Source organism: Brevibacillus porteri (assembly GCF_003013475.1).
Taxonomy (GTDB): Bacteria; Bacillota; Bacilli; order Brevibacillales; family Brevibacillaceae; genus Brevibacillus; species Brevibacillus porteri.
Genome location: NZ_PXZO01000060.1, coordinates 1 through 53,974, shown reverse-complemented (window position 1 = coordinate 53,974; position 53,974 = coordinate 1). Strand labels below are relative to the sequence as shown.

Here is a 53,974-nt window from a genome sequence, read left to right as displayed (position 1 = left end):
CCAAACTCTTATGCGTACTCCGGGAGTTACCTCAGAACGCGTTGGTGATCTGGCTGTTTCCTACTCAAATGATGGTGAAGGTTTGCCGGCAGCAGTCAAAAGCTTGGTCAATCCTTATAAACGTTGGGGATGATTGAATGGCAAGAAGAAGACAAAGATCAACAAGAGCTAACGTAACCATAGATGAAAACTCAAACATACCAGAGATAACAAGGGCATTGGAAAGATTGGCTGCAAAAGAGGCGCATATCGGCATGCAAGGTGACGCGGAGCTTGCAATGATCGCAGGTGTCCATGAGTATGGTAGCGCTAAAATGAAAATTCCAGCGCGGAGCTTTATTTGGGTTGGTAAGAAACGATCTACTGCCCCGATAAAAAAGCTTGTAAAGACCAAGATACAAGGTATTGCTGATGGTAGCGTGTCACCAGATGATCTGTTACGTGAGATCGGTGAGATCGGATTGGAACGAACACTCAAACGGTTCGATTCAATTCGTCAACCTCCCCTTTCTCCATCATATAAAGCCGTAAAAACTGGCAGGAAAATTCTTCTGAGAGACAAGGATTTACGTGATTCACTTACATTTAAGATCGTCCAAAAGGGCGGTGCAACATGATGCTCTTTAGATTTGCACCTATGGTAAAGAAGTACAACAGACCATATCTTCTGATACGTCCAGGAACTGGAGAACATGATCCAGACGGGGTGTGGCAGCCAGCAAAGCCAATACAAATTCCTCTGAAGGGACACTTTCAGCCAGTAAATGCAAAGCTGCAGCAAGCAGAGGGTGGTAAATACACCGAAGACGACCGTGCACTTTACACCACAAACATTCATACTCCTGGTGATTTAATTGAGTACAAAGGAGTTCAGTACACTGTGGATGGACCGGATGACCGAGATTACTGTGATGTTAATAAATATCTGGTAAAGAAGGTGGTTGCCAATGATCCCGTTTAGGGCCATACGTTCGACCATTGTCCAAGGGTTGTCCAAACATCTGAGTTTGCCAGTGATTGAATTAAACGGCGGGGGAGACATCCCAAAAACTGCTTTTCTCACCTACGATTTTGATGAAGCAAATGGCGAGTCGACGGGATTCCCTATTGAATTCGAAGCGGGCGATAAAATCAGGCAAGTGGAGACAGTTCCGTTTACTGTCTCTTTTTTGTCGTATGCCGATGACAAGGCAACAAGCGTTGAGAATGCCATGAAAGCTCGTGACTGGTTCAAAACATCAGGCTATGAGGTGCTGAAAGACACAGTCAACGTCATTGTGACGAGCTACGGATCAATTGAAAACCGGGATATAAAAATCGGTTTAGAGTGGGAGCGTCGTCACGGATTTGAAATAGAATTTCGAACGATTGATGAGACAAAACGCGATCTCATTACAATCGACAAAGCAAATGTGAGAGGAGTGGATGGATTTGGCGGTTAAAAGTGATGTAACCGTAACGATTGATATTCAAAGACCAACCCCGAAGTTGGGTTTTGGGAAGCCATTAATTATTGGTTCCAGCGCAACGGGGATGGATTACAAAACCTATTACGATCTAGAAGCAGTACGTGAAGATTTCGCACCAACTTCGGAGGTTTATAAAGCGGCATTTTCTTTGCTGAATCAAGGAGATAATTCGCCGGCAGAGATCGCCGTCATGCTTCACAAAACGGAAGGCGAGACGTTGGCAGATTTCCTACCCAAGATTTTTGAAAAAGATTGGTATTTTCTCGTTTCTACAAGCAGTCAGAAAGCGAACATCCTGACAATTGCTGACGCTATTGAACAAAATAACTCTCGCCAATTTTTCGCAAGCTCTTCAAACCTCGAAGACTTGACTGCCATCAAGGCAAAGAAATACACACGAACAACCATGTTTTATCATACGACCACAGATAACTACCCGGAAGCAGCTTGGCTAGGGGCTTGCGCCTCTGCCGAAGTGGGGAGTATCACATGGAAGTTCAAAACGCTCAAGGCGATTGAAGTCCTCGATATTAGCACAACAGAGTTAATGGCCATTCACGAAGCTGGAGCAAATACCTATGTTACGAAAGCTGGTGATGATGTTACTAGCGAGGGGAAAACAGTATCCGGCGAATACATCGATATCATCCATTCGCGTGATTACTTGGTTTTCAGTATTCAGTACGCCATTCAGAAGCTACTGAATCGCTCCCCTAAAATTCGTTATGACAACACAGGTATTGCACAACTGGAAGGCGAGGTTCGCACCATCTTAAAACGAGCTGATTTGAATGGGATGATTGCCCATGATGATGACGGACAGGCTATTTTTAGTACCCGTTTTAAGTCTCGGTCAGAAGTAGACCCAGCAGATCGGGAGAAACGCGAGTATAACGATGGCACCTTCCAATTTGAACTAGCGGGCGCCATCCATGCCGTTAAAGTCAAAGGAACCATCGTTCTGTAAAGGGGATGAGATTGAATGAGTAAAGCAGCAACCTATGATCCAAAGGACGTTACCATGACGGTAGACAGTGTTTATTTAACAGGCTTTTCAGAAGACATGATTGAGATTGAAAAGGCTGAGAATAACTACGAAACGAAGGTAGGCGCACAAGGGGATGTTGTCCGTACCAAAGTCAACAACCCGTTGGCAACGATTAAAGTTACGTTACTCCCGAGCAGCCCACAAGTAGCTTACTTGGATAAACTCGCTAATTCCGGCAAGTTAGTTCCTGTGAGTGTCATTCATGCTGGAACACCGAAAGAAACAACAACTGCAACAGAGGCCTATGTGGTCAAACCAGCGACTCGTACCTATGGGAATGAAGCTGCCGACCGTGAGTACGAAGTTCAGTGCCTTGATATCGATATGCAGTAATTACCTATTCAAAAAAAGAGGAGACGATCATAAATGAGTGCATTCAAACAAAAAAACTTCACTTCGGAAGCAGGAAATACCTACGTTTTTCAGCACCCAGGCGTTCGCATGGTATCCAAAATCAATGATGCCAGCAAGAACAAGCATGGGGTCATGATGGAAGAACGACTGTCAGAAGAAATTCTCAAGCACGTCATTGTCCAGCCAAAAATGAAAATCGACGATTTTGGCGACTATCAGGAGTATCAAGAGACGATCAACGCCGCCTATGCTTTTATTTCAGGGCAGGACAAGGACGACGACAAGCAAGCAGGTGACCATGATGATCGACAAGAAGGAAGCGGAGCGGAGAGCTAAGGAACGTTGGCCATACTGGAGACTGCTTTTGTCCGATATGAACATCACCTATAGCGATTTGGACAAGATGGATGAGGACGATATTGCCGAAGCAAACGCAGCGCTGGACATACACCTCAAGCAACAGAAAAAAGAGATAGATAAGAAAGGAGCGTCCTAGCGGGCGCTCTTTTTGTTGCCGAAGGGCAGGTGGAATAAGTGGGTGTAATCAGCAATCTAATGTTTGCAGTAGGCTTCCAGGTATCGGATAGAGGACTGCAGGACGCCCAAAACCAGGTAGAGGAAACGAAAGCAGCAGTCATTGGTCTTGGCATTGCAGCCGGAGTTGCACTGGCCGGATTTGGACTTGCTGCCGTCAATGCAGCATCCCAGTTTGAACAAGCCATGTCACAAGTGCAAATGGCTACGGGTGCTACCAATGATCAGATGATTGCTACAAAGGAATTTGCAAAAGAGTTATATGCTCAAAACTTTGGTGAGGATTGGAATGATCTAGGTAACGCTATTTCAGCGGTTCAAACAGTCACGGGGCAAGCTGGAAACGAGTTAAAAGAAACAACAAAAAATGCACTGCTTATGCGGGATGCGTTTCAATATGATGTGAATGAATCAGTAAAGACGGCCGACACGATGATGAAACAGTTCGGTATCACATCAGAGCAAGCCTATAACTTGCTTGCCCAAGGGGCTCAAAAAGGTCTAGATAAATCCGGTGATTTGTTAGATACAGCAAATGAATATAGTGGATATTTTAGCAAGCTTGGTTTTTCTGCAAATGAGATGTTTGACATCTTTAGTTCTGGAATGGAAGCAGGGGCTTTCAATCTGGACAAAGTTGGGGATGGTATCAAAGAATTCGGTATTCGCACAAAAGATGGGTCCAAAACCTCAATGGATGCCTATAAATCAATTGGTCTGAACGGCGAAGAGATGACAAAGAAATTTGCTACTGGAGGAAAAGTTGCTCAGGAAGCATTTCTCAAGACGGTAAAAGCTATCAATGAAGTGAAAGACCCTGTCCAACGTAACGCTGCATCTGTTGCTTTATTTGGTACGCAAGCAGAAGACTTAGAAGAACGGGTCATCAAAGCTTATGGAAATGTGAAAAAAACATTTGATATGACCAAGAACACCATGGAACAAATCAATCAAGTGAAGATTGATTCTCCTGGACAAGCCCTCGCTTTGATCGGACGGCAAATTGAAACAGGCCTGCTTATTCCAATTGGGCAGTTTCTTCTTCCTATCTTTATGGAAGCGTCGAAAGGGATTGGTTTTTTCATTCAGCACATCGATGTCTTTGGTCCAGCAATTGGTGGCGTTGCTGCCGTCATATTGGGTGCATTGGTTCCTTCTATGTGGGCATCAGCCGTCGCTGGGTGGGCAATGATGGCACCGTTCTTACCCCTTATTGCCATTGCTCTACTTGTAGGAGCTGCTATTGCTGGTGTAATCCTGATTTTCAAGAATTGGGGAACAATCGGCCCGTGGTTGGCGCAGAAATGGCAAGCTTTCAAGACGTGGACGGTCAACATTTTTAATAGTATCGTTCAGTTCTTCAAGACATGGGGATCGACCATCTTGGTTATTCTGGGTGGTCCGGTTGTGTGGGTGGCAGCTCTGATCTATAAATATTGGGATCAGATTAAGGCTTTCACTGTTGCTATATTCGTCGGGATTTGGAATTACCTCACCAGCACATGGAACAACATCATTGCAACAGTGACCAACGCAGGAACTACCATTTGGATGAAAATCCAGTCCACATGGAACCAAGTCACCGGGTTTCTTTCCGGAATCAACTTGTTCGAAATAGGCCGAAACATCATCCAAGGCATGATCGATGGAATTGGCTCGATGGCAACAGCCCTCATGGACAAGATGAAAGCCATTGGCGACGGTATCACCGATAAAATCAAGGCGATTCTGGGCATTCACTCGCCGTCTCGCGTCATGATGGAAGTCGGATACTTCACTGGAGAAGGCTTGGCTCAAGGGATTGAGAACACACAAGCGCGTGTGGCAGCCGCCTCCACGGGTCTTGCCGATGATGTAACCACACCCCATTCCTACGATACGCCAGCAGCAAAACTACCGCCAGCAACCGTGGCAGGAGCCTCACCTGGAGCTACTGGCGGAACAATGAAAATGGAAATCGTGATCAAGCTCGACGTAACAGGTGGTGCTGACGCGAAACAAACAGGTACAGCGATTGCAACCGAGCTAAAACCTACCCTGCAAGAAATCATTCAGAGCGCCGCGCGTAGATTGGGTGTCTCTTTGGTGGTGGAACAAGCATAATGGCGACAATTAACGGTATGTATGTCCTGGCAGAAAGTGAAGATCCTGTTTATGAGGTAGACATCACTGACCAGCCAGTTGAGGACGGAATTGACACCAGTGACCACGTGCAACGCAAACCTCGTGCAATGGGCGTAAGTGGCTTTATTGTGGGGGATGATGCCGCGGAGATTCGTGAGAGGCTGATTGCTTTAGCGGATAAGGGCGAGACGGTCGTATTTATTGGGCGAAACTTATTTACAGGTGTCATTCAGTCTTTGAACACAAAGCATGACTACAAAGTCGCAAATGGCTTTGCCTTCTCTCTATCCTTGAAAGAAATTCGGGTTGTCAAATCCTCCTATGTGGAGACCTTACCCACGCCGATCAAAGCGGCAGTTGCCCCAGTAATCAGCTCTGGCAGAAAGCAAACCAAGCAGAAAAAAGGCGACAAGGAGAAAGAGAAGGTCGAAAAGGTGAAATTTAAAGCAGGAACGCCATGGGCGGATGAGTAGGTGATGGAATGGCGGAATATATCGATATCGAAAAAGACCTGATACCGTATCGCTTTGAGGTTTCTCTCAGCGATGCGGTTTTTACGTTCGAAATCCATTACAACAGCGAATTTGACTTTTTTACTGTAGATCTCGAACGTGACGGAGAGATTTTGGCAACAGGAGTCAAATTGGTTTACGGTATTTCTCTTTTTGCGGATTGTATGGATCATCGTTTTCCCCAAGAGGAACTTATCCCTTTCGATGTATCTGGCATCAACCAGGAAGTAACATGGTCAACGCTGGGCGAAACCATATTTTTGTATGTAATTGAAGGTGATTCAGATGGCTAAAAACTTCGGCAGGGTGATCGAGGTGATGGTCAGCAATATGTTGTTTTCCATGGACAAGTACAATTTGGAGGGCACCATACCTTTTGACAATGACCTGTTACCCAACGAAAGCGAAATCAAGTTATGGAACCTGTCAAAAGACACAATCAGCCGAATCAAACGCAATGATACCCTCATGATCAATGCTGGTTATCGCGGAGACGTTGGTGTGATTCTGCATGGATTTGTTTCCAAGGTTGTAACCAAGCGAGAGGGCGTAGACGCAGTGACAAGCATTCACGTTCTAGATTCTCATGACCTTTCCTCTCGGAAGGTGGAGGACATCGCTTACGCGGAGGGGACCTTGGGAAGCTACATCCTAAAACAAATGGCTGCTATATTAGGTCTTCCCATTGCTCAATTTGACCTCAATCAGGACTACCGCTATGAAGAAGGGTACACCGCGAGCGGGGAAGTTACAGACATTATTGGCAAGGTAGCAAAAGATTGCGGGACCTCTGCCTATATCAACAAAGGGAAGCTCTATGTCCGGAATCTACGCAGGGGAGCAGATGATATTTTTGCTCTCTCCATAGAAACTGGGCTTATTGCTTCCCCAGAGCCTTTTGATGAAGAGAAGTTCAAAGGGTATCGCATCAAGTCACAATTACAGTACCGGATCACAACAGCATCCGTTGTGGATCTGACCAGCAAGGACTTTCAAGGCCGTGTACACGTGCGCAGCGGCACCCATACTTTTAGCCGAACGGGAGACTTTACGACAGAAGTGGAGGCGATATTACCATGAAAGTAGATCCGGCAGGAGATCTAGCCAAATTGATCGACGGACTGGTCCAAAAGCGCCTTGCCGAAATGAGTGTAGCCTTCCCATGCAGCGTAATCTCGTACAACAAGGAGAGAGGCATCGCTGTCGTTCAGCCATTACTACAGCTTACCGAAAAACCTCCTGCACCCATCCAAAATGTTCAGGCTTTGGGAATGAAGAAACATGTAGATGATATCACGCCTCCAGAGATCCATTTCCCTGAGTTGGAGAACGGCGATGTCGTCTATGTCGTTTGTGCTGATCGACAGATTCGGGATACGTTAACGGGGTCCGTAACCAAACCGAGCAGCCAACGGATTCATCATCGAAACGATGCGGTAATTGTGGGGGTGTTCCCTTGCTCTCTTTGAAACTAGTGAACGGTGATCTAGCCTTTAATGAAAGTGGCGAGCTGCTGACGGTTGAAGGACCCGAAGAAATCGCACAATGCGCCGCCATTACGCTCGGAACCAACAAAAAAGAGTGGTTTCTGAACCCGGAAATGGGCATTACATTCCGAAAATTTCTTGGCAAAAAGCTCTCAGAAGAGGAGATGCGCGAAGAAATTCGCCAAGGGTTATTTCAAGAACCACGGATAAAAACAGTAGAATCCATCGAATTTTCCATGGATTTAAAGAAGCGGGAAATGGAAGTGCGATTTACTGCCACAACTATCAACGGGAACGTGATCAACGAGGTGGTGACAGTCAATGCTTGATGAAAAAGGCTTTAAGCGAAAACGTTTTGCTGATCTCTTCGAAGAGATGGAAGCCAAGTCGAAAGAAGCTTATGGAGAGAAGATCAACACATCAGAGCGTTCACCACTAGGGATCATTTTGCGGCTCTTTGCTTGGTTTCTCTCCAAGCTTTGGCAAGTGACAGAAGATGTGTACAACAGCGCCTACCCCCATACAGCGCAAGGAGCTAGTTTGTTTCGCCTCGGTCCTTATTCGGGGATCAAACGATTGCTAGCAGAGTATGCGATTGGCCTAATTGCCATTACAGGAACACCTGGATACACCGTTGAGAAGGGGTTTCGAGTTTCCGATAAAAAAGTGGTTTTTGAAACAACGGAACCCATCACGCTTGGGGTGAATGGGACTGGTACCGTGGCTATAAGGGCGGTTGAAACTGGCGCATCGGGAAATAAGCCTGCTGGTGTGATTACAACTATCGTCAATCCGAACGGCAATATCACAAGCGTAACCAATCCCATACCGACGACCAAAGGACGAAACTTAGAGACTCCTCTCGAATTTCGAGAACGTTTCTCCATTTCTTCTGAGGGCCGTGGAAAAGCAACGGTTCCGGCCATTAGAAAGGCAATGCTGGAAGTTACGGGCGTACGAGCTGCAGCAGTAGTCGAGAACTACAAAAATGTTACTGACAGCGAAGGCCGTCCCCCGAAATCGATTGAAGTATACGTGCTTGGTGGAGATCCCAAGGAGATTGCCCAGGCGATCTTTGAAAACAAAGCCGGAGGGATCGAACCGTATGGCAATCAGACCGAAACCGTAAAAGATGATGCAGGATTTGAACACACCGTAAGGTTCAGTTATGCCATTGAAGTGCCTATTCACTTGCGAATGACGGTAGTTCGATCTACCAGCTTCCCCTCCAACGGAGTTTCATTGCTTAAAACAGCCGCAATCAAATACATCGGTGGCGAAGACGAGGATGGAATTATCTACACAGGATTAAATCTCGGTATGACAGTCATCCATTCTGCCCTCGTCGCTGTTCGAACAGAAGTAGAAGGAATCGCTGATTTAATCGTTGAGCTGAGCAAAGACGGCACTACGTGGACGAAAGGAAACATCGCAATCGCTCCGCATGAAGTGGCCCAAACATCTTTCGATAAAATCAGCGTGGTGATTCAATCATGATCGCCACAAATGATTTTCTTCAAAAGCTGATGGATGTGTTCGCGAAGAACCCAAACAGCAACCTGGGGAAACTCTTTACCATTTTGTCTGAACAGATCCGGCAGGTGGAAGAGACACACGATCGGATACAAGCGTGGAGAGACATTGACGAGGCACAAGGCACCACTTTAGACAATATTGGGACCATCGTCAATCAACCCCGTGGAGCAGCTACCGACGAGGTGTACCGAATCCTTTTGAAGTCAAAAATCGCTCGCAACCTCTCTACAGGGGACATTAATACAATCATTCGCATCCTAGCGCTGGCGCTTTCCACTGACCCGAGTACCATTGAGATCAAAGAGACCTGGAACGATCCCGTCGATCCCGAGCCGGCAGGAATCAGCATTATCCGGTTACCTATTGAAGCCATTAATCAGGCAGGAATGCCGCCTGGGCAATTTGTCCGGCTGGTTCAAAAAACGGTGGTAGCCGGGGTACGAGTCAGAGAAATTGAGCTCACAGGAACATTTGAATTTGCAAGCGGAAGCGAAACCGAAGTGGACGAAAATCGAGGATTCTCCAATTTAGAAGGAACTATCGGCGGAACACTCGGCTATGCCTATACTCCTTCCGATGATTCCGACCTGCCGATTTAAAGGAGTGATGAGAAATGTCGTTCAAAGAAAAACTACCGGAGTGGTTGGCTCCAGGAACGGAGCCGCCAGAAAGTAAAAAGGTAAATGGATGGTTGCCAGGTGACAAACCGCCATCTGATTATTTTAACTGGCTGTTTCATCATGCCTACCTTGCTTTGAAAGAGTTACAGGAAAAGGCTGCTGCTAAATTCAATTTTGACAGTCATGTCAACGACAACAAGAAACACCCATTGTACGGAACAACAGCAGGTACAGCAAACGCTTATGTGATTTCTTTCGATCCGCCCCCTAGCGGGTATACAGATGGAATGGAAATTGTGCTCAAGCTCCACTCAGATTCGAAGGTGGGAGCTTCGACAATCAATATCAATAATCTTGGGGCAAAGTCATTAAAAAAGGCTAACGGATATGATGCAACTAACCTGAAATTAAACGGAATCTATACCTTTAGATACAACGCCACAACGGGAAATTTTATTCTACAGGGTGAAGGGGGGACAGGTAACGCAATCCCAAGTGACGTTTTAGTAGGGAAAACTTTTTCTAATGATGCTGGCGAACAGACCGGAACAATGCAAAACCATGGGGCAAAGGGTGTAATCATGCCCACAACTGCAAGACAGAACTTTGGAGGTGGATACTATCAAGCGTTCTCTGTTGAAGGTGATCCTGATTTGGTTGCTGGAAATATAAAGAACGGAAGTAATATTTTCGGTGTTGCGGGTTCCTACGAGGCAAAAAGATACGCGATAGTGACAGGTATATCAAGCGAAAAGGCATCTGCCTCAAATGGAGGGACATACGATCCTCAAATGGGTTTTTATCGCTTCTGGGGAAATCACGACCAAACAGGAGATTACAGTAACAACGGTTGGGTAATTCCGAATTTAGGTTTTGAACCACGTTATGCGTTGGTCACACAAAAAAACGGCTACAACTTCGGGTATTCCAATAAACTTCCATTTAATAGACATGAGAACATTATGTATTCTAGTTTAACAAGAACCATTATAGGAATTGAGGGACTTAATCTTATAGCGGATATCATTTTATTTGAATAAGCGGAGGATAAAACATGAATCGTTTTGGTAGGAAAATTTACTTTGACAAAGAAACGGGCGTTGTTCTCGTTCGGACACCTGCCATTTTAGGAGCTGAAAGTAATTCAACGATTGATCAAGATTTCGAGATTTATGCAGCGTTGAATCAACGAGTACGGGAAACAGTTGGTGTTATCCAATTGGAGTACGGACAATATGATGAGGACTTTAATACGTGCGAAACTTACAGGGTTAACCCTACAACGTTGGAATTGGAGTTTAGCTATCCTGATCCAAACAGACCGACACCAGAGCCAGTTTATCGAAAATCACTGTCCGAAGAAGTAGAGTCTATTAAGAAGTCCAATCTGGATACGCAGGAAGCTGTGTTACAACTATACGAACTGGTCGCAGTACCAGCAACCAAGTAAGCCCACATAGGAGGAGCAGAGATGCTGAAACGACTATGGATATGGCTTCTTTTTTTATGCCTGAAAGGAGGTGAAGCAACGATGGTAACAGTATGCGTGAGCTTGATCATTAACGGTCGCCGTACCTTCGATAAGATTCCAGCGAATCTACAAGCAGATGTAAAATCTGACCTGGAGGCATTGGGTTTGGGTACAGACGGTAAGCCTTTGGCATAACGCTTTTCTTAATAGGAGGGCGTTTTTTCATAGGGAGCTGCGTGTGCGGCTCCTTTTATTTTGCCCCCAGGGGGTGAGGAGGATAAGCTCATGTCAAACAATGAGATGCAGGTACTATCTGATATCCGCGAGCGGATTGTCCGAGTAGAGACAAAACTGGACTCTATGACAGATGTTCGTGCTACTGCGGAAGAGGCGAAAGAGAAAGCGAATGAAGCACTTCAATACGGCAAGTCTGCACACCACCGTTTGAATGAGGTGGCTGACAACCAAAGATGGCTCTGGCGTACGGTTATTGGTGCGCTAATTCTTGGAGCAATATCATTGCTGTGGAAGGGGATGGCGGTATGAAGACGTTTCTTAATGACAGAGATGGCGTCAGTGAGAAGGACTATCTGCTTCTGATCGCAAGCACTGTCTTTTTTCTTTTCGTAGCGATTGGGCTTATTCTCTCGTTGCTAGGTAAGCCTGTAAGTTCGGGCTACCTTGCACTATTGGATATGATGGCTCCAGTCCTAATGACGGTTGCAGGCGGCGTGTTCGGTGTACGAGCAGTGCAAGAATTACGCAAACCACGATCCAGTGAGCAGGACATGGAAGGAGAGGACTACGATGCACGTGTCTAAAGTGGACGAACTGCTCAAAGGATACCGTGTGACCAGTCCATATGGCCCCCGTGATGATCCATTCACCCAAAAGCCTGTTATGCACACTGGAATTGATCTTGTTAAACGTCACCGGGCACCGATCTACGCTTTTGTATCCGGTGTCGTCACTCATGCAAAAGAAGGTGTAAAAGGCTCTGGCTACGGTGGCTTTGGGGTTGTTGTAGCTGTACGGGACGATAAAGGCTGCACACACCTATATGCTCACTTACACAGCGTGTCGGTTAAGGTAGGTGAGCGGGTCAAGTGTGGTGACGTTGTCGGCTATCAGGGGAGTACTGGCAGAAGCACAGGCTCACACTTGCACTATGAGGTTAGACGTAAAGGAATCGGGACACATACCGATCCTGTAGCGTATTTGCGAGAATATTACCAATCTGTTGATAAACCTGTGGATAGAGGAGATGAAGACACAGTGAAAGCACTGGAACCGTGGAAGCTCCAACTCGCAGACAAGGCGTTAGACAGCCTTGCCAGCAAGAAGGATACAGAAGGCAAAGCCTTGATAAACAACGCAGAAGAGTGGAAAAAACGATTGCGAACAGAGCCACAGGCAGTCTTAGAAGACATGTCTTGGCTCATTTTTGTACTTGTGGATAGATCTACCAATACACTAGATTTTCTTGTCCAACAAGAGGAGGATGTAGATCATGAACGAAGAGTTTAAACGCAAGCTTTCATCACGCAAACTGTGGATGGCAGTGGCTGCCTTTATCACGAGCGTGCTGGTACTGTTTGGAATGGACGGTGACACGATTACAAAGGTAACCGCCATGATTACGGCTCTCGGCTCTGTTGTCGCGTACATGGTGGCCGAAGGGTATGTTGACGCAGCTCATAATAAGAATGATACAAGCGATCAGCCAGGCCCAACTGAAAAGAGGCAATAACCAAAAAGCCCTCCTCGAATTTTTATGATATGCTCCCCTTCAGGTAGACAGTTGAAATAATAAAACTGTCTACCTGTAAGGAGGAGCATTTTTTATGTCCCATAAAGCAAAAATAGCTGGGCCAGAAAAGGTTGTGAACGCTCGCCAAAATGTTGACCACTTTGCTCAACATAAAGTTACCCACCTGGAAGACTGAACACACATCATCATTTTCACACCTATTAGCAAATGTTTTTGCTGAACCGAGGATCGTCAAGGACTTGTGTAGCAAGGGGTTTACCCTTTATCCTTGACGATCATTGGAGCAGGAAATAAAGTGCTACTTGGTGTGAAATGAAGCATCGTAGGTGGTCAACTCGAAGATGAGCGTTTGCCCCAAAAATGGTCAACTTTTTGATTAGCGTTTACAAAAGGTTGCAGTTATCGAAAAATATCTTCGCGGGGAAGATTCTCTAAATCATCTAGCACGTGCTCTAAATGTTACCTTTCCCTCCATGAAACAATGGCTTCAAACCTATCAATCATTAGGTCCAAATGGGCTACTCAGTACTTCTAAGAATAGAACATATTCCGCAGAACTGAAGAAATCTGCTGTGGAGGATTATCTAGCTGGCGGTTCTTCTCATATGGAGCTATGTAAGCGATATGGGATTAAATCAACCCGCCAACTGCGTAATTGGATTCTAAAGTATAATGGTCATGAACAGTTGAAATCTTCCGAAACAGGAGGAACACCAATCATGACAAAAGGACGAGCGACTACTTTCGAAGAAAGAATCGAAATTGTGAAATTCTGCGTAGAACATCAGCATAATTATGCCCAAGCAGCAAAGGAATTTCAGGTGTCCTATCAGCAGGTTTACTCATGGACAAATAAATACATTAAATTTGGCGTAGATGCGCTTCAGGACAAACGTGGGAAACGAAAATCTGAAAACGAGATGTCTGAGCTAGAGAACCTACGAGCCCAAAATACACTGCTTCAAGCCGAGAATAGCAGAAAGCAAATGGAGATCGATTTTCTAAAAAAGCTAGACGAAATTCAAAGGGGGCGACAATAAACCAAGTCCGCAATGAACCCATTTATCTTGCCATTCGTGATCTGTACGACAGTAAATCATATTCCATCAGCCAGCTTTGTGAAATCGCAGGAATTCCGCGTTCCTCGTATTATAAGTGGCGAAATCGAAAAGAAAGTGATAATGAGAAATTCAACAAAGTGTTGCTGCCTATGATTAAACGTGCCTACGAAGAAAAAAACGGTATTCTTGGTTATCGCCAGATGACCATGAAACTGAATCGAGAGTTCCATCTTTCTATCAACCATAAACGTGTATACAGACTCATGGGTATTTTAGAATTGAAATCCGTATGCCGCAAAAAGAAAAAGAATTACGTTCCGACAACGCCTGAAATCACGGCAGAAAATGTCTTGAACAGGGATTTCAAATCCGTGGAATTCGGTACAAAGTGGCTCACAGACGTAACGGAAATGAAGTACGGCCTTCAAAGCAAGGCTTATTTGAGCGCAATTCTGGACTTGTCGGATAAAAGTATTGTTTCTTTTGTGATCGGGCGCTCCAACAACAACGAGCTTGTGTTTAGAACGTTTGATATTGCCCATCGGGCATATCCTAATGCGAAACCCATCTTTCACAGTGATCGAGGATTTCAATACACGAACAAAACGTTTAAGAAGAAACTGGATGATACAGGAATGACTCAGAGCATGTCGAGGGTAGCTAGGTGCATCGACAATGGTCCAATGGAATCATTCTGGGGAATGTTAAAATCGGAGATGTACTATCTGCATAAATTCAATACATACGAAGAGCTAGAAGGAGCCATAACGGAATACATAAATTACTATAATAATCATCGGTACCAGAAACGGCTAAACCGTATGACACCACTAGAATATAGGCAATATCTACAAAGTTCTGTGGCATAAAGAAGACACCAACCTAAGTTCAGATTGGTGTCTAAGCTTTTTGTTTTTTTCACGTTCTACTTGACAGGGGGCACTTCACAATTCATAGTCCGGGGAGGGCTTTTTCTATTTCAACAGCTTTTTAACCAAGAGAACACGTTGAACGTGGTTTTCCGGTATACCTTGTCGCCCAAATAAGTACGGCGAGGTGGAAAACTGTAAACATCATTAAGGGGATGGATAACGCTCCATCACCTTACTTCTTTCTCTCAATTTTATTTACATTGAGCCAAGTTCCTGTCCATTTATTATTTCCATCATCTAATAGTTCATCGTATGTTATTTCATACTGACCACCAGTGTTAGATGGGTTGGTAATTATTAAGTTATCATCGAAATAACCATTGATGATAAGCATGTGTCCGACTTTTCCTGTCCTTTGTTGATATACGACAACTGGATAACCTTTATCAATTGATGATGTAACTTGTTTCCAAGTAGCAGGCTTATTCATAGAATCCCCATAAATGCCCATTTCATTTAGCTCGGATTCGAATCGAAACTCAGGAATAGCTTTGTTAGTTTTTTCTTCTAATACTTTTTCAACATATTCTTCCAATCCCATTGGTTTATTATAATAATTCAAGAGCATTACTGAGGTGGCAGCCCAGCACCATTTTGATTTGTCTTGGGGTACATATTGAATTTTTATTTGAGGGTTTAGCTTAGCGGCAAAGGCAGGGCTGTTTGGCAAAAGCAAAAGAACTGCGGCCATTAATAGAGTAATGAAACTTTTGAATTTCAATGAAACGGTCATGAAAATCCTCCTATTATGTAAAAATTTAACTACAAATCAAATACTAGTATATGTTTTCAAATATAACAATATTTTTTTTTGTGAAATAAAAAATGCTTTGAAGATTTCGTGGTTGAATAGCCACAAGATGTTCGTATATAATACGAACAAACGTTCTTATCAAGGGTGAGTACTATGGAAAGAATCAACGCTGTAATTAATGGCCAACTCCAAGCTGTTCCGGTTTTAACTCCAAAGCATCTTAAAGCAATAAGCAAAATCCCTACTGGGACAAGTCATGGATGCGCCCCTGACATTCTCCGGGATTTGGTAGAGGCTGGATTGGTGGAGGACACTTCGAATGGCCTTACTGTATGAACATCACTATGAGGAAGTTATGACTCATTTAACACCGGTTGATTCAGAAGCCTTGGCTGAAATGAATGTCATTATTTACGACTCCGTACGAAAAGACTATGCGGTCAACGTCAGTTGGCACGAGGACTGTATTCGTAGGGAATGGGGAGTAATCAAAGACATCAACCGTGATGAGAACAAGATTAAGCTTGTCCGCGTTGATGGTGTGTGGTGGGTGCCCATTGAAAAAATGCTGCAGGTTGAGCGGGTGTATTAGACAATGATTCAACCTGACAAATGGCGAGAAATCCTGCATGAAACGATCTTGTATGGCATGCTGTTTAAGGCGATCGCGTTTGATGCAGAAAGTCTTAATCAGGATCAGCTCAAAATGTCATACCGCCCAATGTTCGACACGGTATCGATGTGGGCAGAGCGGAAACACCATGAATACCGGAGTCAGTTTGGGAGGATGGGGGGCAAAATCCACGTTCAGAAAACGACAGATAGCTTTTTGTACTTGGTTCTTGTTACGGTTAAAGGTCGTCAAGAAGAGTGCATTTACAATGTGTCACACCTGAAAGCTGAATGCCAGGTGCGGCTTAACAATTATCTGTACGACGCCAAGCAGCAGGCGAAGTAATTACCAGCGCATGTCTCTTATTGTATTGATACAATTATAGCGGTGATGCTATATGGATTTTATATACCCGATGCTGCTCGAACAGATGGATCAACCGTTTTCAGACGGTCGCTATATCTATGAGCCTAAGATCGACGGACATAGACTGATACTGATACGGAGCAATGGGGAAACTCGGCTTTATACAAGACACAACAACGATGTAACTGTGAAGTACCCCGAACTCATATCGGACGGACCTGACATCGTACTGGACGGTGAGTTGGTGGTATTAGACCCGGACACAGGAATCCCTGACTTTGAGCTGACTATGCAGCGTTTCCAGTCGAAGCGATCGCGTCTGCCGATATCTTACGTCGTGTTCGATATCCTACATTATAATGGAGCTGACCTTAAAGGACTTCCTCTCATGGAGCGCAAAGCCGTCCTGGAACATGCGATAACGGACACGCCGACCATGAGTAAAATAGCGTACATTGATGGACGAGGCGAAGACTTATGGGACGCAATTGTTGCTCGAAATATGGAGGGTATCGTTGCCAAGCGCAAGGACGGGAGATACCACATAGATAAGCGTACGGATGATTTCATAAAAATAATCAACTACACGTATTTGGATGTTCAGATCGCTGGTTACCGCAAAGGTGATTTTGGCTGGCTTGCACATTTTAATGGCAAACCAGCAGGCGTGATTGAACTTGGAGTTCCACCTACTCATAAGCAGGCGTTTTATGGCGTCGCAAAATCAATTATCACTAGTGAGGATAGGGACCATGTTTACATTCAGCCGCAGATAAAAGCAAAGGTAAAATTTCGGAACTGGACAAAGAGCGGCATGCTTCGATCGCCAGTTTTCGTAGACTTTATCCTGACCGCATAAGAACAACCCGCCCTGTTGAATGAGGCGGGTTGTTCTATTAATTCTTTACATTTTTTTCATGCTCATAAGCTGCTCTGATAACGCCCATGATCTTGTCAACCGTACTTTGTTCGGAACCAGCCAACCAAGCGATCGTACTAAGCTCATCTTTTGTTAAATCACGGCCGATACATTCCCGAATACCATGTACAAACGGTCTGTATTGCTCAACTTGCCATTCTTCCATTACCAAACCTTCTGGACGGAATGAAGATGCGAGATCACGTTCAATCCATTCCATACGCCCCCGTTTATTATCCCTTTATATTGCAAATCCATGTCCATACACGCTCCCTAGTGATTGCGGTCTGAAACCTATTCATCTGTCTTTTTCTTACGCCCTCGTGGTCTCGGTGTATCCATCCATGTTTGAATCTGGCCCCGAAGCCAGAGCGGACCACTTGCAAGGCTCTTCACTGGCTCCGGGAATTGTCCACGTTTCTGGTATTCCTTGATGTAGCTTTTGGTCTTGCTGGTCATTTCACACACTTCTGAAAGACCCATGATGTCGTCTAGGTTGACCTGCATGTTAATCCCTTCTTCCAAACAAGGCCGTGATCAGGATGTACGAGACGGAGACGATCAAGATAGCTTGCTGCCACCAGGAGCCGTCCGGTGAATAGGTCAGAGCCAAAGCAATTCCCAGAATCCCACGCGGCGACAACAAGTTTGTGACGTCTAACTTCCTTGTTTTCATGGTATAATTGGAGTAAGGTTGGTTATAAGAAGGAGGAGTTTCTCCTCCTTCTGCCTAGCTATTTGCGACGTTTACTCTTGGTGGAGGGGCGTCGCTTTTGCTTTTTCTTCCACCACTTTTTCAGCAGTGGCTCTACTCGATCTTTGAAGATCACGTAGAGGAAAGCAATCAAGGCTAACCATTCTTTAAACTCCAATTTGTTCACCTCCTTATAACTAAATTATACCATTTAGTTTAACTTAGTTCAACAATTATTTTTATATTTTCTACGTCTGTTTTAGTACCGATCCATATAATCTGCGAGATAGACGAAGTGCTTTCCACCACCGATCATGTACCGTTTCAGCTTCTCGCGAAACACCCCATCAGCGAGAGCCAGCTCAACAACAAACGCTTGGGCACTTCCTAGCGACCTATTCCGTTTCGCTCGTCCATTGAAAATCGAATTCCGAAAGTCAAGGTTGTCAGCAATCTGAATCAAATTTCCATACATCACTCGTGAATGAGTCGATGACACTCGCGGCAGCTCCACATGCGTTTCCCCAATATCCACGCATTTCCCTCCTGTTCTCAATTCGAAATCACCAGAAAATTAAACTTCATTCCGCACACTGCACACTGATAGTGCCCCATGCAACCGGCAGAGGATATGTAGCGTTGCATAGCACCACTATCGATGGATGACGTCACCGCGCTTTATCGTACCATCAAGAGCTGCTCTGATAAGCTTTTGATCGTCTAAGCTTACCACCCGCCCTGTGCCTATCTCTTCGGCCTGTAGACGTCCACGGCTGACTGAAACTACTCGGTAGGTGTCACCCGAGGGAACTGGTCCAGAGGGAACGTAGAGGGCTTGAGCGATGGAGAGGAGCACACCAAAACTTAAAACAGCCAGCAGCCCCCAAGACGTTTTCTTTACTGATCGCTCGATATCACCGAGATCATCCTCGTCATCTTCCTCGTCATCTTCCCAGTCATCCTCCTCCAGGTATTCAGGCCGTCTCCGATCCTCGCGGTAGTATCTACGCTTTCGTCCCATCGACATTCGCCACCTTTCGAACAGGCACTGGAGTACCGACGCCTTTTTTAACCCGGACAGCGATCCTATCAAGAGCAAGAGGTTTCAGGTTCTCTTTCACCCAGCCACTAAAGTTCATACTCTTTGCCAGCTCAAACATTTCTCGCTCGACAGGATCGTTGACGTTAAAGCATACTGGCTTTCTTTCGGTTGCCATGCGCCTATCCCTCCCGTTGTGTTGTGCAGCGTTGTGAGCTGCTGTGCTACTAAGTGATGCACAACGGTTTGTCCAATATTCCGATAATGTCGGAAATTTGTGTATGAAATTATGAATACTTGTCCAGAATGATGGATGAGGTGATTGCATGTTCGGTTTAGGAAAAAAGCGATCAAGGCTTGGTAAGTGGATAGATCAACGCGGGGTTACTCAGCAGTGGCTTTGCAAAGAGGCAGGAATAAACAAAGACACAGCTACAAGGGCTGCGTCCAGCGATGAATATTCACCAAACCTAAAGACGGCAAATGGGATTGTAAAGGCCTTACGCAAAATTGATCCAAATGTAAACCTAGATGATTTTTGGTCTATGTAAAGGAAGAGGGATCGGTGAGGTGAGATCAATCGTGCCCGACAACAATAAAAGAGGAATATTTAGAATTGAGATCGATGAGGATGAAGTTGTAAAACTTATACGTGAAAGAATCTCAGAACTTGTTAATGAAGTAGAGGCTGAACAAGTATTCTGGGATAGAAAAGATTTAATTCGCAATACAAAGATGTCTTGGCCCACTATATTAAATCAGTTTTTTTATGATCAAAGGTTCCCAAAATATAAAGTTGGGAGTAAGTGGTACTTTCCAGCAAGGGACGCTAGAGCCTTTTTGGAGAAATGGGTTTATGAGCAAAAATAGAATTTCCTCGCCTCTAAAAATGAGGCGAGGTTCTATATGATACGATTTTTAGCAGGCACAAACGCACCCACAAACGCACCCACAATTCACCCACAAAATAATGAAATGTTTTGATGTCATTTGAAATGACAGTAGCTAAAACTGTTGAATTTATGCGATTTCTAGACGGTATTAAAACCGATTGAAAGCCAAGAACATGTTCCGCACACGCGTTCACGATTGGGAGCGCGAGCAATACATGACTGCTTATTAATAAGCGAAACCCCTTGTGCCTGTAGGTACGAGGGGTTTTTCTATTGTGGAAGCTCTGGTCCGCGCAAATCTACTAGAACATTGTGTCGGGGCTGGGAACGCTGCGGTATTCGAGAAGTATAAAGAACAGCCGGCTGGACAGTTGGCGCTATCGATTGAACAAAATGCTCATTTTGATAAGGCTCCATATGGTTGACTCGAAATGGACTGGAGGCTCTTACATATTGGAACAAGCCCAATAAAGCTTTGCGAAGCGTATAATGATTCACACAGTTTGCACTTGGCCCATCTCTCTTCGCATACACCTGTAACGAATCCAAGATTGCCCGCAGACACATTCAGCAAAGGTCTGGAGACCATTTTACATCACAAACAGTTGGACTCGGCATCTCTTTATTTTCTCACGTTCTTCTTCCGGATATACCAGCCGCGTTTATGAAAGGAGATGGACCTGTAATTCTGGGCCAGTCTGATGATTCGTTTACGAGTAAGTGATGCTGGGTTTGAAGATAAGCTTTTGTTAAGGGAACTTCTTACAACCAGATGACCGGGGTAGTGAGCTTTCACGAAGTTACCGTAAGTTTCGAACTCAGAGAAGCCGGCATAACTATGCTTATTGGTTTTCTTGATAATCGCCCAGTACCATCTAGTCTTATGCCTAGCCTCAATTTTAGACTTCAGCCGGGAGAGCTTCGATTTGTCGAACAGCATATAGTGGGCAACGAAAGAGCGCGAAGCGGTTGGCTTGGTTCCTATTAATTTCCTATAGGTGCGAAAATACTCGGGACGACTCCAGTTCCGGCAGTAAAAAACGGTTTTCCCGTTGACGAGAAAAACATGAGGGCGGATGAGAATGGTGTCGGCGTCAATCACAAGATAATACCTTTTTTTGGTCAAGTTTCCTCCTGCCAACTTCAACAATTGTTGGAGCAGCCAGCCTGAGCGATTGGTGCGTTTGGTTTGGTAGTGAATGTCTTTTTTTGTAATCGGTAGGACGCGTCTTTCATTGATGAAGGTGCAGTTTTTACGCCGGCAAAGCGCTTGGATTCGTTTGCTTGGTGGCGATACAACCATGATCTTACCGACCGGATGCTTCACTTGCTTACGAATACTGTCAATGACATAAGGAAGAGTACCGAGGTCTTTCTCAATTGCTGGGATCAGGACATCAATTTTAATAGAGCTGTTGAAGGTGCTTTTTGCTGAACGTGTCAACTTCTCAACTCCTTTTCGCTAACCAGTTTCAAGCATATGTGTCTGAACAGGTTGGCCAGAGTGTCCGACTTTCCAGATAGGATATGATTTTCTTCCTTAAGGTGAATATGACAGATATGGAAATCCTGAGAAATGGATGTTTGTCTAAAACTCTCCTCACTTTGTCTCGTCGAAATCGTTGACCTACAACAATGGCAGCTCGATCCGACATCGATGGTACTGGCTGGATAAATACGTTTCTTTGAAGGTAGACCGGAACAGATGAAGTTGGCAGACAACCAGGAGTGCGGTGATGGCCGCGACGAAATCCGAAGAAACCGGAAAAAGGCGTTTGTAGGAGGATAGATTGAAAGTCGCTTTCACATTTTAACATTCGGTATAAAAGGAATAACCCTGCAGCAGTTTCTCCACAGGTTTCCATCGCAGTAGCTGAAAGAATCCAGCCGAGACATTTAAAAAGTTCTTCTAATCACTGGGATTCTACGTGCTCCATAACGAATAAGCCTTTGTGCTCGTTCACGGCTGATTCTAACAAGTACTGAAGTATCGGTTGAATTTTCAACGTCGAAAACTGAGAAAACCGACCATTAGCGAACAGTACACCTTTAAACTCCACTTCAAATCCAGACCTAGGCCGTGGACGTGTATTCTGAATAACCGTTCTCATGACACCTGCATTTCGGAGCCTTCGTGCTTGTTCGCGAGTTATGCGGACCGCAAATACTGGGTCATTTCGACACCAGGTACTTTTGCCTCAACCTCAACAATTAGGAAAAATCGGTTTCCGATAGTTGCAATACTATTTGCTCCAATAAAAATTGGCGGGTTCATTGCCATTTTCTTACCACCTCCTTGTACCAAACTATGTTGGAGGTACAGAGGTGGACAAGGGCATCACCACAATTTTCGATTTTTGGTATTTTGACCAGAAGTATAGAGAGTCCGCAGATGATTTTTTTCGAACAGTACACCCTGTGCGATGAGGAGGGATCCGGATGACAGATCAGCAGATCATTGAAACACTTGCAACAAAGGTCATGGGGGATATGCACAGCAGCGGTGGAATTAGTCGCTTAACAAAACGGCAAAAATGAAAAGAAGCCCAAAAACAAGGGCGTCTATCGTGCAACTTTTGTTTTAGCCTGTTGCTTCTTCTTAGCAGTTCGTTTGGCATCCCAATTAAATAACAGGATAGTAATAAGTAAATAAATCGCATTTGCAGTCCAGAAAAATCGGCTAGATATGCCAGGTAGCGAGATTGGAGAAATTTACCACGAAAATGTGGATATGAGACGTTTTTGAAAGAAATTATTAATGAGATAAGAGTGCAGCTATGTGAAGGATGTGACACAACACACGATTTGTAAAGGAGGGTAAGTATGGGATTAAAAAAGCGAGTTGAATCGTATGCGAAAACCCTTAAATGCTCAATGAAGATTCGTTTCTTCGACCGCATAAGAAAAATTATGCATGTAGCAAGTGGATGAAATGGCAATCGAAGCTGAAGAGAAAAACGGATTGATTACCTAATCGGGAGCGGGCAAAACGGTTTATCTGGACTAAAGAGACAAACACCCCACTACTCAATGGAGCAAGAAATCGATCTGTAGTGTCCACAACCTCCATATAACTTCGCGCACTGTGAATTTGCTACTATAATGAAAACAATTGATAATTTACCTTAATTTGGTATAATTCATTTTGTTAACATCCAAATATTAGGAGGTCTTGCAATGAAAAAGAAGTTCATGTCTATTAGTCTTGCTACCTTATTAGTATCATCGTTTACATCTAATACGGTATTTGCTGCAAATCAGCAAGCAGAAGTTGTAGTTGAATACAGTAATGATACCAAGTGGACGAGTGCGGTAAGTGGGCAACATCAATATGGCCGAGTTACATTGATTTCGGAAGGTACTGGACTGGCTGGGGCTTTTGTATGGAAGAAATGTGCAGGAGACATTGACTATGTGGATACACAGATTCAACTTGGTACAGACTCTAGCTACAAACAAGATAGCACTAACGTATACATGCAAGGCGGATGCACGTACAAACTCGAAGTAAAAAACTATAGCACTAATAAGGCAAAAGGGTATATTCGAAACTGGGACTAATCCGTATCTCGTCAAAAAGGACCATGAGGTTGACACATCCAAATTGAGTCGATCTCATGGTCTTTATTATTGATTTACCACGTTTCAGATTAGTAATTCACATCAAGCGGAAGAGAGCCAGCAAGTTGAACGGTGAAGTTCAGCTTGAGTTCGTATTCGTGGACTCACCTTTGTATATCGGCGCCATGGTTTGATTGTACACAAGACAAAATGTTATTTGCCGGATTGTAAAACGTGCTTGGCAAGTATCGTCCAGGTCGTGCCATTTATTAAGTGGTCAGATATCTCCGGCTCGTCGTCCTTTTCGTGGTCACCATTAAAATCGCCGTAACCGCGTGGCTCTCTACGTTCCTCTCGATAGTATCTATTGTGCAAAGATTATTAAGTTCTAGACTGGTGGCTAAGTTTAACTAACGGGCAGTTTCATGGAGCTCGCCTGGAACCATAGTAAAAATAATGGACTGATCGTTCCCGAAATGTTATACTGCTTCTACAGTTAAGGAGGAATCATTATCGGACGTTCAAAAGAGTTTGACAAGGAACACGTACTTCATAAGGCAATGTTAGTTTTTTGGGAAAAAGGTTACGAAGCCACAAGCATACCGGATTTATTAAAAGCAATGGAATTAAGCAGATCAAGTTTGTACGAAACCTTTGTAGACAAAGAGACGCTTTATGTTGAAGCGATACAACATTACAAAAAAATAAGTCAGAAAAAAAGAGATCTGTTGGTATATGCGTCGTCTGCGAAAGCTGGAATCCGGCAGTATTTTGATCAGCATATCACTTCCGCATTTGATGAGGATTTGCCTAAAGGATGCATGATTACTAACGCAACGCTTGGCTTGGATTCACCAGATGAACAACTACGTAAATTGATACGAGACGGTTTCGAAGAATTGGAACATGCCTTTTATGAACTTCTAAATCAAGGACAGCAGACGGAAGAAATCGACTCCAAGAAAGATATAAAGGCTCTATCACACCTATTGCTTAACCTAAATCATAGTATCAATGTAGTATCAAAGGTGAAAACTGACAAAAAAATTATTTATGACATGATGAACACCGTTATTGAGATGCTATAAACAAAATTTTTTTAATTTTATTGGAACGATCGTTCCAGTAATGATGACTACTTCCACAAAAAGGAGCGTTAACGATGAGTTCAATCGAAGGTGAAAAAATGGAAAAGACTTTTTCGGCGTGGATGATATTCATTCTTGCTGCCGCATGCGGACTAATCGCTGCTAATCTCTATTATGCGCAGCCTTTAGTGGCTCCGATTAGTTCGGCAATTGGGTTATCTTCTGAGGCAGCTGGCTTAATCGTCACACTTACCCAAATTGGTTACGGAATTGGATTATTATTTATCGTACCCTTGGGAGATATACTTGAAAACCGAAAACTTGTTGTAGTGTCATTGTTCCTCACTGCAATAGCTTTGGCGCTTGCAGCAGTAGTCAAAAGCGCTGGCCTTTTTCTCACTGTTTCACTGTTTATCGGGTTGGGATCAGTTGCGGCTCAGGTACTTGTTCCGTACGCTGCTCACCTTTCGCCAGATGCTACACGCGGTCGCAATGTGGGGAATGTCATGAGTGGTTTGTTACTCGGTATCATGCTCGCTCGTCCCATTTCAAGTATGGTGGCGGAGTTTTTGGGCTGGCGAGCAGTCTACTATTTATCCGCCATAGCGATTCTTGTGTTGGCTCTTTTAATGGCGATGGTGCTTCCTGCAAGACAGCCGTTGAACACCACACGGTACCCGGCACTTCTGGGTTCTATGTTGCATTTACTCAAAACGACACCAATCCTGCAACGTAGAGCCATCTACCACGCATGTGTGTTCGCAACTTTCAGTTTGTTCTGGACTACGGTTCCGCTGTTATTGACCAGTCCGATTTTCCATTTTTCACAAAAGGAAGTTTCCCTGTTTGCATTGCTTGGAGTATCTGGGGCGGTAGCTGCACCAGTGGCAGGCCGTCTTGCCGATAGAGGCTGGGCTCGATCAGCCACAGGATTAGCGTTAGCTTTCGTTATTATTTCTGGAATTCTACCTCTTGTAATCCACGGCAGTTCAACTTCCTCATTAGTAACCTTGGTAATTTCGGCCATTCTATTGGACATGGGAGTTTCAGCAAATCTGGTTCTTGGCCAGCGTGCCATTTTCTCATTGGGAGCAGAATTTCGAAGCCGGCTTAATGGTTTATACATGGCAATCTTTTTTGCTGGTGGTGCTATAGGCTCTGCGACAGGTGGATGGGCATATGCTATGGGTGGCTGGAAAGCAGCCTTGTTGATTGGAATAGCTTTACCGGTCATTGCGTTGATTTATTATACGACAGAGAAAAAGTAATTTAAGTCCGCACAGAACGACTGTCAGCGCCAGAATAGGAGCCGTAAGATAAAACGATCAAGGTTTGAAAAGTGGGGATTGGGTATGGCAACCCCTCCAGAAAGGAATGACCAAACAAGAGGCTTCGTAAGGGGCTTGTATCCTACCGGAATCCCGTTTCTTGACCTCTGCCTATGGAAAGGGAGGTTCCCCAGACGAAATCGCGAGAGTAGACGAGTGGGAGCAATTGATCAAGCTCGCTTCTAAGCGTGGGGATTCTACCTTTTTTCCAGCGGCCCACGGGAGTTCGAAGTCAAAAAGCTTACAAAAGACATGAGGGAAATCACTTATTTGTTCACTCTGCTCTAACGTAAAAGCGAACATATTCTTCAATTCATGCATTCTGTGTATCTTCCCATGAAGGATAATCTCATCAGTAAAGTGACCTGTCACTTCAATCAACATCTTATTATGACCGAGTGCTAATCAGTCGTTATAGCAATAAATGATAACTATCATTTTACAACCATTTGAAGTTAACACAACGGTAATTGTGGAAAAAAGAGATGAATGAAGTTTCTATAGGGATTAGGTCCTTCTTAGGGAGATATATTGACGAGTTCTTGAACTCTAGCCTATGTGAACAGGTTTAGACTCCTAAACTGCTTTAGGGAACCGGCTTGGTTCCGATTACGACGGTAGCATCCAACTCGTCAGACCTTGTCACCCGTGTAATCAGCCCGCAACAAGTGAAGATATCGACTGTCTGATGTATCTGACGTTCGCTTGTCTCAACTAGTAAGTGTCCACCAGGAGCCAACCAGAGTGGAGCCGCAGCCAATACTCGTCTCTGAACGTCAAGCCCATCCGGTCCCCCGTCGAGTGCTATTCTCGCCTCATGTATGCGAGCTTCAGGTGGAAGAAAATCAATGGCATTGGTGGGGACGTAGGGAGCATTGGCAACGATGACGTTAACGTGTCCCCTAAGTATGCTAGGAAGAGGCTCAAATAAGTCTCCTTCGTAAACGCTACCTCCTGCGGTAGTAACATTGCGACGGGTGCATTGCACCGAGGCTGGATCGATGTCAGTAGCATACAATTCGATCTGTTCCAAGTAAGCAAGAACCGCCCCAACCGCCCCTGATCCGCAACATAGGTCAAGCACTACCGACTTTTGACGGATGAGGTCGGCAGCCTGTCTAACGAGAAATGCTGTACGTTGTCTGGGAACGAAAACTCCCTTATCCACCATAATCCGCAGTCCACAAAACTCAGCCCAGCCGATAATATGTTCGAGAGGCATGCCAGTTGTTCGCAATTCTACCATGTCCGATAGTTCAGTCGTTGTCCCTGCTGAGGCGATTAGTAACCTGGCCTCATCTTCAGCGAAAACACACCCAGCTGCTCGAAGTTTATTGACGATTATTGTAAAAATTCTATCGCCATGAATCTCATGATCATGATCATTCAAAAAATGAATTCACCCATTTCGGAAGTGTTGGAATTTAGTGTGTGGTATTCGCATTTTACTCTATCTTAGGAGGCAACACAACCATCGATGTGATAAACGATAGTGGAGGGCAATGAAAGAGGCCCTAAGCCTGCAATACGCTTAGCGCCACTAGGATCGGTTATTTCAATACGTTCAAAGCACGTCTCAAGCTCGTTGCATTGAGATTGCGTTCAATCGTGATAGAACAAGTATCATTTGACATGCCTGTCCCACCCAGAATTTTGGCTAAACAATCGTATAACCTTTTCGGTATCTTCAAGTGTGACCCTCCTTTCCTTGTTTTATAGAAATCTATGTAGACGAGAGGTTCTGGGCAGACGTAAAAAAGGTGCGTGAACAAGTGTAAATGGTTAGGACTGAGGTTATTAAACAAAACATTACTTGTGAGAAGGACGGTGAAATATGAATCCTCCTAAAGAGTAGCTACAAAAAGCAAATGGTTGAGGAAATGATCCGTCCCACTACGCCTTCTTCGGAAGCAACTTCACTTATTCCTTCCTTAGTTGATCATTTGAACAAACTTCAGGAGAATCCAATAGAGGTCCACTCAAAATGCGGCAATTAGAATAATGTCGGAATATATAGAAGAAAAGATAACTTATATGATGGGATAATAATTAGGTAATTAATCCTATTGAAAGGTGGTTCCAATGCTTAAATCGAATAAGTTAGTCATAGCGTTTCTTTTATTATTTTCAATATTTGTAGTACAGGGATGTGGAACAGACCCAGTACAAGAAGATCTTATTAACTATTTAAACACCGAGTTGCCAAAAGTTACATCACTCGAAAGGAAGGCTACTGAAGAGTATTCTTCTATAACGGGCGCTAACTATACAAATGACTTAGCTATGTTTGAAGCGATGACAAAAAGTATAATTCCGACTTATTCACAGTTTCTAGAAGAGCTTGAAAAGATTAAACCGGCTACGCCAGAAGTACAAAAAATTCACGACCAATTTATTTTAGCAGCTACAACCCAACATAGTGGTTTTATAACGACGGTATCAGCTCTTGAGAAACAAGACTATGCTAAGATTGCTACAGCTAATGAGAAATTGGCAGAAGGAAGAAAGTTGATGCGGGATTATCAAGCGGCCATAAAGGAACTTGCTGATTCTCATGGAGTAACCATCACAGAGACAAAGTAAGTAACGAACCTATTGTTAGATGTAATAATTGCGATTGGATGATGCTTGCTCTACAAAAAGTCGCACAGCAGTGGCCAAGAAGTACATCACAGAACCAGAAAAAAAGAGATGGCACAACTACAGCAAAGCGCATAGAGCGCCTTTTCCAAAAGGGAGAGGGCGTTTTTTTTCAAGGGGAGCTGATAATGCGGCTCCCCTTTATTGTGGAAGTCAGTGCATCATCGATTGGATCAGGTAAAAAGCAATCTAACCTGCCTTTGGCGATTGTCGTTATGGCAGGCGCTTTTCATTTGGCAAATGCATTCCTGGGTTGGGATTGATGCAATTTAGCAAGTCGTCGGCGCAAGGAAACACTTCGGTGCATCGGGATCGCAGGTAGTAACTAATAAAGATTTCACAGATTGTTATATCGTGCTAGAAATAAAGAGGAGCTGGACAAAGAGGGGTATACTTCGCTGACCAGTCTTTGTTGATTTCATATTGTCCACGTAGTCCTGGTTAACTATATAAGCATTAGGCAATTATGGTGGTAAGAGGTGATCTTATGTGCGGACGATTTACGCTGGTGACTAACTTGGAGTTGTGGAATGCAAGGTTCCAAATCGAGGCTATACCTTTTGAAATACAGCCACGATATAATATCGCACCGGGTCAATTAATCCCAGCAATTATTTCCGATCAAGGTAAGCGGCGGATCGGTCAGCTAAAATGGGGAGTAGTTCCGTCGTGGGTGCAGGATGAGAAGAGCGGATATAAAATGATCAATGCAAGGTCTGAAACGTTAACAGAAAAGCCGGCATTCCGACGACTTTTCGAGCGAAAACGGTGCATCATCCCTGCAGACAGCTTCTACGAGTTTATGTGGACAAAATTTGCACCATTGATTTTGGGCGTCGAGGGTTACTAGTGTAGCTATCACCTATCGAAAAGGATGTTATATCGAAAAAAATTGATTTAATTATTGCATCTTCTTGGTGATCGTGCATATAATAAATGCATCAAAAAAAATTGATGAATGAGGTTGTAATCGATGAACGATATCAAGCACAAATTGGAGCAATATGAGAAGAAATTCAAAGCTCTCTCCGATCAGAAGCGCCTTGAAATTATGTATGAGCTTTGTCAAAGAGGCAAAACATGCGTATGCGACCTGACAGAGGTTTTTGACATGCCTCAATCTAAATTATCGTATCATCTCAAGATATTATTGGATGCCAACCTAATTATCAAAGAGACAAAAGGTACCTGGAGTTACTACGATTTGAATGATGATGAAGTGAACCACCTCTTATCGGAAGAGCTTTGTTGTATCTTCAGGAAAACAGGCAAAGGCAGCTGCTGCTAATTTTTTTAGACCTTATATCAATTTTTTTTGATTAATAGTTTATAAATTAAAGGAGGAATCTTAAATGAAGTATGTACATGTTGGCGTTAACGTTACCAATCTGGAGAAATCTATTGAGTTCTATCAAAAGGTTTTTGGGGTTAACCCTGTAAAGGTAAAGCCTGATTATGCTAAGTTCTTGCTTGAAACCCCAGGATTAAACTTTACATTGAATGTTCGGGACGCTGTAAGCGGAAATCAAGTTAATCACTTCGGATTCCAGGTTGAAAGTGCAAATGAAATCCTGACTCATAAGGAAAGACTAGAAAAAGAAGGCTTTTTCGCTCGTGACGAGATGGATACGACATGTTGTTATGCTGTGCAGGATAAATTTTGGGTTACTGATCCAGACGGTAATGAGTGGGAATTTTTCTACACAAAGTCTGACAGTGACGTTCATAAAATCGAGTCCACATCCTGCTGCGTAGATTCAAAAACAGAAGCAACCAATTCTTGTTGCTAAGACAAAGTGGGAGGCTCAATGAAACAACTATCATTTTTAGATCGCTTCTTGACCCTTTGGATCTTCCTTGCTATGGCAGTAGGGACTATGATCGGAACTTTCTTTCCTGCTTTCACCAATGGATTAAATAGCTTACAAATTGGTACAACATCCATACCGATTGCTATAGGTTTAATCCTGATGATGTACCCTCCTTTAGCTAAAGTTCGATATGAAGAAATGGGGCGTGTATTTAAAGACATTAAGGTTCTTTTGCTATCCCTTATTCAGAACTGGGTTATAGGCCCGGTTTTGATGTTTTTATTAGCCATCATTTTCTTGCCAGATAAACCAGAATATATGGTGGGGCTAATCATGATTGGATTGGCACGTTGTATCGCCATGGTGATTGTGTGGAATGACCTCGCAAAAGGTGATGCAGAATATGCTGCCGGACTTGTGGCTTTCAATTCTTTGTTTCAGATGCTTTTCTTTTCAGTATATGCTTATGTCTTTGTCACCGTAATCCCGGAATGGCTTGGTATTCAGGGTGCAGTCATTAGTATTACGATGGCGGAAGTGGCAAAATCGGTGTTTATATATCTAGGTATTCCTTTTCTTGCCGGGATGCTGACGCGCTTTACTTTTGTAAAAGTTAAAGGCAGACATTGGTATGAGAAAGTGTTCATCCCAAAAATTAGCCCCATGACTCTGATTGCCTTACTCTTTACCATCATTGTCATGTTCTCAATACAAGGAGAAAACATCGTAAGCGTTCCACTTGATGTTGTTCGCATCGCCATTCCACTTCTCATCTATTTCATCCTCATGTTCTTTATCTCTTTCTACATGGGGAAAAAGATTGGCGCAAATTATCCCGTTACTACGACGCTTGCTTTCACAGCAGGTAGTAATAACTTTGAATTAGCTATCGCTGTGGCAGTCGGAGTGTTTGGGATTCATTCAGGTGCCGCCTTTGCAGCCGTCATCGGCCCTCTTGTGGAAGTACCTGTGATGATTGCATTAGTTAATGTAGCTTTATGGTTCAAGCGCAAATATTTTAGTAGCACATTTCCTAATTGAAGCTAAAAGGTGTGTACATCATGGAAAACAAAAAAACGATTTACTTTTTATGTACAGGAAATTCTTGCCGAAGCCAAATGGCGGAAGCATGGGGAAAAAAATACTTAGGTAACGCCTGGAATGTTTTTTCTGCTGGGATTGAAGCCCATGGTGTGAATCCAAATGCCGTTCGAGCGATGAAAGAAGTTGGCATAGACATTTCCGATCAAACATCAGATGTCATCGACTCTGATATTTTAAACAAGGCTGATCTGATCGTGACACTATGCAGCCATGCCGATTCCGTTTGTCCAACCACTCCTACTCATGTAAACCGTGTCCATTGGGGATTTGACGATCCTGCGGGAAAAGAATGGCCTGAGTTTCAACGAGTTCGTGACGAGATCGGTGCCCGTATAAAGAAATTTGCGGAAACAGGGGAGTAAATTTTTCCGCAAGCGAGCTGTATCCATCTAATGTCCGAGAAAAAGTCCCCTTTTTGACGAAAGGGGACTTTCTCTACACACCGACTCTTATTTTCTGTACTTTTGATCATATACATCTTCCTCTGCATCCAACCAGAAGTGGTATGATTCACCTACAACAATCGCTTCTTTCATAGTGTCCTCAGAGTTATTAGCTGTAGGGTTATTATATGAATTTTCCATGATAATCACTTCCTTGCAACAAGATATTCTTAGTTTATGCCTCTCTGTATGCTCTTTCAACAGCGATATGCATCGATATTGTATAATAGTGGACTAAAAAGCTAATCTTCAACAGGTTCATCAAGTTCGAGCAACAAATTGTCAATACGCTGTACTGTACACATGTGTCGTTCAACTTCTCGTTCCCATCCATTTTCTTTCGCTTCAGCTATTAGTTCGATCTCCCGTTTTCTTCTATCACGCAAACGTGGCGCATAATCTTTTGTTGTTACGAATTTCGCACATGATAAGTAAAGATCACATTCACATGGGCCTTCTTGTGGAAGGCGTAAACAGTGCCCAAGCTCCAATTCTGTTTTGAAAAAATTCTTCTTAATCCAGTCAATTTCTTCATTTCTTACTGTCCCCGAACGTAATGCGGTTGCAAGCGGCCCCGCAATGGTAGCCCCAGGGCCAAGAACCTTTTGATAATCTTCAAGTACTGTCCGATCGCTAATTTGAGCATATACCATTGTCATTTCCACACTGGTATGACCAAGGACCCGCATAATAGTATGGATTTTAGCCCCTCGCTCTGCAAGTTGAGTAGCTACTGTATGCCTAAATCGATGCGCGTTGACAGTTGGATTACCTTCATCGTCGGTTAGTCCAGCACCCCTGCAAGCTATTCCAAGAGACGTCTCAAAAAGGTATGCTGCCGAAAGGCGCAGACCTCGTCTTACAAATAATCGTTTAGCAACTTTGCCGGTTTGGTTATCCGTAAAACCTCGTACACTACCTACTTGACTTTGCAAATCACGAATGGCTTCCGCAGCTTCTTCGTTTAGAGGGATGATTCGCTCACTTCGACCTTTGCCAACTGGTATTCTGAGTCTAGGTGTACCATCGGGGTACGAATCAAGGCAATCTAGCTCCAGATTTCTTATCTCTCCACGTCTTGCTCCAGACCAACGAGCGATTAATAGCGCAGTACGCTGATACGGACAGAGAAGCAATCGAATCTGGTCCATAAGCCGATTTAATTCATCTTCGGGAATGTAACGGGGTATTCGGATCGGACGTTTCGGCAAATCCCGAGGGCCTAACAAGGGTCTCAAAGGGACATCTTCCCATCCCCAAGATGCCATATCCTGAAAGAAGGTAGAGATGGTTGAAAGCCGAGTCAGTTTTGATTCCAATGAATAAGGACGATGTGTCTGAGGAGATAAGGTATCATTCAACATCTGGGCATACGCAAGGATATGATCACGAGTCACCATTCTGAACGAGGTTATTTCTGGGAAAGTATTAACGAGCCAATGTACAAGTGAACGGATATTAGAGCTAATTTTGCCAAGTGTTGCGGGGCGAGCTCCTTGAATTCTTCGTACATAGATATACCTATTTAATAGATCTTCAAATGGTTTTGGAATAAGAGTTTGCCTAGTATATTTATAAACCCTTTTGGGTTCACTGGTAATTTGGCCGAGGTGATATAAGACAACTCGTAGTCTAAATAAAGCTGATTTGTACTCCTTTATAGATTGTTCAAACAGGTTATTAGGATACAGAAGGTCTTTTTCATCGTGTTGATTAAAATCCTCAATGGCATTTTCAAATTCTGTTATATCTTTTTCAGATATCCTGCTTAACAGACGATGAGGATGTTTGAGATGGAGATATTTGAAAAGGCCGGATGCCTGTAATACTGAGACAGGAAGACGAGGGAATATGGTTAGATCGTGAGAAGTTTGATTCTGACTTGCTCCAATCATTGCTAGTACCATATGACTCGTTTATGATGCGTGCATACCCTGTATCAACAATGGTTGGTAGCCCGAAAAACGATTTGCCAGAATGTATTCAAGAAATAGCGAACCCGTCCCTGTGTTAAGGAGACGGGTTCATTATTGCGAAATGTTTATTCATATCCGGATTTTGCGGGTACACGAAACAGAGACTTTATTTGACCACGATTTCAACCTTTGTCCCGTCTGGAAAATCCTCTAATTGGTTGGATATCCAAGATCCAGCGCCGCGATTATCTGATGGCTTTATGTATTTGATATCTGCCCCAGTGCCACCCTCTGCACACATTGCCATCGGCCATTCATCCCGATCATACCCCTTTTTTGTAGGAATACCCTTGAGCGATTCTTCGCGATTTTTATTGGCTCCATCTCGGTCAATTGTGCATACAGCTGACTTCCCGGAAGCAACCGCATCTTTGATATGCTTTGCTGTCTCTGGGTATCGATCAGACGGAAAAACTATCGTATGGTCTACATTCCCATTGCTGACTGTTTTGTTCTCTATTGGCACAAGTCCAAAGAGATAGGCAGCGCCGATCAGCAGCACCACAATCAACATCAGTATTTTTCTCTGTGTCATGCTTTTGTCCTCCAAATATAAGTTCTTTTTCAAATAAAAACACCGCCCAGAATTTGGCGAAGGGGTATGATTGCCTATAACCTATTGTAAGCCATTATCAGGAGCGGGAAGTGTTATGGTTACCCGAGTTATCCCCTCATATGAAACGCGATATTTCCCCACAAGTACATTGATATCAGTAAGTTCCATGTTTTTAGGTCTAAAGTGAAAGAGGAGTGCGTCGGAAGTCCAAAGAATGACGACCCAGATCGTATCGAAGAGAATCGGAATCTATGAAAAATACGAGGCACCTGCCTGTTAATATAGGAGGTACCTCGTCTCGTCGTGTTATTTGGTATATTCCATAACTTCAAACGATTGAACCTTGCTGAATGCTACATAATCTTTTCTAGAAGTAAATGGCCCCTTGTTAAAGTCCTTATCGAACATATATGTTTCTTTGCCACGTCCATCTGCACGGCCATTGTACCAGTCGATGAAGTCCTGTACTTCGGATGCGGTTAGCTCAAATTCCTTCTCGAGACCACTGATCATTTTAATAACAAGAAGTGCGTTATCTCCAGTTGGCTCTGGTTCAGGTTCTGGATTAGGATCGGGATTCGTCGGTGTGCCTATTTTCTCCATCATTTCTAATTCTTCAATAACTGTAAATGAAGAAAATCCATTGTTCGATGTTATATTAATACGGTATTGCCTATAGAAGTTGTCATTGTTAAATGTGTAATCTCTTTTGAAATTTGTTGCCCAGTCTGTCTGATTCGTTTGTGTATCTAATACGATCCATTCTTGACCATCGAATGCTTCAAATATAATAATACAGTTCCATAAATTGAGCAAAACATTAAAAGGAATAAATTACAAATTGAAGGTGTAATCAGGAAGTGTCTTAGAGAATTCAAGTAATAGATGACCCGTTCCTGTTTTGAGGAGACGGGTAGTTCTAGTAATAACCGTCCAAGTAATCAGAGGTGTAAATGAAATGTTTACCTTGTGCAATCATGTACCGTTTCAGCTTTTAAAAAGAAAACAAGAGCCCTTCAAAATTGAAGGTGCTCTAAGCAGCATTATATTGGGCATTTCTACATGTAACCTACAAACGGACCCACAAAATGATGAAATGATTTGAAGTCATTTGAAATAACAGTAGCTAAAACTGTTGATTTTATACGATTTCTAGGGAGTATAAAACCGATTGAAAGCCTAGAACATGTTCTGCACACGAGTTCAAGATTGGGAGCGCGAGCAATACATGACTGCTTATTAATAGGCGAAACCCCTTTGCCTGTATGTGCGAGTGGGTTTTTATTTGGTGGGCAATTTTGATTTTTTCAGGGGCTCAAGAACGACAGGGGTTGTATCCAAGAAGTTAGGCCAAAAATACGTCTTGATCGAGATGGGAACATCTTACATTCTGATAGTGTACGAACGAAACAAGCGTGAAACGGTCAAGATGAACATTTTCGAGTTCGGTACCTAACACGATGTGTAGCGAATGAAATCAGCCAATCTTATCGATAATCAGTACGCTCTCAACTTTGAAAAATAGTACGGTTAAAATTCCTATCCCGAGTAACAGTAGTAGTCCAAAAATCAGCGATAAGATAATCATTATCTTCTTCACAACAAACACCCCCGGTGATAAGACGAGGGGGGAGTAAAAAAGTTACAAAATGTTAAGAACGATTGAGTTAATTTTACACGATAGTCCAGGCTTATACAGACTATTCAACACAACATTTCGGGAATAAAGAAAAACTTAATCTTCCCAGAAAGAAAAGATATCAATCCCATCACACCATTTTTTGTAATCGGAAAGCTCAGGGTTTTGAATGAGTTGAAATGACCGAGAAACCCATTGTTGGATGTAATAATTTCGATTGGATGATGCTTGCTCTACAAAAAGTCGGACTTCCTCAAGGTGGGTTCTATCTTTTCCTATTCCGACTGCATCACCTACTAAAAGGTATAGACAAGCTAGAAAGACTTTTCGTTTATCCTTTGCTACTTTCGGATTAATTGATAGCAATAAATCATCGTATCAACCGCTTTCTATTAAAATAACCCTATTGTGGAAGATCCGGATAATTACTTCACCGAATAAATTATACTATGCGTGCCCAACTATAAGGGAAAGCGAAGATGAGCGCACAAACGAAACTGTCATTTCTGGAATCGCAGATTGAGAGAAGTCAAAAAGATTGTTGTCGAAGCTTTACGTTTGAATAGGCTGGGAAACAACAAGATTGACTCCCAGCCCATGGTGAAAAACTAGCCAAAGTAAGTAATGATCTGTTCGATTATCCAAGCAATGAAGTATATAGCTTCTAGTGCAGCAAGTAAAAAGCTCCCCAACAGGGGAGCAAATCCGACATGTCACACAGTTTTCCTTACAAAAAGACGTTCCGCAGTCCTGCCATGACTAAGCCAAACGAGGCAAGGAGTGCGGCGGAAGGCAAGATAATTTCCCTTTCAATCCTACTATTATTACCATTTTGAAGGATGCTTTGACAATCCTTATCTAACAGTATTCCGCCCCTCATGTGAGTTGAGTTGTACGAAACACAAGTCAAGTCCAGGACGCTAAGGACGAATACGACCCAAACGACGGATAGGACGGACCCCTTCTATAGACCAATCACAAATTGGCCTATTATACCAAGTGGCAGCATCACCGCGAGCATAGCGTCCAACATGAAGATTAGGTCCTGTCGAAACGCCTGAAAAGTCTACAGTGCCAAGGAATTGTCCACTTGGGATAAACATCCCTCTCTGTAAAGTGGTAGATGGTCTAACGTGAGCGTACTCAGTATACACTTTCAAATATTCATCACTCCTTTAATAAACTAAGGATACGAAGTTTTTGTATTTTACAGTTTATTACAATTATTTGCGGGTGATGACAGCTACCCTATATGAAGAAAAGGATTTCTTTTTGGACAAGAAGACTCAAGAGATTGAGAGTAGGGTCAAGAGATTACATACTAAATACTCGGGTCCTCGACCTTCAAAATGCCAAATATCTTGCGCCACGCAGTAGGGACCATGTACAGTCCAACTTTGACCAGTCTTTCGTGATGTAAGCAATGTTTCTAGCACTGAACAGAAACACGATCTCCAAATCACAAAATCTTGAAAAAGAAATGCGGGCGGCAGCGATGTGATTTACCCAAAAAACTCCATCAGCAAGTGGAAATTTTTTTTAGGCTTCGTTTCTGTATCTTGAATTTCAATGCAATCACTGCCGCCTTGATGTAATAGTAACCGCTTCAGTAGGAGATTTGAACGATTTGGAGAATATGAACTATCAAACATTCGAATTGGGGGACATTAATGTGGGCTTGTTAGACGGTCTAATGGGTAACGCTTCGGAAGTTAACATTGCAGATGTTCAAAAAGAGTATGCTCAAATCTTAGCGAACAATGAGAGCATAGAAAAGGCGTATAAATTAATACGTGATATGTTCATCTTCACTAACAAGCGGTTAATACTGGTTGATAAGCAAGGCATTACTGGTAGAAAGATAGAGTACCATTCCATTCCTTACAAAAGTATTAGTCATTTTAGCATTGAGACAGCTGGAAATTTTGATTTGGATGCGGAATTAAAAATTTGGGTTTCTGGAAGTGCAGTACCGATCCAAAAACAATTTAACAAGAACTTGAATATTTACCAGATACAGAGCGTGTTGGCCGAGTACATTTTGGATTAGTCTCGCTTGATAAAAAGCCTTCCTTCAAATCGTAGTTATTACTTCCGTCCAATTGCTTATTAGCTTGATTCCATCCTAAAATCATGACATGTTCTTATAAAATGCAAACGAGCGTTCTTGTTTTATAGATGAAAACGGAACAATACGGAAAATACCATTCATGGACATTATGAAGGTTATCTACGAGTAAGGAAATATTACGAACGATTTAGCGATATTTATACATGAAATAGCTACCCAATCAAACCGATAAAAGTAATGTAATATGAAATCTAGTGTAGATTCTCTTGGGGATAAGGCGTACGACTTAATCTGTGCAGATGAGTCTGCGCTATTTTTTTGTGGCAAGAGAAGGTATGCATACCTATATATACTTGTAGTAAATATTGAGCTGATAACCTACTATATTGATGACTACTTTTTTATTCACGTATTACTTCTTGTGTACCCCAATTTGCTTAAAGCAATTGGGGATTTTTTTGTATCGAGGTAACCACATGTTTATTTCTCCGATGCTGCTTGAACAGGTAGGGTGCTCAATAGCACCCCAATTGTAGTTCTTCTCGCCAGTCATTAGGATTTGTTCATCAACATGAACACGTATTATCTTTACTTTAATAGTTTTTAAAGAGCTGGGCAGTTCAAAATGATGGACTTGTTCTACCACTGCCTCTAATTGAACCGGGCATTCCGCAACGCGTGGAGGCCGAATCAGGTCCGAAACTTGGGGGGTGAACTTAGCCATTCCGAATTTATCCGGTTCAAATCGGTATCCTACATTAGCCTTGCGCTCCGGGACAGGATTTCGCCCAGTAAGTAGAGCTAGACGGTCCACCGCATGAGCAAGATCAGACGAAGGAAGATTCAAAACACATTCGCGCTCGCGCAACAAATTGGTAACGGTCTGAGATGAGCTACTCATGCCAAGCATGCATGATTGATTCAGCCACCATGCAGAAGACATAGGGGCAAGGTTAACAGAATTGTCCTCATTTAATGTGCTGATAAGTACAACTGGCGTCCCAAAGTAAAGAATTTTTGGTTCAACTACCCTGTGCATAGTCGCGTTCCCTCCACTATGATTCCATCGTCTCAAATAAGAGACCTATCTCAAATTATAATCATGATTCTTTTCGTTATTTTGCTGTTTCATTTCGATAGAACTTTACACACTATTACTTGTGAGAAGGGGAGGGAGTAATCAATAGCTTGGGTGATCTAGAACATTGAATCAGGAAGGTACATCAAGCACAACGTCTAGTTCCCCTATCTGCAACATGGGGCATGCTCTTTTTTTATATACACAAAAAATATAAAAATCATTGACATACACGCTCAAATATGTGATTATCTTCTCTGTCACTTATAATGATAATCATTATCAGGTAAATTTCACACCAAACATCACGTGACAAGGAGAAATGAGCGTATGAAAAAAGGAACACGAATCGTACTGGCCTGCTTGGTTGCAGTAGTCACTGCCGTGTCGGCCGGGTGCGGAAGCAGCCAAACGGCTTCGGAAGCACCCAAAAAGTCTGAGACACGCGTAGTCAAGCATCTGATGGGGGAAGTGACGATCCCAGCGGAACCAAAGCGGATTGCAGACGTATCGGGAGCAGCAGAGGAGCTTTTAATTTTGGGACACAAGCCGGTTGCTACGGCCAATACATACAAGACGAAAATCATGTCCCACGTAGCTGATAAGCTGACAGATGTAAAACCGGTTGGCTGGATGTGGGATGACTCTATCAATTTGGAAGCTGTGGTAGAAACAAAGCCAGACCTGATTATTATGAATAACCGCCAGCAAAAGATGTACGAGCAACTATCCAAAATTGCGCCGACTGTTGTTCTGGAGACAGACATGGACAAATGGCGTGATAAGTTTAAAGAAATCGGTCGCCTGTTTGGACAAGAAGAGGACGTGAACAAATGGCTGGCTAGCTACGACGAGAAGACGAAGGGGATGCGAGAGCAACTCAAGCAAGCGTACGGCGACCAGACCTTTATGTTCCTGGCCGTAACGCCTAAATTGTTCCGCGTGTACGGAAACTATGGTTATGCAGATATCCTGTTCACTGATCTCGGACTGAAGCCAGCAGCCGGAACACCTGCCGATAAAACAATGGAAATGATCGAACTGGAAGGACTGACGAAGTTTCAGCCAGATCATATGTTCCTCGTCAATTTCGGCGGAAAAGCGGATGATGTTTACGCAGAACTGAAAAAAAGCCCAGTATGGAAAAGCAACAAGGCAGTTCAACAAGGCCATCTTTATGAAGTAACCAATGAAACGTTCAACATCAAAGCCTTTGGCCCAATTGGAAAGGAAATGCTCTTAGACGAGATTGATAGCATGTTGCTGAAAAAGCAATAATCATGCGATCGACACAAAAGATGGGGTTGCCCATTCTCCTAGTCACCTTCCTAAAAGCTAATCGAAACCAATAAAGAAGTCGAAGCTGGAGAGAAACGAGATGTTTTTCCCAGCTTCATTGCTTTTAGAACCACGGAACACATGAAAAAGCTGGAATCATCAGCGGGGAATCAATGGACATACATCTCACGGCTATAGTGGAAGCATTCGAGCAGTTCCAGCCACGTCATCTAAATGAAAAGACAGGAAAAGAAAAAGCACCACGAAGGGTGCAATCTGTAACGATTATCTATGTATCTACCGCAAAAGTAAGTGTATGTCATTTCAGAGTACAACAAATATGAACAGTCTTATTTTAGAAGTGCAAAGGATTCATTTAATTTCAAATCACCATACAGTTGGTCAAACAGCTTGCCGTCTTCAGATTGGGAATCAAATGGATTGGATTGTGGAGTTGTATAGACATACACCATGTCAGTTGATTCTGCAATGGATGTCCCTACAGGCGGGCCTTCTTCGCTAGTGAGGCGAGTCCAATCCGTTTTTGTAAAAACGGAGATCATCAGCAGCGTTTCAGAACCTTTTCCATCCTTCGTCGTATAATCGAATTGCACTACATGCTTGGCTGATGGCAGAATTTTGTTTGCATCTACACCTGCATATTGGTTCACCTTGTAATGTCCCTTCCAAGAAGTTGGCGGCTTAAAGCTGAAATTTGCTTGAGGGTTCGTATAAAGGTCAGTTTTTCCGCTTTCCTGCGCAACAGGCTGTGCAGAGTGTTCTACGTTGCCATAGTTAACAGCGAATGTGATGCCGATCGCTATGACGGATGTCAGTATGGTGCCGACGATGATTTTTTTGAAATTCATGTTGATTTCCTCTCTCTTTGTGCAAGGTGTATTGTTGATTGCAAGGTCATTATAAACAAACAACATATGAAGAGCGTTACAGAAAAGTTACATTTTTCTATCCCATAAAATGTTTTTCTGGCATGTAACAGAAGAGAGATTGTGATGAGAGTGAAGAATGATCGGTTTTTAGGTAAATCGGATGTAATAAGCAAAAGGCCCCTGACAAGGGGCATTAAAGGCTACTAATGGGAATAGTTTTATCATTTCCCATTTTTTATTCGAAAAAAAAGTAGTTGAATATAACATGCCAGAAACCACCGTTGAGGTGTTTTTTGTTGAGGTTGATTAAAGAAGTCCCACCAAAATAAAGGAAGTGTTGCGGCGGTCGGACGAACTGGTAAAAGTTTTTCGTCCAGTAAGTCGTAGCTCAAAAATCGTGAATCAGCTTCAGTTACTTCCTATTCACGGACCATTGGTATTGATTAAAAAATCGCTCTATCTACTGCCCGAACAGCCTTGGGGAGATAAATTTGAGCCTAACTTAATACTCAATAGGGCACCTGACGAATGTGATCACAAATCCCGTGAGATCTCCAGCGACGGCAACGATCGTAACACTCAACATCTAATCGTACTCTTCTTGAGTCTAGATACGGGAGACATAACGTTTCACAATCTTCATGAGGCGGACTTACACGTCTACATTCGTTCATACATTCTTGAAAGCTTGGAAGAAATTCAACCAATTGACCATTCACTTTCTTGAATCGCTTAGACTTAGATTTTTTCTTTTTCAAGTGGTATCCCCTCCTGATGACGATCTAAGATAGCGTACGAACTCCATTATCCTTTTGATTGGCCAAATATCCCCATGTATCGAAAATGTATGTAGATCAGTATTCAGGAACATCACGGTAGTAGGTTGACATTGACATAATGAGTAGGGAAGAAAAGCGATGCAAATTGTAATAAAGCCCGTCTTCACAATCAAGACGGGCTAAAATCTATACATGTTTTACTGAATCGTATAAGTAGCTACGATGACATTTTGATCCTCATAGGAATAGGGGGCTTGAAATTGTACGTAGCGATACCCGTCTGCATCAGCCTTAATGATGATTCCTGTCGTACCGCTCCAAATTTGTTTATTTTGAGCATTATACACTGTGTAATTTGCAAAGCTGCCTCTTGGACTAATACGGAGCTCCTGCCCTTTCTTTAGATAAATCGCTTCTTTTGGACTTAACTGCCCAGGTGTAAGGTAGTAATATTTGGTGAATTGTTTTTCTTGTTTTTGTTGCTCCATGGTGACTCTGCCTGCTTCATCTTGTACTTGAGCATGGGTAGAAGCGGAAGCATTTACAGGTGCGCCAGAGAGGAGTAGAGCGAGCATCGAAATAGAGAGAAGCTGTTTTTTCATACCATGTACACTCCTTCGTATCAATTCTGATCAAATTCTAAATACACGAACTAAAGGTAATTATAAACAGAACGCTGCCCATTCATATCTCTTGACCACAATGACACGGAATATCTTGTAACTGGGGTATCTACCCAGAAGGCATTGAAGAAGCTAATTCCTATGTCGAAAGGCGCGGCGTTTCTCTTGTGCCAGTTGGTGCGAGTTTTTTTCATTTCGTGGATGTAGTGAAAACAATAAGAGGAAGGTTTGGCGGCACCTACGAAACACCCTCATTAGTAAAGTACGTTATTAGTATGTTGTCGAAATTGGGTTGGTCGGGGACCTTCTCTATGTAGTTCCAAAGTAATCTTTCCGTTGTATGGATATTAAAAATTTCAAACGTTTAGACGCCCAAACAATTACTTGTCCAATATAGTTCTCAGATTCATGTCGAATCACGGTTGAAGGATCGAATACGAATGAAAAATTCAGTAGCAATATTCATTGAATTAAGAGTATCTAGCACATGGAAGGTTTACCTAATGATAACCAAATAAACAATTAACCGATCGGATTTATCAAAATAGTTAGATAGATATGTAACTTGTAACTTGTAAGAATTTTTTGATAACACTCGCTTATTTGAAAGTAATGTTTGCATATAACACAAAATTTAATACTCCTATTAGGAGCTGAATGCAAAATGAGACAGTAGCGATATATAAAGCTGTTCGACCGACACTTTCATTGGATTACCACCACTTAGTTTTTTATTATTTTACAACATTTGGATTTCGTTAACAAACCATTCGATTTGTAAAGAAGGTGAGTAAATGAAAGGGATTACACTGCAATGCGCAAACTGCGGCAAGTGGTTGGTCAAGGATGGTTTATCGGGGAACCTAGTGCGGTTAAAGTGGATGTAACGTAACACTGCTTGTGAGAAAGCAGGGGATCGTTTTATGAAAAACGAACTGAGTGTAAAGGTTTTATGGAGGGGTAATAAATGAACTTTCATTTGATGACAATTACAGATGCACAGCAAGTCGCAACTTGGAAATATCCGCAGGAATATTCTTTTTATGATTTTGAAGATAGTCCAGAAACATTTCAGGAGCTATTAGATGGTACCTATTATGCAGTTCGAGATAATCATGGTCAGCTTACGGGCTTCTTCTGTTTTGGGCACAATGCTCAAGTCCCAGAAGGTCGAAAGCAAAATCTTTACAAGGGCGAGAACGTGTTAGATATTGGGCTGGGAATGAAACCAGATTTGACAGGGAAGGGGATAGGCTTTTCGTTTTTAAAGGCTGGAATCGAATTTGCCAAACAGCAATTTGAACCAAAAAATCTGCGGTTAAGTGTTGCTAGCTTTAATAGTAGAGCAATCAAAGTTTATACAAGAACGAGATTTAAAGAAACGGCTTCATTCGTTAACAATGGGACCCCCTTTATCGTGATGACGATGGAAGTGGAGAATCCTGGATAGGCAGCGTACAGAGCATGCCATGTAACATAAGAGAAATTGTGATGAGGCTGTAGAATTTTGGGTTTTAAGGTACGAACGTGAAAGGCGTTAAGCCGCTCGGGGAAAGAACCGGGCGGCTCTTTTGGTGAAATCGTAGGTGATAGAACAGAGTGTCCAAATCTAACCTCTCCACATACTACACTCCTTCTACTAAAGCGTAACGTGAGAGGAGTGGACAAAAGATGGGCTCAAAGCTCAATGATGGCAAAGAGGGAGAAAGAGGGCAGCTTAGCCGCCCAAAACATTGGACAGAAATTAGCAGTCATCACAGCTGCAAGCAACAATTGTTAATAAAACGAAAAGAACCAAAACTAAAGCAAAATTGTCGTCAAAGAATCCCATCGATATCACCCCTTCAAGTGTATGAGGAAGAACCTCAAACTCAAGCTATGCAAATTGAGTAGCTATGTAAGGGCGATATCACAGTAAGTGGAAAATTTGGGCATGTAACAAACAGTTACCTGTCATGTCCAACAGCTCAAAAATGTTAAATCAGCAGGGGGGATATACGACGAAAAAAGGCTATCCCATAGCCATATTCATGGCATTTGGGACAGTCTTCTTTGAACTTAGCTAACACTACCAAGGGCATAAGCATCTGCCATGATAAATAATGCATGAGTCTCCGCAAGGCTCGATTGAAGATTTTGAACCTAACTTTTTCAGGAGCTTCTTCAGTATGATCATTCACCTCCTTGGTAGATCTGATTTCCATGTATTACCATCTTATCGTGGGTAAGTGATTATAAGAACATGAATTTTATTTATAAATTGTGTACGGTGTCAGAGTTTCAAGCAGGTTCGAAGGACTTGGAAATAATCTGATGTGATTTCCACACAACCTCAGCCAAACATGGATGTAGTAGTGGAGTATGTGCTCTATGTAAAATTCGGAGATTTACGCTGCATCAAAATCGAAAAGAACATGATCGCTCCAGAACCTAGTAAGCCAATAACACTCATCAGCGTATCATAGGGGTGATACTGATGGGTAAAAACTTGAGCAGTAGAAAGACCCCACAAAAGTGTAGGAATAGACAAAAAGATATGTATTTTTCCGTTAGGCGTGAACCTGACATAGATAAGAGCTACAACGGTAGAAACGAGATAACTGAAAGAGAAAAGGATCGTGTCCCAGGTCGAGATGGTAATTGGAGTATCGTTTGAAAGAAGCGATTTACAGGCCCAAAGAATAAAGAACCAAAAAGCAAAGACCAAACCAATCATCATTTTCAAAAGACTTTTCATGCTTTCTTCTCCCTGCTAAATGCGTTTGTTTATAAAGACGAGGAACACAGAGAAAACGATTCAATAGAAAATGCAAATGAAGCAAGTTCTTTTACACGAATGAAAAAAGAAAAACATCATACCGATAGTTAAACAGTCGGTGCATGATGTTTGATTAAAATAAACGATGTAGAATTCACATGGTTTCTTTTACCTTACTCTTTCATTTGGTGTTAGACGCTATAGGTCGGCCATCCGCAATACCCGTCAGCTTCACATGGTACACGTTGTTCTTTTGCGCTGCTTACTCCAGGAAATGATAGCGAAAGAAATAAAGCAGCAGCAATACCAAACAGAGCAAATTTTTTCATAAATTTTCCCCCTCTTATAGAGTCTTCCGCAATAAAAGACGAACGAAATTAGGATGATAGGTAGACGGAAAAAGACCATCCCTATGCCATGCACATAGCTGTAGGGACGGCCTTTTTAAGTACTATCTAACATTACGCGGGACACATGCAATGTTTTCCTGCTGGTATGCACTCACGAGGGCATGGGCGGATTGAGTTAGCACCTATTTTTTGAAGTAATTTCTTCAACATTGTTATTCACCTCCTGAATTGGAAAAATATAACTTACAATCTAATAATAACACACTCGCACTCTAGTTAACATATTAAACGCAAAAAATTCAGAAAATAAAAATCTGTACTACGAATTTTGATAACAGGGAGCGGAATTTGTTGAATGCTGACTGATAACATAGACCCCGTGTCTGCGACCAAATACAATATTCCTTCCAAAAATCGCGATAGAAATTGAAGTAAGAAAGTAGCTAAAAGAAACAAGCTGATGTCGATGGAGTTTCGACGTCAGCTTGTTGTTTTGACAACTTATTCTACTTGTTTAGCCAATATACCTGATCAGGTTTCTTGTCCCTGTTGATTGAACCATGATCCAGCCAGGTGGAATAGGAGAGGCCAGCATCACCCAAATTTGTTCACCAAATGCAGCGTTTTTGATTTTAGTGGTTTCGTGCTTAGCACCTATTGATTTTGAAGAAGGTTCTTTCCCTTTCCAGTCTTTCTGGGGAGTGTTTGCTGCGAAGGTGATCGGCTTCTCCTGTAAAGGGAGAGTAGCTCCTAGGGCGGTTGTGGCTAAACTTGGTATCGTGACAACAGAGCTTACTGCCAGCATGATAGATCGATAAAAATTCAAGTATATACGACTTTATCTAATGTTTGTTAATTTTGCTTTAGGAGATTTTGTCGAGAATCCGTAATACACGTCATTTGAAACCCAACACAAACTGACGTATAATCAGGTATTATTGATGAATCACTAAAAGGGAGGCGATCTTGCAATGACGTCAGTCAATCGTAAAACGGAAATCATTTCTGCAGCCATTGAAGTTTTTGCTGAAATCGGATATTTCCGGGCAACGACAGCGCAAGTTGCAGAGCGTGCAAAGATTTCTCAACCGTATATTTTCAAGTTTTTTTCATCGAAGGAAGCTTTGTTACAAGCAGCCTTGGAGGCGTCGTGGGAGCGGATCATTAACTCTTTCCGTCTCGTTGTGGAGTCCGCATCCAAACAGCAATTGGAAACAGATTTAATCAAGGCATATGAAAAGATCTTGGCTTCCCATCAAAATGAAATACTTCTTCAAATGCAGTCCCAGACGATTCAAGAGCCTTCGATTCGAGAGGCAATGCGCGAAGGATTTCGGGAGGTTCGACAGATCGTCCTAACAGCTTTTCGTGAAGCGGGCATCGCGAGTCCGGAAGAGAGAACGCTTATTTTCCTGGCAAGAGGAATGCTGTGTAATATTTCAGCAGCTTTAGACATGCCAGAATTGATGGAGGTGTAGAGGGGAAAAATTGCGACAATTAGTTATTGACTAATCACTAACTAAAACGTTATAGTTCAAATTGGTTAGTGATTGATCAATCACAAATAAAACGAGTGGAGATGATCCGAATGAAAAAAGCAATTGTAGTCGGGGCAACAGGCGGAACGGGAGCAGCAATTTTGGCGGAGCTCATCGAGCGAGGGATTGAAACGATTGCTTTTGGGCGTTCTCGACAAAAGCTAGCACAAATGGCGTCAGAGTTGGGTAATCCAGCACATTTGTCACTGGCCGTCGGGGATGCATTCCGGTCCCAAGACATCGTAGCAGCATCGGAGGGAGCGGATGTACTATTCCATTGTGCAAACGTTCCTTATCACGAGATGGTAAATAAGCTGATCCCACTTGGCGAAGCGATCATGGAAGCCGCCAACATGAGAGGTTTGAAGGTTGTTGCGGTAGATGGCATTTATCCATACGGGAAAAAGCAGATGGAACCAGTGACGGAGGAGCATCCAAAGCAACCGCATACGAAGAAAGGGAAAATCAGGTTGGCATTTGAACAGATGCTGTTTAGCAGCCGCTGGAATCATGTGCGAACGATGATTGTCAGATTACCGGATTATTACGGACCTACTGCTAATCAAGCATCGTATTTGGGTTCCACGCTTGAGGCAATTGCGGCTGGAAAACCGGGACTTTTCATTGGAAATATGCATGTTCCGCGCGAGTTTGTTTATTTACCGGATGCGGCAAAGATGATTGTAGAGTTGGCCAGCCGAGAGTTTGCTTATGGGCAAAACTGGCACATTCCAGGTGGAGGTATCATTTCCGGTCGAGACATCGTCCGAATCGCTCAAAAAGCAAGCGGCACCGTGAAACCTGTCATTCCTCTTGGGAAAATTGGGTTGTCGTTGTTGGGTATGTTTGTCCCAGTGATGAAGGAGGTTGTTGAGATGCTGTACTTAACAGAAAAACCGTTGATCCTTAGCGGAGAAAAATATAAACGGCTTATTGGACCAATCCCAGCGACGAAGTTCGAGGAGGGTATAACGGCAACGATCCAGCATTTGCAGAATCGTACTTCCATGAAATAAATGATAGCTGTTAGTTATTGATTAATCACTAATAAATAACCTGCCGCAATTCCTGTAAATATTCCTTTACAGGAATATTCTCCTTGGTGTATATTTTGCCTAACAAGATGATCACAATAATGCTGTAGGGGATGAGATGAACGTAGAATCCATCATGTAACGAGGTGAGTGACATGTCAGGGATGAATCCAGGCATGGACATGGCGACGCTAAGTGCTTTAGCTGAACCGAATCGTATAAAAATCGTCGAACTTTTGCGCGACGGTCCTCTAACTGTAGGGGAAATCGCCGAACAACTGGGGCTTCGCCAGCCCCAAGCCTCGAAGCATTTGAAGGTGCTTAGTGACAACGGGATCGTGGATATGAAGGCCGAAGCCAACCGCCGCATTTACAAACTCAGGCCAGAGCCCTTCCAAGCGCTGGATTCTTGGGTGAAGTCATTCCAGCGTGTTATGGAAGAAAGATTCGATAATCTGGAAGACTATTTGCGGGAACTGCAAAACAAGGAAAATACTTGAGATCCATTCAAATGAATGAGGAGGAATTGCTATGTCAAGAAACGCAATGGTTTCACGGGTAGAGAATGAGCGGGTGCTGGTACTGGAGCGTGTATTCGACGCGCCCAGAGATCTCGTGTTCAAGATGTTTAAGGAGCCTGAGCATCTCAAGCGTTGGTGGGGACCGAAAGGCTGGGAACTCCCGGTTTGTAATGTCGATTTCCGACCAGGCGGTGTTTGGCATTACTGCATGAAATGCGTCGATAAGAATCAAGGTGATTTTTACGGCATGGAATCTTGGGGCAAAGGCGTTTATAAGGAAATTGTTGAGTCCGAGAAAATCATCTATACCGATTACTTTTCAGATGCAGAAGGCAACACAAATGATACCATGCCTTCGACAGAGGTTATGATGGAATTCATCGATATGGGTGGCAAGACGAAGCTGGTCAGCCGTTCCGAATATGTATCTGCGGAAGCCCTCAAAACTGTCATGGACATGGGCATGCTAGAGGGCATCACCCAAACGTGGGATCGTTTGGAAGAGAGTCTAAACGAGATCAAGTAAGGGACATATAGGAAAGGCCGCCTGGCATGGAGACCCGGCGGCTGTTTCATTTTCGTTGCAGATTTATTTCACCATCAGCGAGATAAAATCGTTTAACTTATCCAGCGAAATAATATTTTGATTGCACGTCGCACTGTCTTGGCAAATGTAGTTTCCTTTTTTCAAATACGTTCCATCCCCAGAGCCTTTGGCTTCAAGGACGAACATGCCGATTTCCTCAAAGCGATTACAGAGTGCACAAACGCCTTTTTTGTTTACGTTTGTGAACTGTCCGTGAATGCCAATCAGTTTTCCTTCGTGGTAAGCGACAATATATTTCTTTTCCGTGGCAGTGTCTAGCCAGCTTACATAAGAGATTTCTGAAAAATCGATCGCAGCTAAATTCGAGACTTTTAGCTTCTTTACTTTTGGAAAGAGCTTCTTAATGGAAGACTCTGTGGGAGCAGGGAATGGAATCACATACGGTGAAAGCTGATGCAAAAACTGCTTTCCTTCTGCCTTTTCTTTAATCGAGTCAATCGGATGCAAAACTTCTTTTTGTTCTTCCGTCATGTTCGGGAACAACTGAAAGATTTCTTCATGGGCGATTTCTTTGCGAGCACGAATCACGTTGACATCTGTACTGGTTGCATAGGCGTTCATGATTGCTTGAACGCGTGATTTAATGAAGTGATACTGATGCGTATGGATAAAAGGTTCCATATTGAGGTTCCTCCTGTTTCTGTCTTGTAAGTGGGTTCTTCTTTACTTTAGTGTGTTTGCAAGAGAGGAGAAAGGGAGAAGACATTTCGTAAAAAAACTCGCCATAAAAAAACACTGACAACCTGAATGGAAAGGTCGTCAGTGCTTTATAAACGTCTATCTGGTATACACGATTTTTTTAATCGTCTCTGTAGACAAAAAGTATTCTTCCGCTAACTGCGAAATAGCCGTCCCGGCCTGAAAGCTGCTTTTAATAGCCGTATTCCGCTCATCCAGGAGTTTTCTCCCGCCAGTGCGCGTCCCCCATTTTTGATGGGTTACTTTTGTCTTCGGAATATAAATGGTTTCTCCTTGCACGTACTTTTGAATTTCTGCGAGTAACGATTCAGGAAGGATTAAATTTGCTTTCACACATTTCATTTCTGCTCGCTCCTTATTTATAGATAGGCAAATAAGGGGCAAAGCCAAGAAATAGGAAATGAGATACGCAAATGAAGGCGATGATTCGATTAAACGAGAGACCACCTCATGCAAAGTATCGCCTCACTATTTCTAGGCTTTGCATGAGCCGCTGCGGTATGTGGCAAATTGAGAGCATTCGCCATTGGTACACCCCCCTCGAGGTCCGGTTTTCCCTTTGTGTAAGCAAAGGGAGTATTTGTAATTATATAAGAAAATGACTTTTTTGTATAATGATACTTCGCAACGAGGAGAAAGAAAAGGATCGATCATTTACAAATTATTGAAAGTCAAATATAGTAAAAGTACCTAACGTGAAAAGAGGTTTTGATTGAATATGATGAAACTGATAATCGCTAAGTAAAATTCTAACGAATTTTATAGGGGAAAAGGTCAAATGAAGGGCGCGCCCTTGGTTTATTTTTTGTACCTTTCTTCAAAAGCGATTAGAAGGCATTATATCTCATTCAAACAAATTTCACGTTTGTGCATGATATCTATTCTATTTGGGATAGGTATGTTTATCACAACGATAAATTTGACCATGAGAAGAGAATTCTTCTTGTGGTCTTTTTTATTGGAAAGAAGGGATTGCTGAAAAGGAATGAATGATTACAAACAGCACAAACAACACAATGGGAGGTTTTTACATGGGTGAATATCGATTGATTAGTGACTACAAGCATATCGAAACATACAAGGAAAGCTTTAATGACCTCGCTATGCTGGTCTTTCAGCTCAATTTTAAAGAATGGTATAACAAGGGCTTTTGGAATGATAACTATGTCTGCTATTCCTATCTGGATGGGGATCAGGTTATTGCCAACGCTTCCGTAAGTAAGATGATCGTGACATCCAATGATAAAGACTATAAGGTACTTCAGATTGGAACAGTCATGACGCATCCTGCCTATCGCAACCAAGGATTGGCAGCGAAATTAATGAACCATATTCTTGAAACATATGAGAAGGAATATGATTCTATTTTTTTGTATGCCAATGATACCGTGCTCGATTTTTATCCGAAATTTGGATTTGAGAGAGTACAGGAAAGTAGTTTTTGCTTATTGGTATCTGATTTGAAAAAACAAGTAGAACAAAAATCGGTCTTGCGCAAACTAGATGTTGATAGCGAGGCTGATTATCTCGTCATGAAGGAATTTGCCGCCAAGCGAATCCCCGTATCATCGCGATTGGGCGTCAAGGATAGTGAGCATCTGTTGATGTTTTATTTTCTCCTCGCTTTTCGGGATGCGATCTATTATGTCGAAGAGGAGGATGTGATCGTATTATTTGAACGAGAAGATGACCAACTGCATGTATTTGATTTGGTAAGTAAAAAACCAGTTGATATAGAAGCAGTCGTTTCTCATTTGATGTCGGCTGAGACAACGATCATTCATTTTCACTTTATGCCGGATAGTGAGAATGAGAAGATCCAATCTGCTTTGATGACAACGACGGACGATGTCTTATTTGTTCGTCCCTCGTTCAAAATGGAGACAGAACATTTTCGTTTTCCGCTAACTTCACACGCATAAAAGGTCTACGCACGATATTCAGATTCAAGAGAAAAGCCTGGAGCGACTAGGGTGCAGTAGGGGTAGAAGACTATACCGACGCGCATGAGTTCAAACAAAAAACAGTTATTACAAGAGAGGTGTTGTGATAACTGTTTTTTTGTTGGACAATGTTCTTGAAAGATTAGGTAGAATACCTCTAAGACTCAAAGGAGGCTATTTACATGAATGTCAGAAAGGTAAAATGGTTTTTTTAATCACAACCACGCTAGCTTGTCTGTTCTTCGTTCCTGCTGCGAAATCGTATGCTGACTCTAAAATTATTCTTGGATATTATACTGGTGATTCTACAATAGAATTTCGCCAATTCCATACATACATGAATCAAATTTCTACTGATACACTGAATACAGATAGTAACGGTAATATTGTAGGAAATGTACCAAAGCAAGCTGTCTCCTATGCAAATTCGGTAAACGTGTTACCATACGCTCTGGTATCCAATTATGGAGCAAAAGGGTGGGATAGTAACATTGCACATCAAGTGCTCAGTAATTCCAAAGCGAAAAACACCCTCATAAAAAATATGCTGTCTCTTGTGAAAAAAAATAAGTACAAAGGCATTAACATTGACTTCGAAGCTGTTTTGCCAAAGGACCGTACGGCATTGACTGCGTTCGTTAAAGAGGTTTCGAAAACGATGAAAGCCAACAACCTTCTAACGATGGTCTCCGTTCCAGCAAAATCCACAGACGATCCTTCAGATGACTGGACTGGAGCATACGATTATGAGGCACTAGAAAATGCTGCTGATTATATACAGGTGATGACTTATGATGAGCATGGGGTATGGAGTGATCCAGGTTCTGTAGCAAGTGCTGCTCCGTGGATAGAATCTTCTCTCCAATTCTCAATTGATTATATTCCTTCCGAAAAGGTAATCATGGGTATTCCAGAATACGGAAATGATTGGAACTTATCTGATCCTACAAATAAAAGTAATTCCCTAGTAGAGTGGAAAAATATTTCGGAACTAATTGCCACGACTGGAGCAACACCAGTTAGGGATGAGGTTTCTGGTTCAATGTATTTCTATTACACGGATTTTGATGGATGTAAGCATGTCGTATGGTATGAAGACGAAACAAGTATAAAAAATAAGACGCATTATACGCAAACATATGAGTTAGCTGGTGTATTGACATATGCGATCGGTATGGAAGATCAAAAATTCTGGGAAGCGATCTCTTCTGGTCTAAAATAAATCCATTTACTTACGTCGAATAAAACAAGGAGAAAAATGATGAACCAATTTCTTGCCTCTTGTTCACTGACTCCATGTATTTTTTGATAGGCGTGACAAAGAGTATTTTCTACATCCGTAGCCATTCGACTTCCATCCCCACATATATAAAGGTGGGCTCCGTCATCTAGGTGAAGCTTAAAACAAGATAAACTAATTTATAAAAATCCCGTATTTTTTATTGAAATGCACCCCTTAGAA

At 42.8% G+C, this 53,974-nt stretch carries 77 protein-coding genes and 2 pseudogenes (1 of these 79 cut by a window edge); 54 read left to right on the top strand and 25 right to left on the bottom strand.

Annotated elements, in window-relative coordinates; translation table 11 throughout:
• From C7R92_RS27195 to C7R92_RS27075, 26 genes and pseudogenes are all read left to right on the top strand, one after another.
• A protein-coding gene (locus C7R92_RS27195) for a phage head-tail connector protein (protein ID WP_106836296.1) crosses the window boundary here: on the top strand, positions 1–133 show its final stretch. The gene continues 422 nt to the left of window position 1, outside the view; the window shows 133 of its 555 coding nt (coding positions 423–555); the start codon falls outside the window, past its left edge; its stop codon occupies positions 131–133.
• A gap of 4 nt (positions 134–137) precedes the next feature.
• On the top strand, positions 138–617 hold the full coding sequence (locus C7R92_RS27190; RefSeq protein ID WP_106836295.1) for a phage virion morphogenesis protein: 480 nt from the start codon (positions 138–140) through the stop codon (positions 615–617).
• Positions 614–961: a head-tail adaptor protein gene (locus tag C7R92_RS27185; RefSeq protein ID WP_106836294.1), complete on the top strand. Its 348-nt coding sequence runs from the start codon at positions 614–616 to the stop codon at positions 959–961. Before C7R92_RS27190 ends, C7R92_RS27185 begins: the two co-directional genes overlap by 4 nt.
• On the top strand, positions 948–1,442 hold the full coding sequence (locus C7R92_RS27180; RefSeq protein ID WP_106836293.1) for a phage neck terminator protein: 495 nt from the start codon (positions 948–950) through the stop codon (positions 1,440–1,442). Before C7R92_RS27185 ends, C7R92_RS27180 begins: the two co-directional genes overlap by 14 nt.
• Positions 1,432–2,436 carry a DUF3383 family protein gene (locus C7R92_RS27175; protein ID WP_106836302.1) on the top strand — a complete coding sequence of 335 codons (1,005 nt, stop codon included), beginning with the start codon at positions 1,432–1,434 and terminating at the stop codon, positions 2,434–2,436. Before C7R92_RS27180 ends, C7R92_RS27175 begins: the two co-directional genes overlap by 11 nt.
• Positions 2,437–2,451: 15 nt before the next feature.
• The gene (locus tag C7R92_RS27170; protein WP_106836292.1) at positions 2,452–2,850 is read left to right on the top strand and encodes a phage structural protein; all 399 of its coding nucleotides are present in this window, start codon (positions 2,452–2,454) and stop codon (positions 2,848–2,850) included.
• Between the two features lie 33 nt (positions 2,851–2,883).
• Complete coding sequence (locus C7R92_RS27165) at positions 2,884–3,207, top strand: hypothetical protein (protein ID WP_106836291.1); 324 nt, start codon at positions 2,884–2,886, stop codon at positions 3,205–3,207.
• Complete coding sequence (locus C7R92_RS27160; RefSeq protein ID WP_146147633.1) at positions 3,170–3,367, top strand: hypothetical protein; 198 nt, start codon at positions 3,170–3,172, stop codon at positions 3,365–3,367. Before C7R92_RS27165 ends, C7R92_RS27160 begins: the two co-directional genes overlap by 38 nt.
• A 38-nt stretch (positions 3,368–3,405) precedes the next feature.
• Positions 3,406–5,508 carry a phage tail tape measure protein gene (locus tag C7R92_RS27155; protein WP_106836289.1) on the top strand — a complete coding sequence of 701 codons (2,103 nt, stop codon included), beginning with the start codon at positions 3,406–3,408 and terminating at the stop codon, positions 5,506–5,508.
• Entirely contained in the window at positions 5,508–6,002 is a 495-nt protein-coding gene (locus C7R92_RS27150; RefSeq protein WP_106836288.1) for a phage baseplate protein, read from the top strand. The genes C7R92_RS27155 and C7R92_RS27150 overlap by 1 nt, the downstream gene beginning before the upstream one ends.
• Positions 6,003–6,010: 8 nt before the next feature.
• Positions 6,011–6,334, top strand: coding sequence for a phage baseplate plug family protein (locus C7R92_RS27145; protein ID WP_106836287.1), 324 nt, complete (start codon positions 6,011–6,013; stop codon positions 6,332–6,334).
• A complete protein-coding gene (locus C7R92_RS27140) occupies positions 6,327–7,121 on the top strand; it encodes a phage protein (protein WP_106836286.1) in 795 nt (264 codons plus the stop codon). The genes C7R92_RS27145 and C7R92_RS27140 overlap by 8 nt, the downstream gene beginning before the upstream one ends.
• Positions 7,118–7,510: a Gp138 family membrane-puncturing spike protein gene (locus tag C7R92_RS27135; protein ID WP_106836285.1), complete on the top strand. Its 393-nt coding sequence runs from the start codon at positions 7,118–7,120 to the stop codon at positions 7,508–7,510. Before C7R92_RS27140 ends, C7R92_RS27135 begins: the two co-directional genes overlap by 4 nt.
• Complete coding sequence (locus tag C7R92_RS27130) at positions 7,498–7,857, top strand: contractile injection system sheath initiator (protein WP_106836284.1); 360 nt, start codon at positions 7,498–7,500, stop codon at positions 7,855–7,857. Before C7R92_RS27135 ends, C7R92_RS27130 begins: the two co-directional genes overlap by 13 nt.
• On the top strand, positions 7,850–9,025 hold the full coding sequence (locus C7R92_RS27125; protein ID WP_106836283.1) for a baseplate J/gp47 family protein: 1,176 nt from the start codon (positions 7,850–7,852) through the stop codon (positions 9,023–9,025). Before C7R92_RS27130 ends, C7R92_RS27125 begins: the two co-directional genes overlap by 8 nt.
• The gene (locus C7R92_RS27120; RefSeq protein ID WP_106836282.1) at positions 9,022–9,663 is read left to right on the top strand and encodes a hypothetical protein; all 642 of its coding nucleotides are present in this window, start codon (positions 9,022–9,024) and stop codon (positions 9,661–9,663) included. The genes C7R92_RS27125 and C7R92_RS27120 overlap by 4 nt, the downstream gene beginning before the upstream one ends.
• A 14-nt stretch (positions 9,664–9,677) precedes the next feature.
• On the top strand, positions 9,678–10,724 hold the full coding sequence (locus C7R92_RS27115) for a hypothetical protein (RefSeq protein WP_106836281.1): 1,047 nt from the start codon (positions 9,678–9,680) through the stop codon (positions 10,722–10,724).
• Positions 10,725–10,738: 14 nt separating this feature from the next.
• The gene (locus C7R92_RS27110) at positions 10,739–11,134 is read left to right on the top strand and encodes a hypothetical protein (protein WP_106836280.1); all 396 of its coding nucleotides are present in this window, start codon (positions 10,739–10,741) and stop codon (positions 11,132–11,134) included.
• Between the two features lie 81 nt (positions 11,135–11,215).
• Positions 11,216–11,350 (top strand): CD1375 family protein, encoded by a 135-nt coding sequence (locus C7R92_RS33215; RefSeq protein ID WP_279629832.1) that lies wholly within the window; start codon positions 11,216–11,218, stop codon positions 11,348–11,350.
• A 90-nt stretch (positions 11,351–11,440) separates the two neighbouring features.
• Positions 11,441–11,701, top strand: a complete 261-nt coding sequence (locus tag C7R92_RS27100; protein ID WP_106836278.1) for a hemolysin XhlA family protein — start codon at positions 11,441–11,443, stop codon at positions 11,699–11,701.
• Positions 11,698–11,976, top strand: a complete 279-nt coding sequence (locus tag C7R92_RS27095) for a hypothetical protein (RefSeq protein ID WP_106836277.1) — start codon at positions 11,698–11,700, stop codon at positions 11,974–11,976. The genes C7R92_RS27100 and C7R92_RS27095 overlap by 4 nt, the downstream gene beginning before the upstream one ends.
• Positions 11,963–12,682 carry a M23 family metallopeptidase gene (locus tag C7R92_RS27090; RefSeq protein WP_106836276.1) on the top strand — a complete coding sequence of 240 codons (720 nt, stop codon included), beginning with the start codon at positions 11,963–11,965 and terminating at the stop codon, positions 12,680–12,682. Before C7R92_RS27095 ends, C7R92_RS27090 begins: the two co-directional genes overlap by 14 nt.
• Positions 12,666–12,905 carry a hypothetical protein gene (locus tag C7R92_RS27085; protein WP_106836275.1) on the top strand — a complete coding sequence of 80 codons (240 nt, stop codon included), beginning with the start codon at positions 12,666–12,668 and terminating at the stop codon, positions 12,903–12,905. Before C7R92_RS27090 ends, C7R92_RS27085 begins: the two co-directional genes overlap by 17 nt.
• Before the next feature lie 419 nt (positions 12,906–13,324).
• Positions 13,325–13,603: pseudogene (locus C7R92_RS33295) on the top strand (transposase); the annotation flags it as partial.
• 42 nt (positions 13,604–13,645) lie between these two features.
• Entirely contained in the window at positions 13,646–13,966 is a 321-nt protein-coding gene (locus tag C7R92_RS33290) for a helix-turn-helix domain-containing protein (RefSeq protein WP_328139125.1), read from the top strand.
• The gene (locus C7R92_RS27075) at positions 13,963–14,856 is read left to right on the top strand and encodes an IS3 family transposase (protein ID WP_106836273.1); all 894 of its coding nucleotides are present in this window, start codon (positions 13,963–13,965) and stop codon (positions 14,854–14,856) included. Before C7R92_RS33290 ends, C7R92_RS27075 begins: the two co-directional genes overlap by 4 nt.
• 235 nt (positions 14,857–15,091) lie before the next feature.
• Here C7R92_RS27075 and C7R92_RS27070 read toward each other — a convergent pair whose 3' ends face one another.
• On the bottom strand, positions 15,092–15,652 hold the full coding sequence (locus C7R92_RS27070; protein WP_106836272.1) for a C39 family peptidase: 561 nt from the start codon (positions 15,650–15,652) through the stop codon (positions 15,092–15,094).
• A gap of 376 nt (positions 15,653–16,028) precedes the next feature.
• Here C7R92_RS27070 and C7R92_RS27060 point away from each other — a divergent pair, with 376 nt between their 5' ends.
• The 3 genes from C7R92_RS27060 to C7R92_RS27050 are packed head-to-tail and all read left to right on the top strand — an operon-like array spanning position 16,029 to position 17,511.
• Positions 16,029–16,265 (top strand): YolD-like family protein, encoded by a 237-nt coding sequence (locus C7R92_RS27060; protein ID WP_244195839.1) that lies wholly within the window; start codon positions 16,029–16,031, stop codon positions 16,263–16,265.
• A 3-nt stretch (positions 16,266–16,268) separates the two neighbouring features.
• Positions 16,269–16,631, top strand: a complete 363-nt coding sequence (locus C7R92_RS27055; RefSeq protein WP_106836269.1) for a YhjD family protein — start codon at positions 16,269–16,271, stop codon at positions 16,629–16,631.
• Positions 16,632–16,683: 52 nt separating this feature from the next.
• Positions 16,684–17,511, top strand: coding sequence for an ATP-dependent DNA ligase (locus tag C7R92_RS27050; protein WP_106836268.1), 828 nt, complete (start codon positions 16,684–16,686; stop codon positions 17,509–17,511).
• Between the two features lie 37 nt (positions 17,512–17,548).
• Here C7R92_RS27050 and C7R92_RS27045 read toward each other — a convergent pair whose 3' ends face one another.
• From C7R92_RS27045 to C7R92_RS27025, 7 genes are all read right to left on the bottom strand, one after another.
• Positions 17,549–17,791, bottom strand: coding sequence for a hypothetical protein (locus C7R92_RS27045; protein ID WP_244195838.1), 243 nt, complete (start codon positions 17,789–17,791; stop codon positions 17,549–17,551).
• 74 nt (positions 17,792–17,865) lie between these two features.
• Positions 17,866–18,078, bottom strand: coding sequence for a helix-turn-helix transcriptional regulator (locus C7R92_RS27040; protein WP_106836267.1), 213 nt, complete (start codon positions 18,076–18,078; stop codon positions 17,866–17,868).
• A 1-nt stretch (position 18,079) separates the two neighbouring features.
• Positions 18,080–18,217, bottom strand: a complete 138-nt coding sequence (locus C7R92_RS32115; protein WP_158265772.1) for a hypothetical protein — start codon at positions 18,215–18,217, stop codon at positions 18,080–18,082.
• Positions 18,218–18,305: 88 nt separating this feature from the next.
• Positions 18,306–18,443 (bottom strand): hypothetical protein, encoded by a 138-nt coding sequence (locus C7R92_RS32110; RefSeq protein WP_158265771.1) that lies wholly within the window; start codon positions 18,441–18,443, stop codon positions 18,306–18,308.
• 81 nt (positions 18,444–18,524) lie between these two features.
• Positions 18,525–18,800 carry a hypothetical protein gene (locus C7R92_RS27035; protein WP_106836266.1) on the bottom strand — a complete coding sequence of 92 codons (276 nt, stop codon included), beginning with the start codon at positions 18,798–18,800 and terminating at the stop codon, positions 18,525–18,527.
• A 117-nt stretch (positions 18,801–18,917) separates the two neighbouring features.
• Positions 18,918–19,286, bottom strand: coding sequence for a hypothetical protein (locus C7R92_RS27030; protein ID WP_106836265.1), 369 nt, complete (start codon positions 19,284–19,286; stop codon positions 18,918–18,920).
• Positions 19,270–19,482 (bottom strand): hypothetical protein, encoded by a 213-nt coding sequence (locus tag C7R92_RS27025; RefSeq protein WP_106836264.1) that lies wholly within the window; start codon positions 19,480–19,482, stop codon positions 19,270–19,272. Before C7R92_RS27025 ends, C7R92_RS27030 begins: the two co-directional genes overlap by 17 nt.
• A gap of 148 nt (positions 19,483–19,630) precedes the next feature.
• On the opposite strand from C7R92_RS27025, the gene C7R92_RS27020 reads away from it, so the two are divergent.
• The 3 genes from C7R92_RS27020 (at position 19,631) to C7R92_RS32105 (ending at position 20,622) form a co-directional block, all read left to right on the top strand.
• A complete protein-coding gene (locus C7R92_RS27020; RefSeq protein ID WP_106836263.1) occupies positions 19,631–19,855 on the top strand; it encodes a transcriptional regulator in 225 nt (74 codons plus the stop codon).
• Between the two features lie 55 nt (positions 19,856–19,910).
• The gene (locus tag C7R92_RS27015; protein ID WP_106836301.1) at positions 19,911–20,174 is read left to right on the top strand and encodes a group-specific protein; all 264 of its coding nucleotides are present in this window, start codon (positions 19,911–19,913) and stop codon (positions 20,172–20,174) included.
• 298 nt (positions 20,175–20,472) lie between these two features.
• Entirely contained in the window at positions 20,473–20,622 is a 150-nt protein-coding gene (locus tag C7R92_RS32105; protein WP_158265770.1) for a hypothetical protein, read from the top strand.
• A 197-nt stretch (positions 20,623–20,819) separates the two neighbouring features.
• Here C7R92_RS32105 and C7R92_RS27010 read toward each other — a convergent pair whose 3' ends face one another.
• Positions 20,820–21,641 carry a DUF6492 family protein gene (locus tag C7R92_RS27010; protein ID WP_106836262.1) on the bottom strand — a complete coding sequence of 274 codons (822 nt, stop codon included), beginning with the start codon at positions 21,639–21,641 and terminating at the stop codon, positions 20,820–20,822.
• Positions 21,642–22,346: 705 nt separating this feature from the next.
• Complete coding sequence (locus C7R92_RS33210) at positions 22,347–22,478, bottom strand: hypothetical protein (protein ID WP_279629831.1); 132 nt, start codon at positions 22,476–22,478, stop codon at positions 22,347–22,349.
• Positions 22,479–23,374: 896 nt separating this feature from the next.
• Here C7R92_RS33210 and C7R92_RS27000 point away from each other — a divergent pair.
• The 3 genes from C7R92_RS27000 to C7R92_RS26990 all read left to right on the top strand — a co-directional run bounded on the left by C7R92_RS27000 (position 23,375) and on the right by C7R92_RS26990 (position 26,114).
• Entirely contained in the window at positions 23,375–23,758 is a 384-nt protein-coding gene (locus C7R92_RS27000; RefSeq protein ID WP_017249206.1) for a hypothetical protein, read from the top strand.
• A 560-nt stretch (positions 23,759–24,318) separates the two neighbouring features.
• Positions 24,319–24,846: a TetR/AcrR family transcriptional regulator gene (locus C7R92_RS26995; protein WP_170831542.1), complete on the top strand. Its 528-nt coding sequence runs from the start codon at positions 24,319–24,321 to the stop codon at positions 24,844–24,846.
• 74 nt (positions 24,847–24,920) lie between these two features.
• On the top strand, positions 24,921–26,114 hold the full coding sequence (locus C7R92_RS26990; protein WP_106836261.1) for an MFS transporter: 1,194 nt from the start codon (positions 24,921–24,923) through the stop codon (positions 26,112–26,114).
• Positions 26,115–26,760: 646 nt separating this feature from the next.
• On the opposite strand, the gene C7R92_RS26980 is transcribed toward C7R92_RS26990, so the two are convergent.
• Entirely contained in the window at positions 26,761–27,564 is an 804-nt protein-coding gene (locus tag C7R92_RS26980; RefSeq protein ID WP_106836259.1) for a putative protein N(5)-glutamine methyltransferase, read from the bottom strand.
• A gap of 160 nt (positions 27,565–27,724) precedes the next feature.
• Complete coding sequence (locus tag C7R92_RS32100) at positions 27,725–27,865, bottom strand: hypothetical protein (protein WP_158265769.1); 141 nt, start codon at positions 27,863–27,865, stop codon at positions 27,725–27,727.
• Between the two features lie 391 nt (positions 27,866–28,256).
• Here C7R92_RS32100 and C7R92_RS26975 point away from each other — a divergent pair, with 391 nt between their 5' ends.
• From C7R92_RS26975 to arsC, 7 genes are all read left to right on the top strand, one after another.
• Positions 28,257–28,757: a hypothetical protein gene (locus C7R92_RS26975; RefSeq protein WP_106836258.1), complete on the top strand. Its 501-nt coding sequence runs from the start codon at positions 28,257–28,259 to the stop codon at positions 28,755–28,757.
• Positions 28,758–28,942: 185 nt separating this feature from the next.
• Entirely contained in the window at positions 28,943–29,077 is a 135-nt protein-coding gene (locus C7R92_RS33205) for a hypothetical protein (protein WP_271756703.1), read from the top strand.
• A 224-nt stretch (positions 29,078–29,301) separates the two neighbouring features.
• On the top strand, positions 29,302–29,664 hold the full coding sequence (locus C7R92_RS26965; RefSeq protein WP_244195837.1) for an SOS response-associated peptidase: 363 nt from the start codon (positions 29,302–29,304) through the stop codon (positions 29,662–29,664).
• A 123-nt stretch (positions 29,665–29,787) separates the two neighbouring features.
• Positions 29,788–30,102, top strand: coding sequence for an arsenical resistance operon transcriptional regulator ArsR (arsR, locus tag C7R92_RS26960; protein WP_007716712.1), 315 nt, complete (start codon positions 29,788–29,790; stop codon positions 30,100–30,102).
• 64 nt (positions 30,103–30,166) lie between these two features.
• Positions 30,167–30,604, top strand: coding sequence for an ArsI/CadI family heavy metal resistance metalloenzyme (locus tag C7R92_RS26955; RefSeq protein WP_015891623.1), 438 nt, complete (start codon positions 30,167–30,169; stop codon positions 30,602–30,604).
• An 18-nt stretch (positions 30,605–30,622) separates the two neighbouring features.
• Complete coding sequence (gene arsB, locus C7R92_RS26950) at positions 30,623–31,666, top strand: ACR3 family arsenite efflux transporter (RefSeq protein WP_106836256.1); 1,044 nt, start codon at positions 30,623–30,625, stop codon at positions 31,664–31,666.
• Positions 31,667–31,686: 20 nt separating this feature from the next.
• Complete coding sequence (arsC, locus tag C7R92_RS26945; protein WP_015891621.1) at positions 31,687–32,091, top strand: arsenate reductase (thioredoxin); 405 nt, start codon at positions 31,687–31,689, stop codon at positions 32,089–32,091.
• 87 nt (positions 32,092–32,178) lie between these two features.
• Here arsC and C7R92_RS33200 read toward each other — a convergent pair whose 3' ends face one another.
• Positions 32,179–32,313: a hypothetical protein gene (locus C7R92_RS33200; RefSeq protein ID WP_255654154.1), complete on the bottom strand. Its 135-nt coding sequence runs from the start codon at positions 32,311–32,313 to the stop codon at positions 32,179–32,181.
• A 101-nt stretch (positions 32,314–32,414) separates the two neighbouring features.
• A complete protein-coding gene (locus tag C7R92_RS32995; protein WP_106836255.1) occupies positions 32,415–34,079 on the bottom strand; it encodes a tyrosine-type recombinase/integrase in 1,665 nt (554 codons plus the stop codon).
• Between C7R92_RS32995 and C7R92_RS26935 the strand changes: the two genes are divergently transcribed.
• Complete coding sequence (locus C7R92_RS26935) at positions 33,989–34,186, top strand: SOS response-associated peptidase family protein (protein WP_106836254.1); 198 nt, start codon at positions 33,989–33,991, stop codon at positions 34,184–34,186. The genes C7R92_RS32995 and C7R92_RS26935 overlap by 91 nt on opposite strands.
• A gap of 68 nt (positions 34,187–34,254) precedes the next feature.
• On the opposite strand, the gene C7R92_RS26930 is transcribed toward C7R92_RS26935, so the two are convergent.
• Together C7R92_RS26930 and C7R92_RS26925 are read right to left on the bottom strand one after the other, a co-directional pair.
• Positions 34,255–34,683 (bottom strand): NucA/NucB deoxyribonuclease domain-containing protein, encoded by a 429-nt coding sequence (locus C7R92_RS26930; protein ID WP_069844708.1) that lies wholly within the window; start codon positions 34,681–34,683, stop codon positions 34,255–34,257.
• A 327-nt stretch (positions 34,684–35,010) separates the two neighbouring features.
• Positions 35,011–35,310 (bottom strand): hypothetical protein, encoded by a 300-nt coding sequence (locus C7R92_RS26925; protein WP_017249195.1) that lies wholly within the window; start codon positions 35,308–35,310, stop codon positions 35,011–35,013.
• A gap of 661 nt (positions 35,311–35,971) precedes the next feature.
• Here C7R92_RS26925 and C7R92_RS33460 point away from each other — a divergent pair.
• Both C7R92_RS33460 and C7R92_RS26910 read left to right on the top strand, forming a co-directional pair.
• Positions 35,972–36,160, top strand: a complete 189-nt coding sequence (locus tag C7R92_RS33460; protein WP_412679002.1) for a DNA methyltransferase — start codon at positions 35,972–35,974, stop codon at positions 36,158–36,160.
• Positions 36,161–38,015: 1,855 nt separating this feature from the next.
• Positions 38,016–38,393 carry a PH domain-containing protein gene (locus C7R92_RS26910; RefSeq protein ID WP_069845458.1) on the top strand — a complete coding sequence of 126 codons (378 nt, stop codon included), beginning with the start codon at positions 38,016–38,018 and terminating at the stop codon, positions 38,391–38,393.
• Positions 38,394–38,826: 433 nt separating this feature from the next.
• On the opposite strand, the gene C7R92_RS26905 is transcribed toward C7R92_RS26910, so the two are convergent.
• A complete protein-coding gene (locus C7R92_RS26905) occupies positions 38,827–39,453 on the bottom strand; it encodes a flavin reductase family protein (protein ID WP_244195836.1) in 627 nt (208 codons plus the stop codon).
• Between the two features lie 369 nt (positions 39,454–39,822).
• On the opposite strand from C7R92_RS26905, the gene C7R92_RS26900 reads away from it, so the two are divergent.
• Positions 39,823–40,770: an ABC transporter substrate-binding protein gene (locus C7R92_RS26900; protein WP_106836252.1), complete on the top strand. Its 948-nt coding sequence runs from the start codon at positions 39,823–39,825 to the stop codon at positions 40,768–40,770.
• Between the two features lie 350 nt (positions 40,771–41,120).
• Here the strand turns inward: C7R92_RS26900 and C7R92_RS26895 are convergent, their stop codons facing one another.
• Together C7R92_RS26895 and C7R92_RS26885 are read right to left on the bottom strand one after the other, a co-directional pair.
• Positions 41,121–41,639, bottom strand: coding sequence for a hypothetical protein (locus C7R92_RS26895; protein WP_106836251.1), 519 nt, complete (start codon positions 41,637–41,639; stop codon positions 41,121–41,123).
• A gap of 997 nt (positions 41,640–42,636) precedes the next feature.
• The gene (locus C7R92_RS26885) at positions 42,637–43,041 is read right to left on the bottom strand and encodes a hypothetical protein (RefSeq protein ID WP_106836249.1); all 405 of its coding nucleotides are present in this window, start codon (positions 43,039–43,041) and stop codon (positions 42,637–42,639) included.
• 988 nt (positions 43,042–44,029) lie between these two features.
• Here C7R92_RS26885 and C7R92_RS26880 point away from each other — a divergent pair.
• Both C7R92_RS26880 and C7R92_RS33455 read left to right on the top strand, forming a co-directional pair.
• The gene (locus C7R92_RS26880) at positions 44,030–44,512 is read left to right on the top strand and encodes a GNAT family N-acetyltransferase (protein ID WP_069844715.1); all 483 of its coding nucleotides are present in this window, start codon (positions 44,030–44,032) and stop codon (positions 44,510–44,512) included.
• Positions 44,513–44,733: 221 nt separating this feature from the next.
• Complete coding sequence (locus C7R92_RS33455) at positions 44,734–44,955, top strand: hypothetical protein (protein ID WP_069844716.1); 222 nt, start codon at positions 44,734–44,736, stop codon at positions 44,953–44,955.
• A 475-nt stretch (positions 44,956–45,430) separates the two neighbouring features.
• On the opposite strand, the gene C7R92_RS26865 is transcribed toward C7R92_RS33455, so the two are convergent.
• From C7R92_RS26865 to C7R92_RS31915, 3 genes are all read right to left on the bottom strand, one after another.
• Complete coding sequence (locus C7R92_RS26865) at positions 45,431–45,799, bottom strand: hypothetical protein (protein WP_106836247.1); 369 nt, start codon at positions 45,797–45,799, stop codon at positions 45,431–45,433.
• A gap of 212 nt (positions 45,800–46,011) precedes the next feature.
• Entirely contained in the window at positions 46,012–46,149 is a 138-nt protein-coding gene (locus tag C7R92_RS32090) for a hypothetical protein (RefSeq protein ID WP_158265767.1), read from the bottom strand.
• Positions 46,150–46,684: 535 nt separating this feature from the next.
• Positions 46,685–46,996, bottom strand: a complete 312-nt coding sequence (locus C7R92_RS31915) for a hypothetical protein (RefSeq protein ID WP_146147632.1) — start codon at positions 46,994–46,996, stop codon at positions 46,685–46,687.
• 145 nt (positions 46,997–47,141) lie between these two features.
• On the opposite strand from C7R92_RS31915, the gene C7R92_RS26860 reads away from it, so the two are divergent.
• From C7R92_RS26860 to C7R92_RS26845, 4 genes are all read left to right on the top strand, one after another.
• Complete coding sequence (locus C7R92_RS26860; protein WP_106836246.1) at positions 47,142–47,648, top strand: TetR/AcrR family transcriptional regulator; 507 nt, start codon at positions 47,142–47,144, stop codon at positions 47,646–47,648.
• 110 nt (positions 47,649–47,758) lie between these two features.
• On the top strand, positions 47,759–48,724 hold the full coding sequence (locus tag C7R92_RS26855; RefSeq protein WP_208636239.1) for an SDR family NAD(P)-dependent oxidoreductase: 966 nt from the start codon (positions 47,759–47,761) through the stop codon (positions 48,722–48,724).
• A gap of 173 nt (positions 48,725–48,897) precedes the next feature.
• Entirely contained in the window at positions 48,898–49,242 is a 345-nt protein-coding gene (locus tag C7R92_RS26850) for an ArsR/SmtB family transcription factor (RefSeq protein WP_017249176.1), read from the top strand.
• 31 nt (positions 49,243–49,273) lie between these two features.
• On the top strand, positions 49,274–49,789 hold the full coding sequence (locus C7R92_RS26845; protein ID WP_106836244.1) for an SRPBCC domain-containing protein: 516 nt from the start codon (positions 49,274–49,276) through the stop codon (positions 49,787–49,789).
• Between the two features lie 63 nt (positions 49,790–49,852).
• Here C7R92_RS26845 and C7R92_RS26840 read toward each other — a convergent pair whose 3' ends face one another.
• The gene (locus C7R92_RS26840; RefSeq protein ID WP_106836243.1) at positions 49,853–50,491 is read right to left on the bottom strand and encodes a FusB/FusC family EF-G-binding protein; all 639 of its coding nucleotides are present in this window, start codon (positions 50,489–50,491) and stop codon (positions 49,853–49,855) included.
• 156 nt (positions 50,492–50,647) lie between these two features.
• Entirely contained in the window at positions 50,648–50,911 is a 264-nt protein-coding gene (locus C7R92_RS26835; RefSeq protein ID WP_017249173.1) for a CD3324 family protein, read from the bottom strand.
• Positions 50,912–51,600: 689 nt separating this feature from the next.
• On the opposite strand from C7R92_RS26835, the gene C7R92_RS26830 reads away from it, so the two are divergent.
• Both C7R92_RS26830 and C7R92_RS26825 read left to right on the top strand, forming a co-directional pair.
• Positions 51,601–52,491: a GNAT family N-acetyltransferase gene (locus C7R92_RS26830; RefSeq protein ID WP_106836242.1), complete on the top strand. Its 891-nt coding sequence runs from the start codon at positions 51,601–51,603 to the stop codon at positions 52,489–52,491.
• Positions 52,492–52,615: 124 nt separating this feature from the next.
• Positions 52,616–53,734, top strand: a complete 1,119-nt coding sequence (locus C7R92_RS26825) for a glycosyl hydrolase family 18 protein (protein WP_244195835.1) — start codon at positions 52,616–52,618, stop codon at positions 53,732–53,734.
• On the opposite strand, the pseudogene C7R92_RS33450 reads toward C7R92_RS26825, so the two are convergent.
• Positions 53,695–53,904: pseudogene (locus C7R92_RS33450) on the bottom strand (hypothetical protein); the annotation flags it as partial. The gene C7R92_RS26825 and the pseudogene C7R92_RS33450 overlap by 40 nt on opposite strands.
• Positions 53,905–53,974 lie beyond the last annotated feature (70 nt).

Bases quoted from the DNA above. Each gene is read 5' to 3' on its own strand.
- C7R92_RS27190 (WP_106836295.1), top strand. From the start codon at position 138: ATGGCAAGAAGAAGACAAAGATCAACAAGAGCTAACGTAACCATAGAT.
- C7R92_RS27185 (WP_106836294.1), top strand. From the start codon at position 614: ATGATGCTCTTTAGATTTGCACCTATGGTAAAGAAGTACAACAGACCA.
- C7R92_RS27180 (WP_106836293.1), top strand. From the start codon at position 948: ATGATCCCGTTTAGGGCCATACGTTCGACCATTGTCCAAGGGTTGTCC.
- C7R92_RS27170 (WP_106836292.1), top strand. From the start codon at position 2,452: ATGAGTAAAGCAGCAACCTATGATCCAAAGGACGTTACCATGACGGTA.
- C7R92_RS27165 (WP_106836291.1), top strand. From the start codon at position 2,884: ATGAGTGCATTCAAACAAAAAAACTTCACTTCGGAAGCAGGAAATACC.
- C7R92_RS27160 (WP_146147633.1), top strand. From the start codon at position 3,170: ATGATGATCGACAAGAAGGAAGCGGAGCGGAGAGCTAAGGAACGTTGG.
- C7R92_RS27150 (WP_106836288.1), top strand. From the start codon at position 5,508: ATGGCGACAATTAACGGTATGTATGTCCTGGCAGAAAGTGAAGATCCT.
- C7R92_RS27145 (WP_106836287.1), top strand. From the start codon at position 6,011: ATGGCGGAATATATCGATATCGAAAAAGACCTGATACCGTATCGCTTT.
- C7R92_RS27140 (WP_106836286.1), top strand. From the start codon at position 6,327: ATGGCTAAAAACTTCGGCAGGGTGATCGAGGTGATGGTCAGCAATATG.
- C7R92_RS27135 (WP_106836285.1), top strand. From the start codon at position 7,118: ATGAAAGTAGATCCGGCAGGAGATCTAGCCAAATTGATCGACGGACTG.
- C7R92_RS27125 (WP_106836283.1), top strand. From the start codon at position 7,850: ATGCTTGATGAAAAAGGCTTTAAGCGAAAACGTTTTGCTGATCTCTTC.
- C7R92_RS27120 (WP_106836282.1), top strand. From the start codon at position 9,022: ATGATCGCCACAAATGATTTTCTTCAAAAGCTGATGGATGTGTTCGCG.
- C7R92_RS27115 (WP_106836281.1), top strand. From the start codon at position 9,678: ATGTCGTTCAAAGAAAAACTACCGGAGTGGTTGGCTCCAGGAACGGAG.
- C7R92_RS27110 (WP_106836280.1), top strand. From the start codon at position 10,739: ATGAATCGTTTTGGTAGGAAAATTTACTTTGACAAAGAAACGGGCGTT.
- C7R92_RS33215 (WP_279629832.1), top strand. From the start codon at position 11,216: ATGGTAACAGTATGCGTGAGCTTGATCATTAACGGTCGCCGTACCTTC.
- C7R92_RS27100 (WP_106836278.1), top strand. From the start codon at position 11,441: ATGTCAAACAATGAGATGCAGGTACTATCTGATATCCGCGAGCGGATT.
- C7R92_RS27095 (WP_106836277.1), top strand. From the start codon at position 11,698: ATGAAGACGTTTCTTAATGACAGAGATGGCGTCAGTGAGAAGGACTAT.
- C7R92_RS27090 (WP_106836276.1), top strand. From the start codon at position 11,963: ATGCACGTGTCTAAAGTGGACGAACTGCTCAAAGGATACCGTGTGACC.
- C7R92_RS27085 (WP_106836275.1), top strand. From the start codon at position 12,666: ATGAACGAAGAGTTTAAACGCAAGCTTTCATCACGCAAACTGTGGATG.
- C7R92_RS33290 (WP_328139125.1), top strand. From the start codon at position 13,646: ATGACAAAAGGACGAGCGACTACTTTCGAAGAAAGAATCGAAATTGTG.
- C7R92_RS27070 (WP_106836272.1), bottom strand. From the start codon at position 15,652: ATGACCGTTTCATTGAAATTCAAAAGTTTCATTACTCTATTAATGGCC.
- C7R92_RS27060 (WP_244195839.1), top strand. From the start codon at position 16,029: ATGACTCATTTAACACCGGTTGATTCAGAAGCCTTGGCTGAAATGAAT.
- C7R92_RS27055 (WP_106836269.1), top strand. From the start codon at position 16,269: ATGATTCAACCTGACAAATGGCGAGAAATCCTGCATGAAACGATCTTG.
- C7R92_RS27050 (WP_106836268.1), top strand. From the start codon at position 16,684: ATGGATTTTATATACCCGATGCTGCTCGAACAGATGGATCAACCGTTT.
- C7R92_RS27045 (WP_244195838.1), bottom strand. From the start codon at position 17,791: ATGGAATGGATTGAACGTGATCTCGCATCTTCATTCCGTCCAGAAGGT.
- C7R92_RS27040 (WP_106836267.1), bottom strand. From the start codon at position 18,078: ATGCAGGTCAACCTAGACGACATCATGGGTCTTTCAGAAGTGTGTGAA.
- C7R92_RS27030 (WP_106836265.1), bottom strand. From the start codon at position 19,286: ATGGGACGAAAGCGTAGATACTACCGCGAGGATCGGAGACGGCCTGAA.
- C7R92_RS27025 (WP_106836264.1), bottom strand. From the start codon at position 19,482: ATGGCAACCGAAAGAAAGCCAGTATGCTTTAACGTCAACGATCCTGTC.
- C7R92_RS27020 (WP_106836263.1), top strand. From the start codon at position 19,631: ATGTTCGGTTTAGGAAAAAAGCGATCAAGGCTTGGTAAGTGGATAGAT.
- C7R92_RS33210 (WP_279629831.1), bottom strand. From the start codon at position 22,478: ATGGCAATGAACCCGCCAATTTTTATTGGAGCAAATAGTATTGCAACT.
- C7R92_RS27000 (WP_017249206.1), top strand. From the start codon at position 23,375: ATGAAAAAGAAGTTCATGTCTATTAGTCTTGCTACCTTATTAGTATCA.
- C7R92_RS26995 (WP_170831542.1), top strand. From the start codon at position 24,319: ATGTTAGTTTTTTGGGAAAAAGGTTACGAAGCCACAAGCATACCGGAT.
- C7R92_RS26990 (WP_106836261.1), top strand. From the start codon at position 24,921: ATGAGTTCAATCGAAGGTGAAAAAATGGAAAAGACTTTTTCGGCGTGG.
- C7R92_RS26975 (WP_106836258.1), top strand. From the start codon at position 28,257: ATGCTTAAATCGAATAAGTTAGTCATAGCGTTTCTTTTATTATTTTCA.
- C7R92_RS33205 (WP_271756703.1), top strand. From the start codon at position 28,943: ATGCGGCTCCCCTTTATTGTGGAAGTCAGTGCATCATCGATTGGATCA.
- C7R92_RS26965 (WP_244195837.1), top strand. From the start codon at position 29,302: ATGTGCGGACGATTTACGCTGGTGACTAACTTGGAGTTGTGGAATGCA.
- arsR (WP_007716712.1), top strand. From the start codon at position 29,788: ATGAACGATATCAAGCACAAATTGGAGCAATATGAGAAGAAATTCAAA.
- C7R92_RS26955 (WP_015891623.1), top strand. From the start codon at position 30,167: ATGAAGTATGTACATGTTGGCGTTAACGTTACCAATCTGGAGAAATCT.
- arsB (WP_106836256.1), top strand. From the start codon at position 30,623: ATGAAACAACTATCATTTTTAGATCGCTTCTTGACCCTTTGGATCTTC.
- arsC (WP_015891621.1), top strand. From the start codon at position 31,687: ATGGAAAACAAAAAAACGATTTACTTTTTATGTACAGGAAATTCTTGC.
- C7R92_RS33200 (WP_255654154.1), bottom strand. From the start codon at position 32,313: ATGGAAAATTCATATAATAACCCTACAGCTAATAACTCTGAGGACACT.
- C7R92_RS26935 (WP_106836254.1), top strand. From the start codon at position 33,989: ATGCCTGTAATACTGAGACAGGAAGACGAGGGAATATGGTTAGATCGT.
- C7R92_RS32995 (WP_106836255.1), bottom strand. From the start codon at position 34,079: ATGGTACTAGCAATGATTGGAGCAAGTCAGAATCAAACTTCTCACGAT.
- C7R92_RS26930 (WP_069844708.1), bottom strand. From the start codon at position 34,683: ATGACACAGAGAAAAATACTGATGTTGATTGTGGTGCTGCTGATCGGC.
- C7R92_RS26925 (WP_017249195.1), bottom strand. From the start codon at position 35,310: ATGATGGAGAAAATAGGCACACCGACGAATCCCGATCCTAATCCAGAA.
- C7R92_RS26905 (WP_244195836.1), bottom strand. From the start codon at position 39,453: ATGCACAGGGTAGTTGAACCAAAAATTCTTTACTTTGGGACGCCAGTT.
- C7R92_RS26900 (WP_106836252.1), top strand. From the start codon at position 39,823: ATGAAAAAAGGAACACGAATCGTACTGGCCTGCTTGGTTGCAGTAGTC.
- C7R92_RS26895 (WP_106836251.1), bottom strand. From the start codon at position 41,639: ATGAATTTCAAAAAAATCATCGTCGGCACCATACTGACATCCGTCATA.
- C7R92_RS26885 (WP_106836249.1), bottom strand. From the start codon at position 43,041: ATGAAAAAACAGCTTCTCTCTATTTCGATGCTCGCTCTACTCCTCTCT.
- C7R92_RS26880 (WP_069844715.1), top strand. From the start codon at position 44,030: ATGAACTTTCATTTGATGACAATTACAGATGCACAGCAAGTCGCAACT.
- C7R92_RS33455 (WP_069844716.1), top strand. From the start codon at position 44,734: ATGGGCTCAAAGCTCAATGATGGCAAAGAGGGAGAAAGAGGGCAGCTT.
- C7R92_RS26865 (WP_106836247.1), bottom strand. From the start codon at position 45,799: ATGAAAAGTCTTTTGAAAATGATGATTGGTTTGGTCTTTGCTTTTTGG.
- C7R92_RS32090 (WP_158265767.1), bottom strand. From the start codon at position 46,149: ATGAAAAAATTTGCTCTGTTTGGTATTGCTGCTGCTTTATTTCTTTCG.
- C7R92_RS26860 (WP_106836246.1), top strand. From the start codon at position 47,142: ATGACGTCAGTCAATCGTAAAACGGAAATCATTTCTGCAGCCATTGAA.
- C7R92_RS26855 (WP_208636239.1), top strand. From the start codon at position 47,759: ATGAAAAAAGCAATTGTAGTCGGGGCAACAGGCGGAACGGGAGCAGCA.
- C7R92_RS26850 (WP_017249176.1), top strand. From the start codon at position 48,898: ATGTCAGGGATGAATCCAGGCATGGACATGGCGACGCTAAGTGCTTTA.
- C7R92_RS26845 (WP_106836244.1), top strand. From the start codon at position 49,274: ATGTCAAGAAACGCAATGGTTTCACGGGTAGAGAATGAGCGGGTGCTG.
- C7R92_RS26840 (WP_106836243.1), bottom strand. From the start codon at position 50,491: ATGGAACCTTTTATCCATACGCATCAGTATCACTTCATTAAATCACGC.
- C7R92_RS26835 (WP_017249173.1), bottom strand. From the start codon at position 50,911: ATGAAATGTGTGAAAGCAAATTTAATCCTTCCTGAATCGTTACTCGCA.
- C7R92_RS26830 (WP_106836242.1), top strand. From the start codon at position 51,601: ATGGGTGAATATCGATTGATTAGTGACTACAAGCATATCGAAACATAC.